Genomic DNA, 47,598 nt, shown 5'->3' on the forward strand with positions numbered 1-47,598 from the left:
TTGACTTTAGTAAGTCTTTAGGTTTTGTTTGTGTGGAGCAAAATCTAGCTTGATTCTTTGCTAGACTTGCTTAAGTGATTTTTAATGGCACTTACACTATGTAGCTATACTTTTATGTTTCTAGTATGTTTCTATGGATTTTAGGATTCCAAAATCTGCTTTAGCAAATCTATGCTTTGGGCTATGGCTAGATTTTCTTCTTGTTTGGTTAGGCTAGATTTTGGGGATTTTAGAAATACATAGCGATTATCCTTTGTGCTCCATTTTTTGCTTTCGCTTCTCTCATATAGTCCGATAGTGCTTATCCCTAGATTGCTACTTAGGTGGATAATCCCCGTAGAGGGCGAAATCACCACCCTGCATCGGCAAATCATCTCGGCTAGATTTAGCAAGTCATCGTTGTTTTTAAACACAAGCACGGAGCTATGTAAATCATCTTGCTTCTCTAGCTGTGCCATAAACTCGCTGTGCACTTTGGGGTAGGTGATGACAAGGGGGAGTAGTTTTGTGGGGGTTATTGTGGCTGTATTTTTGTGGTTTGTATTTGTGTGATTTTGGCTAGATTTTGTCATTTCTAGTGCGTTTGTCTTTTGACTTTTGTAGCTGCCCCCCCCCCCATTTAGGATTTAGTGTAGTGATAGCTCTCATAAGGCGAAAATACCCATCTAGCGATAGTGTGTGCCCACACATAATGCTAAAAGGATTTACCAAAATCAGCGCGAGACTTTCGCTAGTGCCGATATTGCTACTGATACTGTGGCGTAAAAACTCATCGACAAATTCTTTGTTTTCCTGCGTAGTTTTTACCCTAGCTTTGTCAAAATCTATATCCTTTATGCGTTCATCATAGGATTTTTTATCCATAGCTCGCACCATTTTTAGACAATGCGCCCTTATGCCGACTTTTTGCAAAAGTAGATTTCGCATAGGCACTAAGCGGATATGCCTATATCTAGGAAGTAGTGGCAAAAGCACATTTGCTCCCTTGCAAGCGATGATGATTTTGCGAGCGTTTAGTCGAGGTAGGAGAGGAAAGATATGCGAGTAAAATTTGGTAATTATTATGTAGTCGTAAGTGTATTTGTTGATTTTGGGGAGGGACTCTTCTGGTAGGTAGCCCTCTAGTGAGTGATACTCATCGACAAAATCCACCTGACTTACAAGACGCTCCATAGCCCCACCCACGCCAAAAAGCACCACTTTGGCATTGGGGTGGATTTGCTTTAGCGCGTAGATTGCCTCCATTGCGATGACATTATCGCCAAGCCCATATCCATATAGATGCACAAATCCTACAACCATTTTGTCTGCTGCTGCGCTTTTGGATTTCATAGATTTGGTGTTTTGGCTTTGTGATAGTGTGTGTGGCTTTGTGTTGCTTGCTTTGTGCTGTGCTTTATTTTTTGTCTTGCGTAGAATCTTGCATAGGTTTTTTACTTTGCATAGAATCCACAAAGAGATATTTATGCTCTTGGGGGAGTGCCTCAAATACCGCTTCTGCAAGCTCTTGGATTTCCCATAGTGCGTAGTGAGAGCTACGAAGCTCTAGGAAGTTTTGCAAACTCCTTGCATTGATACTCCACGCTAGCTCTGTAAGGTAGGATTCTGGCATAGCAAACTTAGCAAAATCCATTTTCATATCTGGCTGGTTTAGTAGATTTTGGAGAGCTTTTAGCGCGTTTAGGCTAGCGTCGTCTACTAGCTCATTGCCTGTGAGTTTGATAAATCTGCTTGCGCTCTCAAGTGAGCTAATATCAGCTTTGCGGAGTTCTTTTAGGGTGTAGCGAGAAGACTTGACACTATAAGAGGCGATGCGATGCCTTGCTAGCTCTTGCAAGCACGCCCTTGAAATGTCTTTTATGTAGAAGTTGTAGTAGAGATGCTCTAAGGTGGATTTGTGCTTATTTATATTGCCTACGCGGTAGATGAGGGATTTGTCCGCTTCGCCACCGTCATCGCTTTTATCAAAGCTCTGCCAACACGCTCTGATAGCGTTTGAGCAGATAGGAAGTGGTGTGTAATGTAGCAACTTTACCTGCACAGACATCGCCAACCCTTGCCTAACTTTTGCCTATTTTTTTGGACTTTGCGCTAGTTTATTAGCTGTGTGCCTAGTCTGTGCCAAGATTATCCATAGTTGTGTGCGTTGGATTTGCGCTAGGATTTGGCTGACTGCTTAGCACTATTGCTTTCTAGCGTTTGCTTCATTTACGCGGATAGTCCTGCCACCGAAGTTTGTATTATCAAGTGCGCTCATCGCAGCTTGCGCTTCTGCATCGTCCATTTCTACAAACCCAAATCCCTTTGGTCTGCCACTTTCTCTATCGTTTATAAGCTTCACGCTATGGACTTTGCCATACTGCGAAAATAGCTCGTTTAATTCTTCGTTTGTCGTAGAATAGGGGAGATTTCCCACATAAATGCTTTTCATCACAATGCTCCAAAAGTAAGATTCCAATGCCTCATTAAAATCCCAAGTGAAAACGCAAAATTACAGAATCTTAAAAATGCAGAATCTAAATTTTGGAAATCGCCTCTTAAGCCCTTAATGCAACATTAACGCTTGTAATCGTAGGCTTTTTGTGCTTAAAGTTTGCTAAAACGCACGGGATTTTGCGTAAAGTTTAGTCATTTACTAAATCAATCAAACGCCACAATTTTACAATAATCCCAAAGCGATGAATCTAAAAGCACGTTCAATTCAAGCCCCATTAGCTTAGATGAAGTCGTAGATAACAGCGAAAAACCCTTGCAAATCATAAGCGAACAAATCGATTTTTGGGGGAAAGGCTTTTTCTTAAAATAGGGATGCACGAAAACCTAAATTCTTGTGAAAAAATTATAAAAGTCATAGAATCTAAAATTTATTGCTAAACTAAAACTATGCTACAATTAAAATATTGCAAATATCACAAATCAAAGGAGCGAAAAATGAAAGTTTTTAAGCTCATCATTTTGCTATTATGTGCTTGCTTATTTGTCATTGGGTGTGCTAAAAAAACCGCGCCAAGCATTGATAACACGACTTCCCATAGCCCAAAACCTCGTCCCACGCCACAAAACGCGCCTACCTTGCACAGTCCGCAAAGTCCGCCTACACTTCAAAGTCCATTGCAAAGCATACAAAAAAGCATAATAATTGCCAAAAATGGCGATACTTTTGACGCTAATAACTATGCAAATACCTTGTATCATATCATTATCTTTGATAATAGTGTGCTTATGGGCGGGATTTTTGATGATAAGCAAAGCGTGTATAAAAGCCCCGATAGAGAGATTAGCTATACGCTAGTAGGCGAGACGCTAACAATCAAAGATATTGCCCGAAATACGCAATTTACAATCAAGCATTTTAGTCAAGGCGATTTTAACATTTATCTTAGCAACAATCCTACAAAAGAAGTCGCAATCGTGCTAAATACAAATAAATCAATGAGTGCGTATATCAACGCGCTAAAAGACATTGCGCTATTTGTGGGAAATCATATTTTGGGCGAGCGGGAAAAGCAATTTGCCAAAATTTCGCTTGTTACTTTTACCTACATTCGTTTAAGTGATTTAGGCACTTTTTATGATGCGGAGGATTTTGCGGACGCTGTAAATGGAATAAGTGTAAATAGATTAGCCTCTTCGGATAATATGGTAAATTTATCGTTAATTATGGGAATGCGAAATTTCACTAATGCAAATGGGCTAAAAAAGGAGGTTTTTCTCATCACAAATGGTGCGTCCGATGACCCACAGAATCTAGAAAGAGTGCTTTTTAGCGCAAAGAATCTAAAAACACAGCTTACAAGCAGTGATAAAGATAATCTACTAAAAATTCATATCTTTGCAATCAAGCCATTTAATTCACGCAAATCCACCGATGAAAATATAAGGCTTTTGAAAAACCTCGCAAATGCCACAGGCGGCACATATAATGAGATAGAAAATGTGGTTGAGCTAAAAGAAAAAGTGTTGCTATTTAGTAATGATGGCAAAGCGTTTGATAAAAAAGAAATAGGCAATGAGATTCGCATAATAGAAACGCAAAAATTAGATAACCCTGATAAAAGATAGCGTGGATTTTGTGAAGTGGTAGGCGAATCTAAAATAGCTCGCTATGTGAGCCGATAGCAAGGCAGGTAAGGATTAAAACGCGCTCCTCTTTTTTGTAGATTAAGAGCAAATCTGGCTTTATGTGGCATTCTCTAAATCCCTCGTATTGTCCCGTTAGCTTGTGGTCTTTGTGCTTTGGCTCTAGTGGTTCGTCATTTGCAAGTTTTGTGATTATGGATTTTGTTAGCTTCACACTTTGAGTGTCGTTTTTAGCTTTTTTAGCCCTTTTTTGAAGTCTTTGGAATATTTGACTTGATATTTCATTTCAAAATTTCCTCAAACATTTCATCAACGCTTTTGTAGGATTTGTATTTATGAGGATTGCGCTCCATATCTTTTGCTTCTTTTAGCCACGATGGGGTTTTGTCCTGTTTTGTCGCCCTCACGCTCACTTTTGCTTTGGCTAGTTTGGCGATACTTTTGATGATTTTTGCCAAGTCTTTATCGGCATTTTCTATGGTGATAGTCATTTGCTTATCCTTTAGAAGTAAAATTTCGCGCATTATAGCATAGATTTGCGCGGTTTGGATACTTCACGCTATTGCGCTTAAGTTTTTGCAAAAACCATAGAACCCACACGCTAAAAGAAAATCTACAAATCAAAAAATATTACATCACAATAGCTACTGATATGCCCTGCTTCTGTGCGCTATGTCGATAGCATAAATAATCAACTCACTATCAATTATCTCGCATATTATGCGATAATCCCCCACGCGATACCTCCAGAATCCAGAGAGATTCCCTGCTAGTGCTTTACCTCTTTTTCGTGGATTTTCTAGCTTTTGTAATTCTTGAGTGTAGTCTTTTATACGCTTTTGAATCGCGCTATCTAGCTTTTTGAATTGCTTTTGTGCGTTTTTGGAGTAGAGAAAGCGCATTAGATTCCTAGCTGTTTATAAAACTCACTAGCTTCTATGCCATTATCGCCCTTTAGTCTATCCTCGCGCCCTTTTATCGCTATGGCTAAGTCCTCTAAATCCTCCAAATAAGCCTCTAAAGCCTCTTGCATAAGTTTTTCTTTTGAAATTTCTTGCTCTTTGGCGAAGCGATTATACGCATCTTGCAGTTTCTGTGGCAAGTCCAAAACCACACTCATTTGCACTCCTTTTGGTTAGATTTGTGCGTATTGTAGCATAAATTTGTTTTAGTTAAAGTTTGTGTCTTGTGGGGGTTGTTTTAGATTTGGGGTTGTTAGATTTGCACTTGGGCGTTTATGAGTAGGTGCAAAAGAAAATCACGCAATTTTTTAGTTTTTACAATTCATTTTTTAGCCCCAAAAACACACTTATGATATAATCCAAATAATCTAACACAAGGACTTGGTGTGGTAGCAACGGATTTGATAGATTCTAGCATTTATAAACAACACTCATATAGAGAATTTTCCAAGATTCACCAAATGACTGCGTATTTGGCTATGTTTCCACCCAATTTGCCTCACTATTTCATAGATAATTTTTCAAAAGCTGGGGATTTGGTGTTTGACCCATTTTCGGGGCGTGGGACTACGGCATTTGAGGCGTGTAGAATGGGTAGAGTAGGGATTGGCAATGACTTAAATCCACTCGCTGTATGCCTAACCAAAAGCAAGGTAAATATCCCCAAACAACAAAATATTTTCAAAAGACTAAAAGAACTTAAGGCACAATACAGCGATACAAATATGAGCATTAAAAATATTTCAGAGGATATAAAAATGCTCTATGATGAGGATACCACACTACCACAGCTTATTTTCCTAAAGCAAAATCTTAGCAAAAATCACAAAGTGGATAATTTCATTTTGGGGGTTCTCACAGGGCTTATGCACGGCAAACACCGAAAAGACGGCACTTCTATTTATTGCAGCATTGATATGCCAAACACTTTTAGTATGTCGCCAAACTATGTGAGAAATTTTATCAAATCCCACAAACTCACAAAGCCAAAGCAAAATGTCTTTATGCTTTTAGAGCAACGAATGAGCGACATTTTAAAAATGCAAGAAAGCACCCTTAAAAGTTTGTCAAACTATAAAGAGGGCTTTTGCTTTGAAACTGACGCGCTTAAAAGTAGCACAAAAGTTGCCAAAAAATATGGGGAAAATAGTATCCAGCTTATCATCACTTCTCCGCCATATTTGAAAAATATCCATTATGGCAAGTATAATTGGATTCGCCTTTGGCTACTTAATGAGGATACAAAGCAAGTTGATAGCAATGTCAGTATTTATCAAAAAACGCAAAAAATCAAAGGCATAAAAGACAATCTCCCATTTGAAAAATACGCTCAATATATGCAAAATCTTTTTAATAGTTGGCATACAATCCTAAAGCCAAAATCAAGTGCTTTTGTGGTTATCGGCGATGTTGAGGATAACGAATTGGCTAAGGATACTTGGGAATATATAGAGCAAAATGGCGGTTGCAAACTGCGCTTAAGGCAAATCATAGATGATGATATAGAGAGCAAGGGTGCAAGGAAAGTTACGCGCATTTGGGGGCAAAAGAAAGGCAGAGCTACAAAAATCGATAGAATTTTATGGTTACAAAAGGAGTGAAAATGGCAATTACAGATTTGTTTAGCGAAGAACAAAAAGAAACAGCCAAAACAAAAGAGCAATTTTTTGAAGCAATAAAAACAGATGAAAATTTTGTGGGGCATTTGTATGATTTGGATTATGATACTACAAATGTGCTAGTAAATGACCATCACAAAAATGCTGTAAAAGGCGTTCCGCACGGGTGCTTTTTGATGGCGATTTATACTAATGAAATCGCAGGGAATAAGACAGAGGGGATTTTGCTTAGAGTGATAGGGGTGGCTGATATTCCGCAGAAAAAAGAGATTATAGAGAGTATTACGGATTCTTATATCGCTCAAAAAGAAGCAAGGAGAGAACTTGACCCTGACAATTATACAAAGAGTTTTTATCAGTGGAATGGGCTTAAATGCAGAGTGCTTGGGACATTTTTCTTAGATAAAGACAAAAATCTTTGTTTTGGCACAGATATGGAGAATTTTATCGGCGCGCATAATTACAAAGTCTATAAACCGCAGAAAAATGAGCTTAATATCATCATCAACGAAAATGCCGAAATGGAGGAAAACCAAGCAAGGGAGCAGTTTGGCAAACTGCGTTATTCATCAAGCAAATCTTATGATGAGGAGGGCAAATACGCACCACAAGTTTATCTTAGGACAAATGACATAATCGCAAGGCGCAGTGCGTTTTTTGGAATGACAAGAATGGGGAAATCAAACACCATAAAAATCATTATTTCCGCGATAGAAAAGCTAAATCAAAGCAAAAATAAAGATGAAAAAATAGGGCAGATTGTCTTTGACATAAACGGCGAATACACTTTTAGCAACGAGCAGGACAAAGGCTCAATTTATGAGAAATTTAGCAATAATGTTACGCGCTTTAGCACCTCACTCAAAAAAGCACATCAACATAGCGATGTCAAGGCGGTGCAATATGATTTCTACAAAGATGAGACTTTAGAGGAATCATTTAATTTGCTTTGTGATGAAATCGCTTTAATAAAAACAGCGGATTATTTTAAGGATTTTAGAAGTATTGATATGTTTGATGAGAGTGATGACAGAGAAGCAAAAAGTGCTAGGGATAGAAAAAGGGCGATTTATAAGTGTATCTTGTATATGGCAAGATTTGAGCAAAGCCCTGATTACAAGTTAAAATTTTATAGATTTACATTAAAAGATTTTGCTAAAGATAAGCAAGACAAAGAGAAAAATAAACCACACGAGGGCATAACCATAAAAGAGGCTTGTAAATATTTCGAGAATCTAGATTTTAAAGAAGTGAGTGATAAATATCAAGATGATAAACAATATCTAGCACTGCTTAAGGTATTTCAAGCAAAAAGTGTGAGTGGATATAGGGCATTGATAGATTTGAGGACATTGCATTCACTGCAAGGTGGCAATGACTACAAAAAAGAAATAGATTTAGCGTTGCGAGAGGGTAAAATCGTGCTTGTGGATTTATCCACAGCCTCAAGTCAAACGCAAGAAAAATACATTGAGAGACTATGCAGATATATTTTTGGCAATTCTATGGAAAAATTTACCAATGAGCAAACGCTTGATTATATCCAAATGTATTTTGAGGAAGCGCATAATATTTTCCCCAAAGATGACAAAGATTTGACAAATATCTACAATCGCCTTGCCAAAGAGGGTGCAAAGCTAAAAATAGGGATTAGTTACTCTACGCAAGAGGTTAGCTCTATCGCGCCTAGTATCCTTAAAAACACGCAAAATTGGTTTATATCACACCTTAATAACAAAGATGAGGTAAAAACACTAGAAAAATACTACGACTTTGCAGACTTTTCACAAAGCATTATCCGCAATAGTGATAAGGGCTTTGCTAGGGTGAAGCTATTTTCTAATAATTTTATTATCCCTGTGCAAATTGATAAGTTTGAAGTGTAGGGATTGATTATGGGTTATAGCAAAGAAAAAGCATCAAAGTTCACTCATCAGCACATTATCAAAAATGAACTTGTGCAAGATTTTTTGCAAAGGTGCGAAAAAGTCGGCTACCACGATATAATAGATTTAGACTACGAGGGCAAGATAACACCACTAAAAGACATTACAGACAAAATCAGCACAGATATAAAATATGTCATTACTGCTGATGGTGGCTATCAAGAAGTAAATATCAATGACAAATTCCCATCACATACCCTTTGTTATTATAATGTCGGCATTCTTACCTTTGCGGTGGCTGATTTGTTTGCTTTGGATACTCAGCAAACCATAGACCCAGATGATTTGGGGAAGCTAAAAAACCTTGAAACATTTTCTTTTGTCGTGCCTATGCAAAATATCAAACTCAAAGAATGTGATTTTAAGACAAGCGTGAGAAAAACTATCTTTGAGATTTTTAGAGATAGGAAGCTAAGTGGCAATGATGGCGATTCTAAAGATTCGCTGCTAAATACGATAAAGTGGCTTATATTTAGAGAATATAGCGACAAATCTGGGACAATGCAAATCACTTGCCCAAATCCACATTGTGATGAAAGACTAGAATTTAAAAGGCAAACGGATAATTATTTAGATGAGAAAAATGATTTTATAAAATGTCATAATTGTGGGCATATCGTTTATATCACAGATTGCTTTGAATTGCACGATTTGGTAGATGAGATAAATGGTGCAGGTGCGATTACTTCGTATATAATGAGTGTTTTTGAAATAGTGTTATTGCTTTGTATGTTTCGCTTTTTTATGGAAAATAATGATGAAAAAACTTTAAGCAAGATTTTGTTTATCAAAGACGGCTCTTTGGCACTTTTTAGTAGATTAGATGATTTTGCGTTTAAGGTGATTCGCCCTTTTATGCAGTTTTTGTATGAAAAATCTTTGAGAGATAATGTAAGCTATATCAATTTTGTGGGATTGGATAAAAGTGGAATGTTTGTAGAGCACCTTAAAAACACCGAATCTAAAATCGCTAAAAATAGTGTAGTGCTACCAAATCTTGGCTATATCAAGCGATTTATCACGGGCGAAAATCAATCTGTATTTGGCGAGAATACTTACTTTGGGATAAAAATGCTTGTAAGGGGCGATGAAAATCTCTCCTTTGTGCTTGATATGGCTGTGCCTTTTGGGCTTAGCAACTCGTATAAACAATACATAACAAGTCCAAAAATCACTGATTTTCTCTGCCTAAAAAGTGTGCTTGAAATCCTTTTTAGGCTTAAGTGTGATTTGTATCAAAACTCGACACCTATGGCGTTTGTGCCTATCGCGCTGATAAATAAACTCGTCTCTATCTCAAATGTCCCAAGCAAAAAAATCCTTACGATTTTTTCAAAAGATAAAGTGAAATAATGCAAATACAAAATCTAATCGCCTTAAAAAAGACAAAAATCATTATGTGGTGGTGGGTTTGGATTTTGGATGTAAGATTTTGCGCTGATATTAGTTAATTTTTAGGCAAAATTTCTTATAATGCGCTTTGTGATAAGAATCCAAACTATCACAAAATCACAACAACTAAAGGAGAAAATATGTTTGAACTACGAACGCTACCTTATCAAAAAGACGCTTTTGGGGACTTCCTAAGCCCTACCACTTTTGATTTTCACTATGGCAAACATCATCAAACATACATAAACAACCTTAATAATCTCGTTAAGGGCGGTGAGTTTGAGAATGCCGAGCTGTATGACATTATCAAAAAGTCAAGCGGTGGTGTGTTTAACAACGCTGCGCAGGTGTATAACCACGATTTTTATTGGGACTGCATAAGCCCAAAAGGCGATGTCAGCGCGATTAGCGCGGAGCTAAAGGCAGCTCTAGATTCTGAATTTGGCGGAATTGAAGGGTTTAAAGAGAAGTTTTTGAGTGCGGCGACTACGCTGTTTGGCTCTGGGTGGTGCTGGCTTGTGCTAAATGGCAACAAGCTAGAAATCGTGCAAACAAGCAACGCACAAACGCCAATAAGCGAGGACAAAATCCCGCTACTTGTCGTAGATGTGTGGGAGCACGCCTACTACATAGACCACAAAAACGCGCGCCCTGCGTATCTAGAAAAATATTTCGCGCATATAAATTGGGCGTTTGCCTCTAAAGCGTATGAATGGGCGCAAAAAGAGGGCGTAAGCTCGGTGCGGTTTTATATAAACGAACTGCATAAGAAGTAGGGCGTGTGGCGTAAAAAACGCGTGAAATACTTAAACGCGTGAAACACGCTAAAAAACGCTGGGAGTGGCTTGATAAACCCGACAAATACGCGGGAGAAAACGCGGAAATGCTGAAAATACGCGGGAAATAAGGCGAAAATGCTTAGCGCGGGGAATAACGCGAGAGATACGCTAAAGATACGCAAGAGCAATGGCACAATAGCGCGTTTGGCACACTTTTGGTGCTTGCTATGCTTTTAGGCGTGCTTTTGGTTGATAGAGCCTGCTTACTTGTTTTGGTTTGTGGGCTTGAGTTTGAGAGGAGTAGGCTAGGGTTTTGCCTTACTCAAACCTACCAAATTCCCCTCAAGTTTTCATCGATTTAAACTAGCGTATATCCAAATACACAAAAATATCACACAAAATATTTAGAATCAAATTTCATAAACTCACTCAAAAATCATCAAAAGGCTAGAAAAATGCACCAACAAAAGCAACAACACCAACAAAATAAGCAAAATCAATCAAATAATCTTACAAACAATACTACTTCAAACGACACAAATATCACAGCAAATGTAGCCCAAAATCCACAAAATCCTAGCACAACTCTTTCTGCTCCCCCCCCCCCCAATAGAAAATACCTTTTTAGCCTAGATTATGTCTTAAGTATTTTTGCGCTTTATCTCATAAGCCTAGCTGTTTTTGGGATTTCTAGACTGTGTATGCAGCTGTCTTTTGTGAGTGCGGAGGTGGGGCTAAGCGATAAGCTAAACCTCTACAAATACGGATTTCTCTACGATACGCGCGTGATTTGTATCGCGCTTTTTGTATATCTAGCACTTGTGTATGCGCTAAAGCCGTTTAAGCATTTGTGTCAAAAGCCACATATTTTGCTACGCGCAAGTAGTGTCTATGCGTTTGTGCTTGGGTTTGTATGCGCTAGCTTTGCTATTGTAAATTTTTATTATTATGAAATGTATAAAACCAAGATTGATATTTTTATCTTTGGGCTAAAAGATGACAACACAAAAGAGATTTTAGGCATTATCTTTAGGGATTATCCTGTGGGCGTGCTTGCTTTGTGTATATTGCTCATCGCTATTTTTTATGCCTTTGTCAATTCTAGGATTTTGCGTAAGATAAATATACCCCTTGTGAGATTTCGCACTTTTGCAGTGGCAAATCTCGCACTTATTTGCGTGCTTTTCATCGGTGCGCGTGGCTCTTTTGGCTCATTTCCACTAGGGGAGAAAGATAGTGCTATCTCTACTTTTGCTTCTATAAACGCGCTAAATCCCAACCCGATTTTGGCGTTTGCTTGGGCTTTTTCGCAGTATAGGGCAGATAGTGATTATTTCATAGCAGATAGAGAGGTTTTTGAGAGTGAGTTTTTGAGCTTACAAAAAGAGATTTTTACAATCCAAAGGACAAGCCCAAAATCTGACACAAAATCAGCCCCGAAATCCACAAAATCTACTTCAAAACACACTTGGCAAGCCACTTCAAAAGCCCTGCCCAAACCTCATATCATCATAAACCTAATGGAGAGCTTTGGTAGTGGGGCTTTGAGCTTTGATTATGCTTTTGCGCAGGATTTGTGGCAAAATCTAGAGCAAACACCACAGAATAAGACACAAGCGACACAAGAAAATCAACAAACGCGCAAAAATCCTAGACTTGATTTGCTAGGTAGCCTAAGGGAGCATTTTTTGAGTGCAAGAGTTTTTGAAAAAACTTCAAAAAATAAAACACAGCAAGATTTTAGGCAAGATTTTGTGTTTTGGCGGTTTTTTAGCTCCAATACAGGCACTGCGCCATCGTTTTTTGATTTGTATTTTTTGAGCCCTACGATAAATCTCTCCACAGGCAAAATGAAAAAACACAAGCTAGCGCACACGCCATTAGACACGCTAGAGCAAAACGGCTATGAAGTGGTGTTTATCACTTCTAGTTCTGGCTCGTGGGTAAATATCACAGAATATCTAAAAAATCAAGGCATAAAAGTTTATGATGCTTCGTTTTTGGGTGCGAAATATCAAGACGCTGATAAGCACAAAAATAGCTTTGGAATCAATGATGAGTATATCTACAAATGTATTATGGAAATATTGCAATCAGCTAGTAAGCCTGTGGCGATTTTTACGCTTACCACTTCAAATCACCCTCCATTTATCACGCCAAGTGAGTTTGATGAGGTAAATGCCCCAAATATTACCGCACAAGTGCAAGAGAGGTTTAACAAAAAAGCCAAGCCAAAGAAAGTGCTAGGCTCGTTTTTGTATTCAAATAACGCTTTTGGAGAGTTTTTACGCACGCTAAAAAAATCTAGTGTCGGTAAAAATACTGTCGTGTTTGCCACAGGAGACCACCATTTGCGAGATTTGAGAGCGTTTCCTCCGCGCTATAACGCGCTAAATTTTGCCGTCCCGCTGTATGTGTATATGCCAAAGCAGGTGCAGGATTCTCTAAAATCTGCAGGCAGGGCTATATACTATGACCCTTTGCGTGTGGGCTCTCACAAGGATATTTTCGTAAGCATTTTTGAGCTGTTTTTGGACAATGCGGAGTATATCTCACTAGGTGGGAAAAATATGCTAGGTAGCAAAAATGATAAGTATGAGTTTGGGATAAATGCGGGGATTTGGGCTAGTGATGAGGGAATCTACTATAATGGCAAACTTTTTAGGTGGCGATATGGTAGGGATTTTGGGAGCTTGGGCGAGCTAGTAGAGACTAGCCTTGAGCCCGAGCATATTAGTCCTAAGCAAGCTAGCCACGAGCAAGTTAAGCAAGAGCAAGCTAGCCTTAGGCAAGCTAGTCCCAAGCAAGTTAGTCAAAGAGGGCAAGACTTCAAGCACAAATATGATAGGCTAAACCAAATGCAATTTTTGTGGAGGATAAATTCTGCAAAATAAGCAAAAAATAGACACGCAAAAATAAGCGTGCAAAAATGATATGCTTTGAATATTGCTAGGGATTTTTTGGATTTTGTGGTGTATATCATAGAATCTATTTTTAGCTACTTCAAAAGGCACAAAACTTAACAAATAATTGACTTTTTGGACAAAATCTTAATAGTTTATATGCAAAATCTGCCAAAAGATAAGCATATTTTTTACTTTTTTATCAAAATTGCCACAATAATGAACATAGTTTAAGTGATATTTAAACTAAATAGCTTATAATATTTTCTCACAAATCCTAGTATTTTAGGATTTGTCCCACAACATACTTTTTTAAGGAGTGTCATTATGCAACACAAGCACGAGCAATCTATGACGCAATCAGCGTTTTCCCCACTAGCTGATATAGACGCAAATGCCCAAGATATGATGTATCAGCGGGCAAAGGAGAGATTGGATAGTTTGAGTGGTTTGCCCGCTTGCAATGCTGATAAAAATCTGCATACCGAGCTAGAATCAAAGGGCATTAGTAGGCGTGATTTTATGAAATGGGCGGGGGCTATGACAGCTGCGCTATCGCTACCTGCGTCTTTTGTCCCACTTACTGCGCGTGCTGCTGAAGTGGCAAATCGCTTACCTGTGATTTGGCTTCATATGGCAGAGTGCACGGGTTGTTCAGAGAGCTTGCTAAGGACTGAAGACCCAACGATTGATAGCATTTTGTTTGACATTATCAATCTTGAATACCACGAAACCATAATGGCAGCTTCTGGGCATCAAGCCGAGCAAAATCTAGAAAACGCTATCAAAAAACACAAAGGCAACTACATACTAATGGTAGAGGGTGGTATCCCAAAAGGTGGTAGCGAATACTTCCTAACTATCGGTGCACACGGACGCACAGGTGCGCAAGAGTGTAGAGATGCTGCTGCTGGGGCTGCTGCTATATTTAGCATAGGGACTTGCTCTAGCTACGGAGGCGTGCAAGCTGCTGCGCCAAATCCCACCAATGCTCATCCACTAGATTCTATCATCTCTAAGCCTGTGATAAAAGTCCCGGGCTGTCCTCCAAGCGAAAAAAATATCGTAGGCAATGTGCTTTATTTCGCGCTATTTGGCAAACTACCACCTACTGATGCTTTTGGGCGTCCTACTTGGGCTTATCAGCATAGAATCCACGATTTGTGCGAGCGCAGAGGGCATTTTGATGCGGGCGAGTTTGTCCAAAGCTTTGGTGATGAGGGCGCAAAAAATGGCTACTGCCTCTACAAAGTCGGATGCAAAGGACCATATACTTTCAATAATTGCTCAAAATTGCGTTTCAATTCTCACACAAGCTGGCCAATCGGTGCAGGACACGGCTGTATCGGTTGCTCAGAGCCAAATTTTTGGGATACGATGAGTCCATTTGAGCGTCCACTTGGCAATACGCCATTCCACACTGCGTTTGGTGGATATGGTGCAGATAAGACAGCTGATACGGTAGGCACCGTGATTTTGGCAGCTACTGCGGTAGGTATCGCAGCGCACGCCGTAGTTTCTGCTACACAAAAAGCTAAATAGCAAAATCTTACCACTTAAGGAGCGAATATGTCAAAGCGAGTAATAGTAGACCCAATCACGCGGATTGAGGGGCATTTGCGGATTGAAGTGATTGTAGATGACAACAATGTAATCCAAGATGCGTTTTCTTCATCGACACTATGGAGAGGACTAGAGAAAATCATCGTAGGGCGCGACCCTAGAGATGCGGGATTTATCGCACAAAGAATCTGTGGCGTTTGCACTTATAGCCACTACAAAGCGGGCATTATGGCGGTGGAAAACGCACTTGGCATACAGCCTCCACTAAATGCCACCCTCACAAGAAGCCTTATGAATATGGCGTTGTTTTTGCACGACCACGCTGTGCATTTCTATACATTGCACGGGCTTGATTGGTGCGACATCACTTCAGCACTAAATGCAGACCCTGCAAAAGCTGCAAAAGAAGCATATCTCTACACAGACTATCCACTTGCGGCAGGAGAGAGTGAACTAAAAGCAGTGCAAAAAAGAGTGGGTGACTTTGTCAAGCAAGGTGCGCTAGGACCATTCCAAAACGCGTATTGGGGGCATAAGACTTATAGATTCTCCCCAGAGCAAAATCTAATCGTATTGTCGCACTACCTAAAACTCCTTGAAGTCCAAAGAGAAGCAGCAAAGATGATGGCTGTGTTTGGTGGTAAGCAGCCTCACCCACAAAGTCTAACTGTGGGCGGTGTAACTTCTGTAATGGATATACTAGACCCAAGTAGATTGGGTGAGTGGAAAGGCAAATTTGACGCGGTGGCGGATTTTGTGAATCGTGCTTATTGGCCTGATTTGGTAATGGCAGGCAAAGTCTATGCAAATGAACCCTCTGTAACGCAAGTAGGCTGTGGAGTGAAAAACTTCCTATCTTTCCAAGAAATCCAAGTAGGAGCTGATGAGTATCTATACAGCACAGGTATCGTAAAAAATGGCGATTTAAGCACACTTCATCAAGTAGATGAAAGCCTAATCGCTGAAGAAGTAACCAACTCTTGGTATAAATACGAAAACACTGACAAAGTAGCCCTCCACCCCTATGATGGACAAACTACACCAAACTATACAGGGTTTGTAGATGGCACAAGTATAGGTGCAGATGGCAAAGAAATAAAGAGCAAAAACCTAAAACTTGATGGTAAATACTCTTGGATAAAATCTCCGCGCTATGACGGAGAGCCTATGGAAGTAGGACCTCTAGCTACTGTGGTGGTAGGACTAGCAGCCAAAAATCCATACATTACCCCTGTGGCTCAAAAATTCCTAGCCCAAACAGGACTGCCTGTGGAAGCACTATTTAGCACACTTGGGCGCACAGCAGCTCGCTGTATAGAAGCAAAAGTCATCGTTGATAATGGGCTAAAAGCATTTAACGCACTTGTAGAAAATCTAAAAGTCGATACTCGCACTTGCGCGACTTATAGTATTGATGAGAAAAAAGAGTATAAAGGTAGATTTATCGGCAATGTCCCACGCGGTATGCTAAGCCATTGGGTAAGAATCAAAGATGGCAAAGTCCAAAACTACCAAGCTATCGTGCCTAGCACTTGGAATGGTGGACCTAGAGATTCTAAGGGCAAAAAGGGACCTTATGAGATGAGCCTCATCGGCACAAAAGTGGCAAATATCACTCAACCACTAGAAATCATACGACATATTCACTCATTTGACCCTTGTATAGCGTGCGCTGTGCATCTAATGGATACCAAAGGCAATGAAATCGCTCAATACAAGGTTGAGCCAGCCTTTGCAAGAATCTAGCCTTAAAGTCAAAATCTAGCCTAAAATCTGTGAAAATATCAAAAATTGCGATAAAGATTGCGCTAGATTTTGTATAGTTTGGGTGTGTTGAGATTTATACCATAAGGAGATAACAATGAGAGAAGCGATTGGTTCAGGCGAAAAAGAGTTTATGGCGCACGAAGAGTTCTCTTTGCTTACGAGGGTTTTTCATTGGCTTAGAGCTTTTAGCATTTTCGCGCTTATCATTACAGGGTTTTATATCGCTATGCCGTTTTTGCAGACGACACCTAGCAGTGAGCCTACGGGCTTCACTCAAGGATATGTGCGAAGTGTGCATTTGATATGTGGCTTTGTGTTGATTGGGATTTCGATTTTTCGGGTGTATTTGTTTTTCTTTGACAAAGAGGGTTGTAGTGAGGAGAGACGCTCCTTTGGGCAGTTTTTGCAACCAAGTGTGTGGATAGAGCAGATTAAGACTTATATCTTTATCGGTAGGCATCCGCATATTGACGGTGCGTATAATCCTTTGCAATTTGCTACATATTTCTTTTTGGGTGTGCTTGTGCTACTTATCAGCCTTACAGGTGTCGCGCTATATGGCAATGTCTATCATAGCGGGCTAGGTGGTGTGCTTGGTGTTTGCTTCAAGTGGGTAGAAGTAGTGTGTGGAGGGATTGCAAATGTCCGCGTGATTCACCATATATTGACTTGGGCGTTTATCATTTTTATCCCTGTGCATATTTACCTTGCTGTGTGGAATTCTGTGAAGTATCCAAATGGTGGCGTAGATAGTATCGTAAGTGGTGTGCGCTATCAAGGCAAACTAAAAGTCTAAATCCATAAAATCTAAGCCTTTTGTAGCTACTTAAGGCTTAGATTATCTCAAATCTTTCTTCATAGTTGTAAGGTGTTTATGAAAGTCCTTGTGCTTGGCATTGGCAATATTTTGTTTGGCGATGAGGGCATAGGCGTGCATTTGATGAACTACCTAAAGTTAAACTACAAATTTACTTCCCCACTAGATTCTAACCAAACTCCAACCCATAGCCTAGAATTTATCGATGGTGGCACGCTTGCTCAAGCTCTTATCCCCCTCATCGTAGAGTATGATTTTGTGCTTATACTAGACACCGTAGATGTGAGTGGTGGCAAGATAGGAGATGTGTATAGCTTCTCTTTTGATGCTTTGCCTAAGCAAGTCTCTTGGGCAGGGAGTGCGCACGAAGTCGAAATGCTACAAACGCTTCGCCTCACGCAAGTTATGGGCGATTTGCCACAAATCCATATCGTAGGGATTATCCCTGAAATCATCGGCGAGGATACGACTTTCGCACTATCTAAAGAACTTCTCTCAAATGTCGCTACTATGGAAGCTGAAGCGATAAAACAGCTAGAATCTCTAGGATTTAGCGCAAAAAAAACACCCTCTCCCCTCCCACTACAAGAAATCGCAGATAAGTCATATAAAGGCTTTGATTAGGCACTTCTAGGCACTTTAGGCTTTGTGGTATTTTTGGGTTTTGGGCATATTCTTTGCTATCCTTTACCGCCGTTTTGCTACCCCTTTTTGTTGCCATTGTCGCTTTTGGTTCGCACCCTAGTTTTTAAGAAATTTTGGCAGATTTTGCAATATTTGGGCTAGGGTTTATCGATTTTAAGATTTTTGCTAGACTTTGCTTTTGCTAGATTTATTTGCCCAAAATCTCGCTGATTTTTTCTACGAATGAGTTATACGCGTCAAACAAAATCCACTCATATTTGTTATCAAACTCTTGGACAAGCCACTCCATTTTTTCTTTGTAAGCGGATTTTTTATGCGTTGATTTTTGGGTTTTTTCTAGTGCTTCTAGTCGCTTTTTATATTCTTTCATATCAGCCAAAAGCACACTATCAGTCTGTCTAAGAGAAGCCTCAAACTCACTAAACTCATCTACAATCCCCCAAGTATTAGCAGAATCTTTAGCCTTTTTGATAATCTCTTGGGTGTTTTTGGTGTAGTATTTTTCTAGCTCTTTTGCACTATCTTTTTCGTTTTCGTAGTTTTTGTAAGCGACTTCATATTCACTACCTTTTAATGAGCGAGTTTTATCCTTGCTTCTGCGCTCGGCTTCTATTGTGATTTTTAGGCTAGATTCTAGGTGGCTTATTTTGGTTTGGAAGTGGTTTTGTATGTCTTTTATTTGCTCTTGTATTTGGGTTTGCTGTGCTTGTGATATTTTGGCAGTGGATAGATTTGGCATAAATACAAGTGCCAAAGTTGCGATAAACAAAGATTTGCCTAGCACGGATAATAGGTATGCTAGGCTAGTGTCTTTGGCGAAGTAGCGTTGACAAAGTGGCGTTTTGAGTGTGGCAAGTAATGTGATAAGACGAGACTTTTTCATTTTTTCCCCTTTTGATTTTGGTAAGCTAAAAAGCAACTAAGACACAACAATACAAAAAAAAAAAAAACGGCTTGTAAATCTAGCCAAGCAAAAAACACCCTAAATCTTTGCCCTCAAAACCTAAAAATATCTTTCCTCTGTTATAAGGATTTTAAATATTTTTAGATTTTATAAATTTCTTTTGGATATTTCGCTTTTGCTTAAAATGTGCCAATGCAAAAAAGTGCGATAAAAAAACATAAAAAAAGAACACAAAAACACCAAAGACAAAACTACAATAAATCAAAGCCCAAAAAAATGGTTTGTAGGTCCATTCCCTTTCCCTAGATTTAGGCTATGAAGTATCGCACCATAGACATACTTCTTTGCTAGTCGCACGGAGCTTAGCGCGTCTTTGCCTTGCGCTAGATTGCAAGCGATTGCACTACTTAGCGTGCAGCCTGTGCCGTGCGTGTTTTTGGTGTCTATTCGACTAGATTCTAGCAGGACAAACTCGCTTCCATTATAAAAAATGTCGTTGGAATTTTGGGGGTTTTGCTTGCTGTGTCCGCCTTTGATTAGTATGGATTTTGCTCCCTTGTCATACAAAATCTGCGCGGCTTTTTTCATCGATTCTAGGCTAGTGATTTCAAAGCCTACTAGCTCGCTTGCTTCGGGGAGATTTGGTGTAAGCACATCACATAGGGGCAAAATATGGGCTAGCTTTTCTCGCACAGGTTTTGGCATAAGCGGGTAGCCATTTTTGGCAAACATCACAGGGTCTAGCACGACATTTGCAGGCGCGTATCGCACTAGATTTTCTCTCACGCATTCTAGGATTGGCTCACTTCCTAGCATACCGATTTTGCTCGCCTTTGGCACTATGTCGCTAAACACCGCTTCAAACTGCTCATCTATCGCACTTGGTGGTAAATCATAGCTAGATATTACTCGCGCTGTGTTTTCTGCTACGACACTTAGCACGATACTCATTCCATATAGTTTGTGTGCGCTAAATGTTTTTAAATCCGCTTGCAAGCCTGCCCCTCCACTGCAATCACTCCCTGCGATAGTAAGCACAGGTGGTAGCGTGGTGCTTTTGGGCGGGATAAGGTTTTGTGATGAGGTAGAATCTTTTGGATTAGATTTTGTATTTGATTTTAGCATTTTTGTCCTTATTTTTGTGATTTAGATAGACTAACGATTATATCTTTATAAACCCTAAATCACAAGCGTTAAAAAATGTATTGTTAAAAAATTATCCCTTTTGTGCTTAAATATCACAATTAAATTCCTTAAATTATCACATACAAAAAGGACAAAAATGAATACAAATACGCTCACAGCTCCGCAAAAATGCGTGCTTATCATCACGGACGGCATAGGGCATAAGCCTCCCTCGCCTTACAATGCCTTTGCCAATGCGACAAAGCCTACTTATGATTGGCTGTTTGAGAATGTGCCTTATAGTCTTATACATACTTATGGTGGCTCTGTGGGGCTACCACACGGGCAGATGGGCAACTCTGAAGTAGGACATACAAGTATCGGCTCTGGGCGTGTGCTATATCAAGATTTGGTTCGTATCTCTAAAGCGATAGAAGATGGCTCTTTGTCAAAAAATCCACTACTGCAAAAGCACGCTAGAGAATCTGGCGAAGTGCATTTGCTAGGGCTTATGAGTGATGGCGGGGTGCATTCGCATTTGGAGCATTTTTTGGCTATGGCAAAAATCTATGCAGGGCTAGATAAACGCGTATGGCTTCATTTAATCACTGATGGACGAGATGTGCTACCTACCTCTGCGCTAGGCTACTTAGAGCAAGTGCAAAATCTATGTGATAGCTGCGAGAGTGTGCGTATAGGCAGTGTAAGCGGGCGATACTATGCTATGGATAGAGATAAGCGGTGGGAGAGGATAGAGGAGGCGTATAGAGTGCTTGCTTATGGCACTAGCGATTTGCCTGCAAAAAATCAGCGTGATGATTCTAGCATAACTCCCAAAGAATATATTGAAAACTCGTATAAGCAAGGCATTACTGATGAGTTTATCAAACCAAAGGCGTTTAATGGATTTGGTGGGTTTGCCCCGCAAGATGGGCTAGTGATGATAAACTTTCGCTCCGATAGAGCGAGGGAAATCATAGAAGTGCTTGGTAGCGATTCTTTTAGCGAATTTGAGCGCGAAAAGTGGTTTGGCAAAGGGATTGCTAGCCCTGCAAATACGGAGCACATACTCACTATGACACAATATGATGAGACATTTCCATACCCTATTTTGTTTCCAAAGATTACCCCGCAAAACACCCTTGCCGAAGTGCTAAGCAGGGAGGGCAAAACCCAAGTGCATATCGCCGAGACAGAGAAATATGCCCACGTAACTTTCTTTTTTAATGGCGGGATAGAAGAGCCGTTTTTGGGAGAATCTCGCGTGCTGATTCCCTCGCCAAAGGTGGCTACTTATGATTTGCAACCACAGATGAGCGCGCCAGAGGTGGGGGCTGCAGTGTGTGAGGCGATAAAGTCGGGAAGTGATTTTGTGGTGGTGAATTTTGCAAATGGCGATATGGTAGGGCACACAGGCAAATACCAAGCCGCGCTCAAAGCCGTAGAAGCTGTGGATAAAGAGCTAGGCGCAATCTATGAAGTCGCAAAAAAAGAGGGCTATGCTGTAATCCTCACAAGCGACCACGGCAACTGCGAGGAGATGCAAAACGATAAGGGCGAGATAAAGACAAATCACACTGTGGGCGATGTGTATTGCTTCATACTAGCAAATGGTGTAAAAAGCGTAGGCGAGGGTGCGCTAAATAATATCGCACCTACCGTGCTAAAGATAATGGGCATAGAAACCCCCAAAGAAATGGATAATCCGCTTATATAGGTTTTGATATTTGCTTGGAGTGGATTTGTGGGGGGGGGGTGTCTGTGGGTGTTTAGATTTTGCGATTTTTTAGCCTAAAGCGATGAAACACCCTTGCAAATGGCATTTTTCGCAAGTAATACATACACGCAATAAATGCCACTACTCCACCGACAAAGCCTACAAACTCTACGCCTAGCTTCTCACACACTGCTCCACCGATAAATGCTCCACTACCAATGCCTACATTATAAATCCCCGAAAAAATCGACATTGCCACAGCACTTGCTTGGGGGACAGAGGCTATGGTTTGGGATTGAAATACGATATTAAAACACGCGATTGCAAATCCCCAAAATCCACATAGCACAATCACTAGCCACAAATAATGCGAGATAAAATACAGCACAAGCAAACTACCAACAACGCCAAAAAGACAGAGATTTACAAAGGCTAAATGGTGCTTGTCATAATGCTTTGAAAAGGCGATACTAGCGATAATACCACTCCCACCAAACACTACTAGCGCGTAAGTAACACCGCTATCTTTTAGGCTTTGGGCTAAAAATGGCTCAATATAGCTATATGTGCAAAATTCTCCCGTGATGAAAATAAGCGTTAGGAGACAGATTCTGCGAAAGGCGGTATTTGATAGTAGTGTGGGGAGGGTTTTGGCCGAGATGTTTTGGGTGCTAGGCATAGTGGGAAACACACGCCAAAATAGCACCATAATGCAAAAAGCCAAAATCCCTATACACGCAAATGTGCTACGCCAATCGATATAAAGCCCGATTACCCGTCCTAGAGGTAGTCCAGCTGTGAGAGCTAGGGAGCTACCTGCTACGATAAATCCTAGTGCCATAGAGTGCTTTCCTCTAGGGGCGGCTTTTATCGCCATAGGCGAAGCTATGGACCAAAAAAGAGCGTGAGAGAGTGCAACTCCTATGCGTGAAGCCATAAGCGTGTAGTAGCTACTAGCTAGCGCAGATAGACCGTGGCTAAGCACAAATATCGCCATAACCCAAAGCATAAGCTTGCGAAGCTCTGTGTGAGAAAATCTAAGCATAAGTGGTAGAGAAGCAAGGGCTACGACCCACGCATAGATAGTGATGAGTAGTCCTGCACGCGCCTCACTCATAGAAAAATCGCTAGCTATCGCACTAAGAAGCCCTATGGGGATAAATTCACTTGTGTTGAACACAAAAGCCGCACAAGTAAGGCTAAGCACAGGAAGCCACGAGGTAAAGCTAACTATTGCGCGTTTTTTTTGCATTGGTGTCATTGTGGTTATCTTTTAGTAATTTTTTAGCTAGGATAACAAAAAATGCTATTGTTGAGATTACGCAGTAGTGTTTTTTATTAGGCATACTAAACTTATCAAAAACTATATGTTAAAATCTGCCGAAAGACATTATAACGACTCAGAGTTAGTATATGCTTTTATTACTAAAAATATGTGTATTTTTTATATATTTTTAATGCTTTGATTTGATGATGTCATTAAGGAGACTAAAATATGATATAATGCCCGCTCTAGTCTTCTCTAAATTTAAATAAAATGATTGGAGGAAATCTTACAGTGAAAGTTAGTCTAAAGAATGTTGGTATGCTTGATGAAGCTGAATTTGAAGTAGGAGATTTGACTATTATATGTGGGGAAAATAATACAGGTAAAACCTATGCTACTTACAGTTTATATGGATATTTGGATTTTGTTAGGGGCGATACGAATTATGTTATTTTTGATTTGTTAAAAAACATTACGGAGAATTATGTTGATATTCTAGATGAATATAGAATAAAGATATATTCAAAAAATATGGAAAAAATTATTGCGAATCTATTTGAAGAGCTTGAAAGTAATTACAAAACTAATTTGGCAGCAATACTTGCTGGACGAGATGAAGATTTTGACTCTAGTGTCTTTAATACAAGTTCCAAGGAAGCTATGATTAGTTATATTGAATATGATAATAATGAAGATAATAAAAAAAATATCAAAGAATTTTTCTCACATTCTCCTCAATTTGAACTAGTGGAAATCACTGAACAATATTTTTTATTTAGTTATGAAAAGAGTAAAAATCACTTTAATGAAAAAATGCAAAAAGATGTTAATTATAGAAAGGAGAGTTTTGTCTTAGCTTTACTTAATTATATTATCATAATCTCACATCCGGTAGCTTTTATTTTAAGTGCTGAAAGGACAGGTGCATCAATGTTTCAAAAAGAACTTGATGTAAATAAGAACGAGATTGTAGAAAAAATATCAAGAGCAGATACAAAAAACATACAACAAACTGTTTTTAATGTGCTCAATAGTAACTATTCTAGATATCCAAAACCAGTAAAAGATAATATTTATTTTGTTCGTGAACTTGATGAAGTAAGTAAAAAAGTAAGTTTTATAAAACAAGAATGTTCTGTTTTGCACAAAGAAATTATAGAGCTACTTTATAAGATTGTTGGTGGAAAATATATTGTTAGTGAAATAGGGATAGAATTTGCGCCAGGTGCAAAGCAGAGAATTACAAAGGGTAAATTTTTAATACAGCGTGCATCTAGCTCTGTTCGCTCTCTGCTAATGCTTAATTATTATATTTTACACATAGCACAAAGTGGAAATATTTTGATGATAGATGAACCAGAGTTAAATCTACACCCAAATAACCAAGTTTTTATGGGCAGGCTTATTGCTTTGCTCGTCAATGCGGGAATCAAAGTATTTATCACAACACACAGCGATTACATAGTAAGGGAATTAAGCAATTGTATAATGCTAAACAATCTAACCGACGAACAAATAAGCAGATTCCAAAAAAGTGGCTATACCAAAGAATATAAATTGAAATCTAATAAAGTGAGAGCCTATGTAGCACAAAACAATAACAGGAAGAATATCTTAAGAGAGATAAAAGTAGATTCTATAAGGGGTATATTTATGAATACATTTGATGAGCCTATAAATTCACAAAACGAAAATCAAGGTTTTATTTTTGAAGAAATTTATAATGGATTGAGATACGATGAATGATTTTATAAAAAAGATAAAAAAATCAATAAACCCAAGCCTTATGGCTGAGTCCTCAAATGGCTATTTTGTTGTTTACGAAAAGGATAAGAATAGTTCTATAAAATGGATTAAATGCGTATTTAAAAATATAGATAATGTGTTGATTTTGCAACAAAGAAACCAAATTATTCCTCAAAGGGTATTAAAAGATTATTCTACATCAAAATCTTGTGATTTTATAGTATTGTTTTCATTGGAAAATCAATTAAACATTGCATACTGCGAGATTAAAACAAGCTATACAGATAGAATTGCTGATGAATCGTTGCAACAGATAGAATGTTCTAGATTGTTTATGGGATACTTGTTTGATTGTTATTCATATTTTTATGAAAATAATTTAAATAGGGAAAGTATAGTCTTTAAAAGATATTTAATTTATGATAAAAAAGGCATATCAAACAAAAATGGGTCATATATAAAGAATGATAAGGTTTTATATCTTAGAGGACAAGATGTTGGTAAGGACGGCGGTGTTGTAATAGATGATGCTAGTTTATTTTTTAGCATTTCTTATAGATAGACATTTGCAAAACTCGCTATGTTTTAATTTTTGTCGTATTCAAAGACAACAAATAATATTCTTTCTTAAGCAGTTATTTAGTCCATTCCTAGTTTTGGTGGAGGCACATCTTATAATTTTATGTGCCAACAACTAAGATATTTATAGACCCACAAAACAAATAAAAATTCTGGTTAAATGTTTTTTAACCAGAATTTTCAACTACTTCAATGCCGATTTTGCGCTGTCTATGAGCTTGTTGAAGCTAGCGATGTCATTCATCGCCATATCGGCTAGGATTTTTCTATCCATTTCGATATTTGCGAGCTTTAGCCCGTGCATAAACTTCGAGTAGCTCATATCCTGCATTCTGCACGCAGCGTTGATGCGGATAATCCAAAGACTCCTAAAATCGCGCTTTTTTTGCTTCCTGTCGCGAAACGCATAGCACAAACTTCGCTCTAGCTGTTCTTTTGCTTTGCGGAAGTGTTTCCTACGCCCGCTATAAAAACCTTTTGCCTGTTTTAGGACTTTTTTGTGTCGCCTGCGGCGCACTACGCCTGTTTTTACTCTCATTTTTTCTCCTTTACCTTGTCTTAGGTGTAGCCATTTACGCTTTTGGAATTTTCACGGGATTATGAAATCCTAAAATCCTAAGCGTGTTTTTTTTGTTTGGCTAATCTTGCCCTTGTTTGCGACTATGAGTGCTATTTCAAGCACTGATTTTGCAAATCTTAAGGGGGACTTTGACTTTAACTCTTTATCATTTTACTTTGTATTCTAATCACTTTTTTGAGCGTTTAAAATGTGCAAAGATTTGTGTTAAGCATTTGCGCTAGGCTTGGCAAAGCAGATTCTTCACAGAATCAATATTTGCACTATGCACAAAATGAGGCGATTTTAGCCGCGCTTTGCGCTTTGGCGATTTTTTTGTCAATATATGACTGCGAAACGCGCTACCACGCTTGATAAGGTTTTTTTTGCATTTAAACCTTTTGGCTGCCCCGCGATTTGTTTTCATCTTTGGCATTATCCTAACCTCCTTTCCTAAGATTAAAGCTTTTTCGCTCAATGTATTCGTATATATTCTTAAAAATTTCCTTGTTTTCTTTAATAATATCTATATTATCATCAATGATTTCTTTATACATTGCATTATTTTCATCAACTATTTTCTTATTTAAATATCTCCGCTTATAATATTTGTAATATAAATCAAGGGCTGTTAAGATTTTATATTTAGCAAGCATTATATCATTTTGTTCTGATTTTTTATTGGCAATGCAGTCCAAATAATTTTCTATTTTTTGTGTCATAGAAAATTCAATTTGAACGGTAGCACTTTGGATAAATATTTTTCTAGCTATCCAAAATGATGCAAAAATTGTAATTAAAAGTAACAATATATCTTTTATGGTAATTTCTAGCATTATTTTTTGACCTCTTTAGATTTTACCACATCTTGTTTTGTATTTGCTTTTGTCTGCATTTGTTGTCCTTGTTGACGCATTTTCTTTGCTAAATCTAATGCCAAACCATATCCGCTAAAACTTTCATTGCTGGGATTTTGTTGTGTTGTTTTAGTCCTTTGTTTTTCAATCATTTTCACTCCTTTTGGTTTTTTGGTTGAGTGGTTAATAGCATAATGTTGTATTATATCTGCTATTTTGCCTACCCTCATTTCACTTTTTTGGGCACATAGAGCACACTTAGATAGCGACCCTCGATTTTGGGCTCTTTCTCCGCTGTGGCGATGTCTTCTATCATAGCGGCTACTTTTTTTAGCGTATCTATCCCCGCATCTTGGATATTCATCTCACGCTGCTTTAAGAAAACCTTGAATCTCACATGCTTGCCATCTGTGATAAACTCCCTTGCGTGCTTGACTTTGTAGTTTATGTCGTTTTGGGCGATTTGGGTGGAGAGCTTGATTTCTTTTATGTCGATTTGCTTTTGCTTTTTTTTGGCTTCTTTTTGTCGCTTTTCTTGATGATAGCGGAATTTCCCATAATCCATAACCTTACACACAGGTGGCTTGGCATTTGGGGATATAAGCACCAAGTCCAAATCCTCCCTTACCGCGATTTCTAGTGCCTCGCGTGAGCTCATCACTCCATACACTTCGCCATTATCCCCCACGCACCGCACTTCATCGAAGCGGATTTCCTCATTTATAAGCACTTCTTCTTTACTCAAAACTTACCCTTTGCATTTTAGATTCTACCAATTTCAAAAATTCTCCTTCGCTTAAGCTGTATTGGGATTTTTCACGCTCTATGCGTCTATCGCGCAGTGCTAGCATTTTGGATTCCACTTCGCTTGCCCCGATGACTGCGATGAGTGGCACTCGGGCTTTTTCTGCGGTGCGCACGCGCTTTGAGAGCGTTTCGTTTTTATCACTCACTTCGCTATACGCACCGATTTCGCGTAGTTTTAGCTGGATTTGGCGTGCGTAGGCGACTTGCTCTTGCCCGATAGGGATAAGCACGACTTGTGTAGGCGCGATAGCGAAAGGAAACTCCCCGCTATAATGCTCTGTCAAAATCGCTACAAATCGCTCAAAGCTCCCCAAAATCGCGCGATGAAGCATCACAGGCTGTTTGGCTTCGTTGTTTTCATCGGTGTATTCTAGCATAAATCGTTCAGGCAAGTTCATATCCACCTGCACCGTGCCACACTGCCATTTGCGCCCGATAGCATCGGTAATCTTTATATCGATTTTGGGTCCATAAAAAGCCCCGCCACCCTCATCTATGCCGTATTTTATGCCATTAGATTCTAGAGCGTTTTTTAGGGCTTGTGTGGCAGACTCCCATATCGCATCTTCCCCGATAGATTTCTGCGGGCGCGTGCTTAGCTCCATCTCATAGCTAAACCCAAACGCATTCATAATTTTGTGTGTAAATTCTAGAATCTGATTGACTTCGCTCTCTATCTGGCTAGGGAGGCAGAAAATATGCGCATCATCTTGGGTAAATTCCCTCACGCGCAAAAGCCCGTGAAGCACGCCACTTTTTTCGTGGCGATGGACGATTCCGTATTCATAAAACCGCAAAGGCAGCTCGCGGTAGCTTCGCTTCGCACTTTGATAGACTTTGATATGCCCCACGCAGTTCATCGGCTTTATGCCGTATTCTTGCTCATCTATGGTGGTAAAATACATATTTTCCTTGTAGTTGGCATAATGCCCGCTTTTTTTCCACACATCGCTTTTTAGGATTTCAGGCGCACGCACGGGCTCATACTCGCGTTTGATAAGTGCTTTTGTAAGCAGCTCTTCGATTTTGCGCCGTAGTCTAGCACCCGCAGGTAGCCATATCGGTAGTCCCGCGCCGATTTCCTCATCAAATGTGAAAAGCCCCATTTCTTGCCCTAGCTTTCTGTGGTCGCGCTTTTTTGCTTCCTCCATTTGCGTTATGTAGGCGTTTAGCGCGTCTTTATCAGCGAAAGCTATGCCATAGATTCTTGTTAGCATTTGCGCGCCTTCATCGCCTCCTAGATATGCCCCTGCGATTTTGGTGAGCTTGAAATGCTGAAGTAGCTTGGTGTTTGGCAGGTGTGGTCCGCGACAAAGGTCAAAAAAATCGCCCTGCGTGTAGATACCAAAGCTATCTCCCTCTATCTTGCTCATAACGGCGAGCTTTAGCTCATCATTTGCGAAGCGAGTCTGCGCGTCTGCGCGGCTCATCGTGGATTTTGTGATTTCATAGCCTTTTTTGGCGATTTCTTTCATTGTCTTTTCGATTTTGGGCAGGTCTTCTTCGCTGATTTTGCTATCCACTTTGAAATCGTAGTAAAATCCCTCATCTACCACAGGTCCCACAAAAAACTTTGCTTCGGGGTAGAGGCTTTTTATCGCTTGGGCGAGCAGGTGCGCACAAGAGTGGCGGATAATCTCTAGCGAATCCGCAGAGTTGTCAAAGTAGATTTTATCTCCGTATTGCTTACTTACTTGATTTTCCATAGTAGCAAGGGTATCAAAATCGATATTTTTGCCATTTTGTGCGCTATTTTGAATGATAGTTTGCAAGTCAAAAATTGCTTCATTTTGCCTAAATCCAATAAGCCGTGTGCTAGGTTGTTGCATTGTTGTTATTTATTCCTTAGATTTTAGTATTTGCGTTCTGGTAGGTTTGCCAAAGCTATAAAATCATTACAAGCCAAACCCATAAGAAACTTGAAAAAACTTGAAAACAAACTTGGGATATTACCATAATCGACATTATTTTACGCTTATATCGTATTTAGCGAGTTTGTGAAATAATATTTCCTCATTCATTCCTAGTAGCTTGCTTGCCTTTTTGGTGTCGTTGCCACACTCATTTAGCACTTCTGCTAGGAGCTGTTTTTCTAGCTCCTCGATTTTGTCTTTTGGCTTTGCTTTTGATTGCCTAGATTCCAAAAACAAGTCTTTTGGCACGATTTGTTTATCGCTTAGGATAGCTGCTCGCTCCACCACAGAGAGTAGCTCTCTAATATTTCCGTGCCACTCATATCCTAGAAGTGCATCTTGTGCTTCTTGGCTAAAGGTTTTTGACTCTAGGGAGTATTGAGCGATGACAAGCTCTAGCTTCCACTTAGCGATTGGCAAAATCTCCTCTGTGCGCTCACGCAGTGGCGGGATACGCACAGGGATAGTCTGCAAGCGATAATACAAATCCTCTCTAAATCGTTTTTGAGCGATTTGCTCCTCTAGGTTTGCATTTGTCGCAGAGATGATACGCACATCAAAGCTAATAGGCTTGCTCCCACCAAGTCTAGTAGCTTCTTTTTCTTGTATAGCGCGAAGTAGCTTTGCTTGCAGTAGTAGGGGCATTTCGCCGATTTCGTCCAAAAACAGCGTCCCTCCATCTGCTAGCTCAAAAAGCCCTTGCTTCATCGCTAGCGCGTCTGTGAAAGCCCCCTTTTCATACCCAAAAAGTTCGCTCTCTAGCAAATGCTCTGGGATTGCTGCCATATTTATGGCGACAAATGCCTGCTTTGCACGAGATGAATTTTCGTGGATAAATCGCGCAAAGACTTCCTTGCCTACGCCACTCTCCCCCATAAGCAGCACGCTAGAATCCGTAGGGGCGACTTTTAGCACTTGGGATTTTAGGGATTCTAGGGTGGGGCTTGTGGCGACAAAGGGACTTTTTTGGTTGATTTGAGTGGTTTTGGTGCTAGTGGTCTTTGCGTGTGTGCGCTGAAATTCTAAGATTTTTTTGCTTCGATGTATCGCTTCTAGCAGTAGCTCTGGCTCAAAGGGTTTTTGGAAAAAGTCTTTGACACCTAGACGAATAGAATCTATCGCTGCATTTAGCGTGGCATTGCCCGTGATGACTATCATTTCATACTTGCCACCTAGTTCTTTTAGGAAATCAAGCCCATTCATATGAGGCATATTTAAATCCGTGATGACTAAGTCAAAGCTAGAATCTAGCGAGTTTAGCGCGTCTCTTGGGCTTCTAAAGGTTATGACTTCTAAGTCTTTTTGCTCGGCAAAAAATAGCTCAAGGCTTTTTCGCATATTTATGTCATCTTCTACGATAGCGATTTTCATTTGTGTGGTTTTTGCACTCATTTTAGCTCTTTTAGGACTTCTAGGATTAGGTAGCGATTGTCAAAATACGCTAGCACACGTTTAGCAGGCACAGACAAAATCGTATCATCACTGATATGTGTAGAATCCGCCGTGCGTGCGTGAGATAGGATACTTGCACCGCCTTTGCGCAAGCAGTGGAGGACTTCATCTTGGCTATGAGAGAGAATGTATTTGATAGCATAAATTTCATCATCACTTACCAAATCATTTATGGGTGTGTCAATAGAGCAGGTGTATTCGATAGGGAGGCTTGATTTTGAGATGAGTGGGGAGGAAATGCTGTATTTTTCGCCTGTGATTACGCCGTTTTGACTTAGGGCTTTGTAGGATATGATAAATTCTACTTTTTCAAGTGGCTCTTCTTGCAATGAATACGGTGTTAGTGGGATTGGCGGGAGGAGAGGGGAGGGAATCTTACCTCGTGGCAAAAACTGCGGAATGACGCTAGAATCTAGCATCTCTGCGTTTTCTTGGTTGCGTCTTTGCAAGGCTTTGTTTGGGTTTAGAATATTGCTTGCAGAATCTTGTGAAAATGAGTTGTAAGACTTTAGCCTAGAATCTGGCTTGATGATGATAGAGTCCGTGCCGTATTTATCTAGGCTAAATGGTTTTGGACTAGAATCCAGATTTGTAGATTTTGGCGATTTGGCAAGTGTAAGTGAAGCGATAGAAGAAAGAGCAATACAAGCAAGCACAAAAGCGCGTATCATAGATGGGATACTAGCCAAGACATTGCGCAAAAAGTATGCAAAAAGCGTTTGCTTTGCTACTTGTATTGGCACTTGTGATAGTTGCATTTTATGGATTCCTTATGGATTTTGTGCTTGACATTGTCTTTGGCATTATTTTTCGCGCAAGATTTTGTTTGGCACAAGGCTTGTTTATATAAACCCCCGCATAGCTAGAGCTAAGTAGTCTTAGACTAAATAACCTTGACAAAAACACCGACAAAACACCTCTCTTAGAATTGATAAGCGGGCTATTATAGCATATTCGCGCTTAAAAGATAAGCAAAACCCTAAGATAATCGCAGTTTTTGCATTATTGTGATATAATCGCGCCCTTGCAAAATGCCATTATAGAGTTTTGCACAATTTTAATTTTATTTGGGTTTAAATGAGCTTTTTTATAGAATCTAAAAATTTGATTGACTTATCTTTTTTCGCGCCACAAAAGATGAGTATTGATATGCTCTCTTATGATATGAGTGAGCGACTTGGTGGGTTTGTCTATGGTATGGAGCTTTGTCCTATCTCAAGTGAGCGAGATTCTAGCACGCAGGATTCTAGCGCGTTGTTTGAGCATATTTTGGTTGTTTTGCGTGATGAGGAGAGTAGGCAAGCCATAGCGCACAAACTTAGCGTGTATAACAAGCCTATTTTGTTTTTGAGAGAATCTAGCCATTATTTTTCGTGGGTGCTTCTTGGACTAAAGTTTTTGGAGCGATATTACGCGCTTGGTAGTATCGGTGAGCAGCTAGATTTTTTGCTAAAGGAGGCAATAGCACATAGGGCTAGCGATGTGCATTTGGAGGATAAGGGGGATTTTGGCAGTATAAGGTTTCGCATAGATGGTTGTCTGCGTGAGATAGCAAGGCTAGATAAAAACTCTATGCGCAAACTCTCTAGCAAAATCAAGCTAGAATCCAAGCTAGACATTACCGAAATGCGCTTGCCTCAAGACGGGCGATATGCTAGGAATTTTGGCGAGATAGAGTATGACTTTCGTATATCTTGCGTGCCTTTGCTTAGTGGCGAATCGCTTGTGCTTAGGATTCTCTATAAGCACAAGGAGCGTATTAGCTTAGAGGGCTTGGGGCTAAGTAGTGAGATTTTAGCTATACTAAGCAAGGCACTAAATCGCAAGAGCGGGCTAATCCTCATCACAGGACCCACAGGCTCTGGCAAATCCACTACTTTATATGCCGCACTTGAAGCCCTAAAAACTCTCCAAAAAAAGCTAATCACCTTAGAAGACCCTATTGAATATCAGATTCCCCTAGCTACACAAATCCAAATCAACCCCGAGATTGGATTTTCTTTTTATGAGGCGTTGTCTTTTGTGCTACGACAAGACCCAGACATCATTATGATAGGCGAGATACGCGATGAGCAGACGCTTACCCTCGCGCTAAATGCCTCTCTCACGGGGCATTTAGTCCTTGCTAGCCTACATAGCAACGACTGCATATCTACGCTTGAGAGGTTATTTGAGATGGGTGCGCCAAGAAGCGTGATAGAGTCTAGCCTTATTTGTATCATTGCCCAAAGGCTCTTAGGCAGGCTATGCTCGCACTGCAAAGGCAAAAGAGAAGAGGGCGATTGGGAGGTGTTCTACCCTGTGGGGTGCGAGAAGTGTCAAGGGCTAGGGATAAAGGGCAGGGAAGTCATAGCACAAGGAATCTACTTTGATGAGGGTTTGAAAAAGCTGTTTTATGAAATGCCTAGTGGCAAGGATTGTGGCGATTTGGCAAGTGCTTTTGGAGGGGTGGATTTTAGCGATTGGCGTGGCAATCTAAAAAGAGCACTTGGCAATAAAAATCTCCCAACACTCAAAGATGACGCTATATCCAAAAAGCATTTGCTAGACTACAAAGAAATAGCACAGCTTTAGTAGGTGCTTTAGCTAACTTCTTTAAGCCACTTTTTTAGCTCTTTTGGCGTGATTTTAGTATTTCTATGGTTTTTTGCGTAATTGTCTCTATGATTTTGCTCTCTTGCTTTTGCTTTAGCTTACTATAATGCGTCTTTAGCACTATCATAGAGGATTTGTCCATATTTTTGCCTAGCCATAGTCGCATATCTCTTTTGCTATATAGTCCTATGATTTTTATGCCTAGATTGTCAGCTATGTGGATAGTGCCTGTGCTTGGCGAGATTAGCAAATCCACGCTCCGCACAAGCTCGATTAGATTGCCCAAATCGTGGTTGTTTTTGAAAATATGTATATTTCTAGCCTCCCCCCCCCCCCTCCTCGCTATTTAGAGAATCATACTCAAGTGGTAGTCTTGGCGCACCTTCAAAGCTAGAAATGATGATTTGTGCTTGTGGCAGGGCTTTTGCTAGAGTAGTTGCTAATGTAGAGAAGCCTTGCGGGGTTAGGCTTATGGGGCAGGAGTTTGAGTATGGATTGATTAGGATTTTGCAGCTTTGTGGGGGTGTTTTTAGATTTTGCTTGAGAAATTCTATATGAGTGTGGCTATGTGGGAATCTAGCGGGGGCAAAATCTATCTTAGAGCTATCATAGTGGAGCGTATCTATCTCTCGCACGAGTGATAAAAGTCGCTTATAGTTTGGTGTGTTTGAAAAAGCCACCGAGTAAAACACCCGCTTAAATTGCCTAAACCCGCACTTTCTAAAGATTTTGCCAAATATTTTAGTGCTAAAAATATTTCCCCAAAATCGCCTAAAGATATTGTGCCACATAGCGTAGCTAATGATGACTTTGGCATTGCTAGCACTTGCTATGCTAGTGTGGCGGCGGTTTGGTTGGGTTAGGATTAGGTAGTCAAATGCAAAAGAATCTAGGCTTTTTATGATTTGCTCTTTGGATAGATTTTGTATATTTACTATTTCATCAATGAAGTCAAATTTAGAAAAAATCCGCACTCCTATATCGCCCGTGTATACAACCAAAAACGCGCTTGGATAGAGGGCTTTGATAGCATATATAGAATCAAGCGCGATTATGCTATCGCCAATAAAAAGATTGCGATAATAAGCGATTTTTGTTTGCATTTTTGGACTTTTTAAATTTATGGTGTGTTTGCTTGAAGCGCGGGGAAGCGCAGGGCGGATTAAGGCGGATTTTAAGTAAGTCTAAATTCTAACCAAATGGATTAAATAGGGCACTTAAGAAATATAAAACACAATAAATACAACAAAACTTAATGCAAATTTTATATAATAACACACAACACAATATTATATTAGCGCGTTAGCGCACAAGTGCAAGGAGCTCAAAAAATGCTTACAGGCAAACTCATAAGCATAGATACAAACACCAATCAAGGCAAGATAGAGCAGGATTTAAACAAACGGATTTTTGATTTTAGCCTTGAGGTGTGGATAGATGATAATGGTGCACCACAAGTAGGCGAAGATGTGGAATTTGAAGTAGAGATGCGCGTAGTTACTAGAGCGCGGATAAAGCCAAAGCCCATAGACCCAGATACCATACCGATGACAAAAATGCCAAATGCGTGTATAGAGGAGTTTTTTGAGCAAGAAAACAAGATTTTGAGGGATTATAGTGATTTTGTGCAGGGGCATAGTGGGCTAGATTTTTTGCGTATGAGGAGATTTCTACTCACAGCGTATAATGATTTGTGCGAGATGGACAATCTAATAGAAAATGAGGATTTGCGCAGTATCAAAAACGAGATAAACTCGCTGTTTAGGGATTTTGAAAACTATGTCAAAAAGGCGCAGTATAGCCCACCTTATGCGTTTGAGAAAATATTTTTATCCAAGCAAGTGGAGTTTATCAAAGTAGAAAAAGAAATAGAAGCTAGGCAAGCGGCACTTGCCAATGCCAAAGCACAATGCCAAGCAATGGGGACAAATCTAGAAACAGCAGAGCGCAAACTTCAGCGAATGGATAGAAAAAGCCAAGAATTTAGCTATATGGAAAAGGAAGTCAAAGCGATTCGGCGGGCGTATGTGGATTTGATTCAGTTTATCGCCACAAGTCAGGAGTTTTTGGAGAAAGCACACTTTAGGCTAAAGAAATTTAAAGATGAGCATTTTAGTGAGTTTGTAAGCGTGTATGCGCCTATGCTAAGGGACATAAAAGATAGATTTATCTCTTTGCTAAATTCTAAGGCTTATGATTTGGATAGTGCGCTGTGGGGGAGGGCAAAGACAAGTGAGAGTGTGAGGAGATTTTTTCGCGATGCGCGTATAGAGGGTGGGTTTAGCTCCAAGACATTTTTACGCTATTTTTTGCGCGGCATCGATAGGACAAAGGCTTCGCCAAAATCTAAAGAACTCTTTGACTTACTAAAATACTTAGAAGAAGTCAGCAAAAAATCTGTCCTAGTGATACGAAACTCCCAAGTCGATGGACTAAAATACAAAGAAGTAATCCAAAAAATCGACTCTACTCTAACCGTGATAGTAGAAAAAGCCGCGATGAACGCGCTAAAGACACTCGCTACAAACCCTTGCGATATAGTCGTGCTAGAGGAAAAGATAGGCGAGATGAGTGCGCTGGATTTTATCCAAAACTCAAAGCAGCTACCAAATCAAAAAAAGCTAGTCGTGTTTTGTCTAGTGGTGGATAGTATGCCAAAGTATGAGCAGCTAGAAGAGGCAAAAAACGCGGGCGTGCAATACTTTATCCCCAAGCAAAATATGGACGCGCTCTTTGATAGCGTGCGAATGGCGATATAGAGGGAGAATGGGGGGTTTGCGGTTTTGGATTTTGCTAGGGGGGATTTGATTTTGTGTGTTTGGTGGCTTTGCTAAAGCGACTTAGTGGGGGGCGGTGCTTTGTGGAAGTGATTTGTGAAGCTCGTTTGTGTGCTGGTTTTGTATATGTTTGATAAATTTTGTAGCTGTGTTTTAGAGGACTAAGGGAATCTAAGAAGTTTGTTTTAGGTTTTGAAAGGTTTGATTAGAATCGTGGGATTTTAAAGGGGGAGGTTATAAAGGCTAGATTCCCCCTTAATTTTGAGAGAGAGATAAGGGGAATCTAGTTTCTTCGGAGTTTGAAAAAGTCTGCTTTTGAGCCCATCGGGGTAATGGGCTCGGGTGAAATATTACATAAAAATAGTTAATGAAAAAAATTTATCAACAAAAAATTTTAATTTTTTTAGAATTTATTTTTACATAGATTTTAAATAAGTGGCTTAAATCATTGCTTAGATTAAGGATATGAAAGCCTTTTTGGCATTTTTTGTATTTCAAATTTTGGCATTTCAAAAAGCCTTGATTGTGTATCGTGGCTTGTAGGTTGATATGTTTTAGGGGCGTGATTTTATGCTGCATAAGGATAATCTAGCGTAAAGAAATATAATGCGTAGCTAGAAAATCTAGTAATTTCAATGACTTGCCCACACAAAACGAGCCCTTACAATACTTCTGTAATATTTCTGCATACTTTTGCAATCCCCTGCAAATCCCTAAATCCCCTTATAAAACCCCCCGTAAATCAAAATACTTCACATATTCCAAAGTAGCCACTTTAGGCGCGTGGCAAACCGCAATAATGCAAGCGAAGTTTAAAATATTTGTAAAAAAAGTAAAATCTAGCAAAAACAAAACAAAAATGCAAAATATCAAAAACACAATGCGTGGTTTAAAAAGTGTTTTTTTTTTTTTTTGTAGCATACTTTTGCGTGCACCGTAAGCCCTTGTGGCTAGGGGTTTGGCTAGAAGTCTTTAGGTAATCTAGCTAAATCTTAGCAAGAATCTTATGGTGGCAAAATCTTACAAAGGAGTCATTCTATGATGACAAAGGTTTCACTAGGCATTTTTGGGATAATCGCAGCGGTGCTAATGAGTGGGTGCTCACAAAACTTGGCTAAGTTTTCTGTGGCTTCTACGGGCAATGTCTCTCTTGCAAGTGGTAGCGAAAAAGGCGAGTATGTGCAAGGAAAGGCTTGTATCAGCAGGGTATTTGGCATACCTTTTGGTAACAAAAATAATCGCGTAAGCGAAGCAGTGGCAAAAGCCCTCGAAGTCGCAGCGAAGAAAAATCAACCTGCAGATGCCCTAGTCAATGTCGATATACGCGCTAGTAACTGGTCTTTGCTATTTTTTGGCAAAAACTGCATAATCGCAAAAGGACAAGCTGTCGGTATCAAATAGTTAGCTTTGCTTAGACGCTTCTTACATTTTACGCCCGATTGACTTTCATCGAGTGAAAGTCAATCGGCAATTAAGCTATCTGGCGGACTTGCTTGATGGCTTATAAATCACTTCTATGAAAAACTTCTATGAAAACTGCTCTACAAAAACCGCAAGAAAACTACAAAGACTACAAAAAGTATAAAAAGAAATAAAACCTACGAAAACCACCCAAAATCTAGCAAAAACTAGAATCTACAAAAAAGCTAGAATCCACACATTGGAGATATTTCGCTTTTGTATGACAATGTTGCCTTATCACAAGCGATACACTTTCTCCCTCCATTAGCACGAGGGGATTAAAGAAGTGGGAAAGCCCCCTCAAATATCAAGCAAAGCAAACAATCGCTAGCAATGCAAGTGCTTCTGTCATTGCGAGGTTTTGTGTAGCAAAATCGTGGCAAAACAAGTGTAGTGAAGTTTCTTTTAGTAAAACAATCACGCTGTCATTGCGAGATTCCGCGCGAAAGCGTGGAATCGTGTCAATCCATAAAAAAGAAATAGATTGCCACGCAAGTCTTGCGACTTGCTCGCAATGACGATTATGGCGTGTGGATTGCCACGAATGCTAGGCGATTCTTGCAATGACGATTGTGCGAACTGTCGAGCAAGTATTTAGGCTTGCTTGCAATGACAAATTTGCGGATTACTAAGATACGATTTTTGACAATAAAGATTTTAGGCAAAATCTATTTTTAGATTCCTTTGGCGAGCATAGCCATAGCTGCACTTTGTGAGCGCAGGATAAGCGTGCTATCCACTCCATAGATTTTGCGATTTTGCGCTGCGAAAGCCTCTCTTTCTTGCGTGCTAAACCCACCCTCTGCACCGATAAAAACCCCCTCTTTTAGTGCGCTTATGGCTTGCGCTCTTGTTTGCAAGACTTCCCCGCCAAAATCTAGCACACTAGCGCGTGGATAGCACTCTAGCGCAGAGTGAAAATCATCTAGCATTTCTACTTGGTATAGTGAGCTTCGCCCGCACTGCTGGCAAGACTCTATGAGTATGCGCTCTATGCGCCCCTCATCAAGTCGCGCACCACCTTGAGAGAATCGCCCAAAATACAAACTTAGCTTGCCTAAGCCTAGCTCGTTTAGGTGTGGGAGGGCTTTGTAAATCGTTTGCGGGGTGGTCATCGCCCAAATGAGATGAGAGAAGTGCTGTGGGGTATTTGGCAGGATTTGGCTAGATTCTAAGAGTAGGGTGGCACTTTTGCGTGATATGGATTCTATGCGGTAGGTATAGAGTGTATCATCGTGCAGATTTCGCAAGGCTTGAGTAGAGCCTACCTTTGCCCTGCGAGATTGGCAGAGGTGGGCAAATGCTTCGCCATCTATGGTAAGTGTGTGCTCCCCGCAGGATTTGACATAGAGAAACTGCATAAATTCGTGTCTTTAGATTTTGGCTTTGTGCGATTTGGACTTGGGTATTTGGCTTATCTAAGTGTCGCGCTAGTGTCGTGCTTAGGATTTATTTTCCAAGCTAGTGCGCTCCAAACTTGCGCGGATAGCCAAAATCTCATCGATTAGCCCGCTTAGCTTGTCAAGTGCTACCATATTTGCGCCATCGCTTAGGGCGTTTGCAGGGTCATAGTGCGTCTCCATAAAAAACCCATCTACTCCCACAGCTGCCGCTGCTCGCGCGAGATATGGGACAAATGAGCTATCCCCACCGCTTTTGCCTCCTGCTGCTCCGGGCATTTGCACGCTATGAGTAGCATCAAATATCACAGGGGCAAATTCGCGCATTATCACAAGCGAGCGCATATCTACGACAAGATTGCCATAGCCAAAGCTAGCTCCCCGCTCGGTAAGCCATACTTTGTGCTTATATGATTCCTCAAAGCTAGCTTCTTGCAGGTAGCTATCGCGCGTTTTTAGTGCCTTTAGCGTGGAGTAGCGCATATCTTTTGGATTCATAAACTGCCCTTTTTTTATGTTTATGATAGAATCTGTCTTTGCCACTGCTACTACCAAATCTGTCTGTCGGCATAGAAATGCAGGGATTTGGATAATGTCTGCGACTTCTGCTATGGGCTTGGCTTGGTGGGATTCGTGAATGTCTGTGATGATTTTGTAGCCAAAATCTTTTTTGATAGATTCTAGCATTTTTAGTCCCTTTTCTAGTCCCGGTCCGCGATAGGCATCTAGGCTTGTGCGGTTTGCTTTGTCAAAGCTAGCTTTGAAGTAGAAGTCGATTTGTGGGTTTTTTGCTACTTTAGCTATGCCCTCTGCTATGCGCAAAAGTTGCGCTTCGCTCTCTATCACGCAAGGACCGCTCATTAAGATAAGTTTGTTTTTTGTATTTGCCATTTTTGCTCCTTTGAATTAGATTGTTTGGATTTTATGGGGGAATCTTTTTAGTTTTGGCTATGTAGTTTTGTTTATTTGCTTTTGGGTGTGATAGCCTTAAATTCCCTTGTAATCATATTATAATTTAGTATTTCTCCTGTTTCTATTATGTAATACCACCCAAAGATTCTAAGCTCGCCTCTATCAAACCTCTCCTCCACAAATGGATAACTCATAAGGTTTTCTAGCTGTTGTTCGATATTGATTTGCTCGGTAAGCCAGATTTTTTTTGCCCTTGAGGTTGGATTTTGGGCTAGGACTTTGTCTTTGACAGGCTCTAGGAGGGTAAGCCACTTTTTGACATAGGGGGTTTGCTCTAGCTTGGCAGGTGGCTCATATATCGCGCTACACGCGCCACAATTACTATGCCCACAGATGATGACATTTTTGATTTCCAAAATCGTAAGGGCGTATTCTATCGCGGAGGTGGTGGCTAGGTAGCCCTCACGCAAGGTTTGGGATTCTTTATAAGGGGGGATAATGTTGCCAATATTGCGAATGACAAACAAGTCCCCGGGGTCAGAGTTTGTGATGAGGTTTGGCACGACACGAGAATCCACACAAGAGATAAAAAGCGTGTGTGGCTCTTGGTGCTTTTTTAGGCTTTCATACAGTTCTTTATGCTCGATAAAATCCTCTTCTTGGAATTTTATCGCTCCTTCAAATAATTCTTTCATTTTTACTTCTCTTTTGTGGTGGGTTTTGATTTTGTCTAAAATGTGTATTTTTGGGAGTATTTTACACTTTTTACTTAAATTATTATCGCTTAAGGGGGAGTTTTTGAAAATGTTTGGTAAAATTCCGCCTTAATTTTAGGTGCTAGAAATTTTGGTAGAGAATTTATAGAATTTTGGTGGGGGATTTTGTAGAGATTTGGCAGGGGATTTGGTGGAGGATTTTGCATTTTAGCGCGTTTAGCGCGGACTTTAAGGAGAGTGTGATGCAGGATTTAGACAAGGTATTAGGGCTAGGATTAGCGGGCAATTTTGCAAATCATCTTGAGCAAGCGGGAGAAGCGGGGGATTTTGCTTGTATCATAGGCGATGAGGAGTGCGCACCTAAAGGGATTTTCCCATTTTTTGTGCCAAACTCTAGTGGCGTGCTTGGTAGATTTTGCTTTGATGATAGGGCGGTGGTGCTACCAAATGATACAAGCCTGCTAGTCCAAGCAGAAGCCGAAGTAGGGCTAGAATGTGATATAGTGTATGATGAGAGCAGTGGGAAAAAGCGTGTAAAATCGCTGATTCCACGCTATTTTATGGCGTTTAATGACGCCTCTGTGCGCAATGACAAAGAAGCAAAAAAACTCTCTTTGAAAAAGAATTTCTCAAAAGGCTCAAAAGGCTTTAGCTCACAAAAAATCGCTATTGATGAGTTTAGCCCAAATGGAGCGTGCAAAGACTACTCTATCGTGTCGTTTGTAGAGAGTGGTGGCAAGCTAGAGCAATACGGCGAGCTTAGCGAGCTTAGCACATATAGCTACTTCTATGAGAAGCTAATCTCTTGGACAATAAAAAAGCTAAACACCCAAGAGGATTTTGGTGTGCTAGAGGATTTGCCTAGTGTGCTAGAGGAGTCGCGCTACCCTAGTAAGGCAATAGTGGCTATCGGTGCGACAAGATACACACAGCAAGGCGAGAATCGCTTTTTGCAAGAGGGGGATAGCGTGAGTGTGATTGTGTTTAATCATCACAAATATAGCTTTGAGGAGATTTGCCAAATCGCTGCAAAGCTATCTACCAAAAGCGATGAAGCACACAATCTAAGCGATATTTCTGTGCTAGCACAAAAGGTAGTGCGATAGCTGGCCAGTGTGCGTTAGTGTGATTTGGGCTTGATTTGGTGTATGCTAGCGTGCTTTGGGGGTGTGATTTGTGGGTGCTAGTGTGCGCTAAATCTCGCTTGTAAAATTTTACTTAAATAAAACTTAAGTAAAATTTGTAAAGTTTTTGCAAATTATGTGTATTTTGGTGTTGGGTTTTTGTAATTTTTGTCGGTATTTCATTATTTTTTCAAGAAGTATTTGCATTTAGGAACGATAAACGCTTAGTGTCTATGAAGTAGCCTAGCTTGCCTAAAGACTTTTGCTAAATTTTGGCAAGTCTAGAGTTGCTAGATATGTTGCGTTTAAGGACTTGGATAAATGCAAAAAAAGCCACAGCATTCTTGGCAAAATCATTCCTCACAAAATCGCTCTTGGCGACACAAAAATCCAAATATGATAAAGCCCATCATCATAAGCGTGCTATGCGCATTTGGTATGGTGTTTGTCGTGTGCTTTTTGATGTGGGATAGCTATGTAGATACGCTAAATAGACAGGGCAATCTAGAAATACAGCTAAAGCAAGCCCAAGCCGTGCTAGACTACCAAAGAGAGCAAAGCGAGGAAATCCTAGAAAACCGCAATAAGCGCATAGAATACTTAGAAAATGAGCTAAAAACTTATCGAAAGAAAAATGTCAATATGCGGATTTTGGTAATTGATAATGATTCTGTGGAAAATCCACACTTGCCACAGATAAAGCAAGTAGACCAAATCCCACCACAGCAAAATCCATAGGGCTTAAAGCAAGCAAATCTCGCAATCTGTGCAAAAACTGCCAAAACCAAAATATCTCAAGCAAACAAAATCAGCAAAATTTTGCGCAAAATCACGCAAAACCTCCCCCACAAACCCAAAAATCTCGCAAAGACAAATAAAGACAAGTAAAGACAAGCGGTGATTTTGGTGTGCTCTTGAGATAGAGAAGCGAGCGCGTTTATCAATGCGTAAAAAAATTTTGCTACTTGTGTTAGCAGGGCTTAAGGCTATTTTATGTAGCTTTTTAGCAAGCTAGCGATGATTTTTGCTTCTTTTTCGCGCTTAGGCTGTGTGCTAGCGTTTAGGAAATACTCATCAATATGTGCTTCTATCATTTCGCTATATAGTCCGTGAGCACTGCCTTTTATCGAGCCTATTTGTTGCAAAAGTTTGAAAAACTCATCATCGTTTTGGACACCTTCTTCTATGGCTTTTAGCTGCCCTTGTAGCTTGTGTATGCGGCTAATGATTTTGCGCTTGCTTGGGATAGAATCTGCCATTGCAATTCCTTATATTGTGATTTGTAACTACATTACTAAGAATCAAACTACAAATTAACTTAACTTGTGCAAATTAACTTAATTTGTGATAGTATCCAAAATTTTCTAATAGCTAGAATCTGCTTAGCTAAATCTAGCAAGGATTCTGCCAAATTTTAAGGGATAAAAATGACTACATACAAAATACAAAATCTTGATTGTGCAAATTGTGCTAGCAAGCTAGAAAACGCGCTAAATGCGCTACCGACAGTTAGGCAAGCAAAAATATCTTTTGCAAGTGATACGCTTATGATTGATTGTGATGATTTGGAGGAGGTAAAATCCTGCATAGCAAAAATCGAGCCACAAGTGCAAATCACACAATCAAAAACCAAAAATCTATATGAGTGGTTTAATGCCGAGCTAGTTATGCTTGCGGGGCTTATCGTGGTGTTTTTGGCTAGTCTTGTGTTTGAGCATAAGTATTTGGATTATTTTGAGCAAGAAGAGCCAAGTATTTTAGAGATTTTTGCCACAGCGCATAGCAATGCGCTAAATGGGGATTTTTGGCTTGTGGGGCTATATGCGCTGTGGGTGGCTATCTATGTGCTAGCAGGCAGGAATGTGCTAAAGGGTGCATTTCATAGCTTTGGCAAGGGAGAGTTTTTTGATGAAAATGTGCTTATGCTAAGTGCTTCTGTGGCGGCTTTTTGCATAGGGGCAAGCGAAGAGGCAGTAAGCATAATGCTATTTTTCTCCGCAGGCGAATACCTCCAAAATCTAAGTGTCAAAAAATCCAAAGAATCCATAAACGCACTCTCTAGCTTTGATTTACCAAAGGCGCATAGAATAGATTCTAGTGGTTTTGCTAACAGACTTGATAGCACTAGTCATAGCGTGGCAAAATCTAGCCAAAAATCAAGCCAAATGCCTAGCTTTGATTATGAAGCTGATTCTACAAACACCACCGACATAGACGCAAAGGATTTAAAAGAGGGCGATGAGATTTTGCTATATGTGGGGGAGATGCTTCCTGCGGATTGTGCTTTGCTAAGCGAGGAAGCGAGCTTTGATATTAGCGCACTTAGTGGGGAGTCGCTTCCCTTTAGTGCTAAGGCGGGGGAGGAGATTCTCTCTGGCTCTATCGCACTTGGCAAAGTCGCACGGCTAAAGGTGCTACGCCCCTTTGCCAAAAGCCAAATCGCCAAAATCACCGAGCTTATCGCTTCTGCTTCTAGCCAAAAATCCCCCACAGAAAATTTCATAACCACTTTTGCGAGGTATTATACGCCTGTCGTGTTTTTTATCGCGCTTCTTGTGGCGTTTGTCCCACCGCTTACGCTTGGGTTTGTGCAGGCTGATACTTCGTTTGGCTCTGAATTTAGAGAGTGGGCATATCGTGCGCTAGTAGTGCTAATGGTAAGCTGTCCTTGTGCGCTAGTGGTGTCTGTGCCGATAGGGTATTTTGGGGGGATTGCTGCTAGCTCTAGGATTGGCGTGCTTATCAAAGGCTCAAACTACCTAGAAGCCCTAAGTCGACTTATCTTGCTAGGATTTGACAAAACAGGCACACTCACAAAAGGTGTGTTTAAAGTTACCAAAATCGTCCCACAAGAGGGAATCTCTCAAATGGAGTTGCTAGGATACGCGCTATGTGCGCAGGATTTGTCCTCTCACCCCATAGCCCAATCGATAAAAAAAGAATACCACCGACTAGCCAAAGAAAGCAAGCACTCTCATCACATAAGCGAGTATGAGGAGCTATCAGGGCTAGGTGTGCGTGCTAGGTGTGATAATATCGAAATCATCGCAGGCAATGACAAGATATTGCACAAATTTGACATACCGCACAATACTTGTGATATACAAGGCAGCGTGGTGCATATCGCCGTAGAAAAACGGTATCTAGGCTATCTAATCATCTCCGATGAGCTAAAGCAGGAAGCAAAATCAGTAGTGCAAAATCTAAAAAAACTAGGCATATCGCCCGTGCTACTTAGCGGAGATACCCTCACGCCTTGCAAAGCGGTGGGGGACATACTTGGTGTGGAGTATTATGCTTCGCTATTGCCACAAGACAAAGCGGCGAAATTTGGCGAGCTAAAAGCGCGTGCTTTGGGAGCAAAGTCTAGCGCACAAAATGACTTGCAAGCGACTTTACAAACCAATCTACAACCTAGCACGCAACCCCAATCTAGTCTAAAATCTAGCACGCAACCTAGCTTGCAATCTAAAATCAAGCACCAAAAGCACAAAGTCGGCTTTGTAGGGGACGGTATCAATGATGCGCCTACTCTTGCCCTAGCCGATGTGGGAATCTCTATGGGAAGTGGCAGTGATATAAGTCAGCAAAATGCAAATGTCATCATTCTAAATAACTCGCTAGAATCTCTCCTAAGCGCAATACAAATCGCCAAAAAGACAAAGACTATCATCTATGAAAATATCGCTTTTGCGCTTGGGGTAAAGGCTGTGTTTGTCGTTCTTGGGCTTTTTGGGTGGGCGACTATATGGGAAGCGGTGTTTTGCGATGTGGGCGTGGCACTGCTAGCTTTGGCGAACGCTATGCGGACAATGAGTCTTGGAGGGAAAAAGCGCAATGAGACACAAAATAAAACACAAAAAGCATAGTGGCTAATTGCGCGTAAAGATTTCTAAAATCTTGCTAGATTTTGCTATGTGGCTAAAGCATAGTAGCAAGCTAAAATCGATATTTGCTAGCTTTTGGGGATTGTAGGATTTAGGCTAGATTTTGCCTTATTTTAGATTCCACTTTTTTGTTAGATTTTCTAGTAGTTCGCCGTTGTTTTCTACAAACTCATCGACAAAGTTTGCTAGAGAGGTATTGGACTTTTTAGAAGCGATACCGTATTTTTGTGGCTCAAAGCTATCGGGCAAAATCTCACTTTTGCTATCGACATAGCCTAGAAGTATTGATTTATCCACACAAAAAGCATCGATTTTATCGCTAGCTAGCGCGACTTTTATGTCTGGGAATTCTGGGAACTCACTAAACTTCACCTCTATGCCTGCGTTTTTGGCAGCGGTGGTGATGACTTCGCGCGTGGTGGAGGACTGGGCTACACCTATGCGTGCACCCTCCATATCGGCTAGGCTTTTGTAGCCTTTTTCCTTTAGCACCAAAAGCCCCACAGAATCGACATAATAAGGCTTTGAGAAATGGAGCAATTTTTCGCGCTCTTGTGTGATACTAAAAGTAGCGATGACTAAATCCACACTTCCATTTTCAAGTAGTGGTTGCCTAGATTTGTAGTTTACAGTTACAAGTTTTAGTTTATTTTCATCGCCCAAAATCTCTTTGGTTAGGGCTTTTGATATATCGATTTCATAGCCCTCTATTTTTTCGTTTTTGTGGTTTAGAAGTCCTAGATGAGGGACATCGTCTTTGACACCTACGATAAGCACACCTCGCTTTTTGATAGAATCTATGCTATTTGGATTTGTCCCACTCTCATCACTGCAAGAGCTTAGCCCAAAAAGTGCTAGACACATAGCGAGCAAAAGAGAAAAAATGGATTTGGCACTTCCAAAGTCTTTGCTAAAATCCACGCTTCCAAAATCCGTGTCATCAAAGTATGTGCTTGTGCTAGGCTTTTTGTGTGCTTTGGCAAAGTTTGGCAAAGTCTTTATAACGCGTTTTGTGGTGCTAAGCATTGCGCTTTCCTTATGGGGTGGATTTGTGTGGGATTGTGTTTTATGGTTATTGGGATTTTAGATTTGGCAGAGTGTTTGCTGATTGTAGCTAAAGTTTATAGATAGTTTGTGGATAATGTAGTGATTTTTGGATAATTTTTAGTATATATTACTACTTGCTGTGTATAGCGTGGTTGATTTTATGCTTCAACCCTTTTTCATTACACTTTTTTCACTAAATTAACCAAATCCCGCTACAATGATTCCGCTTGAAAAACCCCCGCTTAAGCCCCACCACCCAAACACCACCCAAAAACCCCAACAC

Annotated in this window: 45 protein-coding genes and 1 pseudogene; 19 read left to right on the plus strand and 27 right to left on the minus strand. The window is 40.2% G+C overall.

Features of this window, described 5'->3' with window-relative positions; all coding sequences use genetic code 11:
- Positions 1-140 precede the first annotated feature (140 nt).
- From CQA40_RS03170 to CQA40_RS03185, 4 genes are all read right to left on the minus strand, one after another.
- Complete coding sequence (locus CQA40_RS03170; protein ID WP_115519511.1) at positions 141-572, minus strand: glycosyltransferase family 9 protein; 432 nt, start codon at positions 570-572, stop codon at positions 141-143.
- Positions 559-1,332, minus strand: a complete 774-nt coding sequence (locus CQA40_RS03175) for a hypothetical protein (RefSeq protein ID WP_147290149.1) — start codon at positions 1,330-1,332, stop codon at positions 559-561. The genes CQA40_RS03170 and CQA40_RS03175 overlap by 14 nt, the downstream gene beginning before the upstream one ends.
- Before the next feature lie 64 nt (positions 1,333-1,396).
- Positions 1,397-2,041: an FAD-dependent thymidylate synthase gene (gene thyX / locus CQA40_RS03180; protein ID WP_115519547.1), complete on the minus strand. Its 645-nt coding sequence runs from the start codon at positions 2,039-2,041 to the stop codon at positions 1,397-1,399.
- A 141-nt stretch (positions 2,042-2,182) separates the two neighbouring features.
- The gene (locus CQA40_RS03185; protein WP_220271892.1) at positions 2,183-2,431 is read right to left on the minus strand and encodes an RNA-binding protein; all 249 of its coding nucleotides are present in this window, start codon (positions 2,429-2,431) and stop codon (positions 2,183-2,185) included.
- A 500-nt stretch (positions 2,432-2,931) separates the two neighbouring features.
- Here CQA40_RS03185 and CQA40_RS03190 point away from each other — a divergent pair, with 500 nt between their 5' ends.
- Positions 2,932-4,062, plus strand: a complete 1,131-nt coding sequence (locus CQA40_RS03190; RefSeq protein WP_115519513.1) for a hypothetical protein — start codon at positions 2,932-2,934, stop codon at positions 4,060-4,062.
- 28 nt (positions 4,063-4,090) lie between these two features.
- Here CQA40_RS03190 and CQA40_RS03195 read toward each other — a convergent pair whose 3' ends face one another.
- From CQA40_RS03195 to CQA40_RS03210, 4 genes are all read right to left on the minus strand, one after another.
- Complete coding sequence (locus CQA40_RS03195; RefSeq protein ID WP_408941406.1) at positions 4,091-4,294, minus strand: type II toxin-antitoxin system YafQ family toxin; 204 nt, start codon at positions 4,292-4,294, stop codon at positions 4,091-4,093.
- A 67-nt stretch (positions 4,295-4,361) separates the two neighbouring features.
- Complete coding sequence (locus CQA40_RS03200) at positions 4,362-4,571, minus strand: hypothetical protein (RefSeq protein ID WP_115519515.1); 210 nt, start codon at positions 4,569-4,571, stop codon at positions 4,362-4,364.
- Between the two features lie 153 nt (positions 4,572-4,724).
- Positions 4,725-4,982: a type II toxin-antitoxin system RelE/ParE family toxin gene (locus CQA40_RS03205; protein ID WP_115519516.1), complete on the minus strand. Its 258-nt coding sequence runs from the start codon at positions 4,980-4,982 to the stop codon at positions 4,725-4,727.
- On the minus strand, positions 4,982-5,200 hold the full coding sequence (locus CQA40_RS03210; protein WP_023926850.1) for a hypothetical protein: 219 nt from the start codon (positions 5,198-5,200) through the stop codon (positions 4,982-4,984). The genes CQA40_RS03205 and CQA40_RS03210 overlap by 1 nt, the downstream gene beginning before the upstream one ends.
- Positions 5,201-5,428: 228 nt before the next feature.
- Here CQA40_RS03210 and CQA40_RS03215 point away from each other — a divergent pair, with 228 nt between their 5' ends.
- From CQA40_RS03215 to CQA40_RS03230, 4 genes are all read left to right on the plus strand, one after another.
- Positions 5,429-6,643 (plus strand): DNA methyltransferase, encoded by a 1,215-nt coding sequence (locus CQA40_RS03215; RefSeq protein ID WP_258864440.1) that lies wholly within the window; start codon positions 5,429-5,431, stop codon positions 6,641-6,643.
- Between the two features lie 2 nt (positions 6,644-6,645).
- On the plus strand, positions 6,646-8,547 hold the full coding sequence (locus CQA40_RS03220; protein WP_115519517.1) for an ATP-binding protein: 1,902 nt from the start codon (positions 6,646-6,648) through the stop codon (positions 8,545-8,547).
- Positions 8,548-8,556: 9 nt separating this feature from the next.
- Complete coding sequence (locus CQA40_RS03225; protein WP_115519518.1) at positions 8,557-9,960, plus strand: DNA double-strand break repair nuclease NurA; 1,404 nt, start codon at positions 8,557-8,559, stop codon at positions 9,958-9,960.
- Positions 9,961-10,139: 179 nt separating this feature from the next.
- A complete protein-coding gene (locus tag CQA40_RS03230) occupies positions 10,140-10,775 on the plus strand; it encodes a superoxide dismutase (protein WP_115519519.1) in 636 nt (211 codons plus the stop codon).
- Here the strand turns inward: CQA40_RS03230 and CQA40_RS10830 are convergent.
- Complete coding sequence (locus CQA40_RS10830) at positions 10,748-10,972, minus strand: hypothetical protein (RefSeq protein WP_147290150.1); 225 nt, start codon at positions 10,970-10,972, stop codon at positions 10,748-10,750. The two genes, CQA40_RS03230 and CQA40_RS10830, sit on opposite strands and share 28 nt — an antisense overlap.
- 261 nt (positions 10,973-11,233) lie before the next feature.
- Here CQA40_RS10830 and CQA40_RS03235 point away from each other — a divergent pair, with 261 nt between their 5' ends.
- The 5 genes from CQA40_RS03235 (at position 11,234) to CQA40_RS03255 (ending at position 18,452) form a co-directional block, all read left to right on the plus strand.
- Entirely contained in the window at positions 11,234-13,672 is a 2,439-nt protein-coding gene (locus CQA40_RS03235) for an LTA synthase family protein (protein WP_115519520.1), read from the plus strand.
- Between the two features lie 414 nt (positions 13,673-14,086).
- Entirely contained in the window at positions 14,087-15,223 is a 1,137-nt protein-coding gene (locus tag CQA40_RS03240) for a hydrogenase small subunit (RefSeq protein WP_115519550.1), read from the plus strand.
- Positions 15,224-15,250: 27 nt separating this feature from the next.
- The gene (locus CQA40_RS03245) at positions 15,251-16,990 is read left to right on the plus strand and encodes a nickel-dependent hydrogenase large subunit (protein WP_115519521.1); all 1,740 of its coding nucleotides are present in this window, start codon (positions 15,251-15,253) and stop codon (positions 16,988-16,990) included.
- A gap of 115 nt (positions 16,991-17,105) precedes the next feature.
- The gene (cybH, locus tag CQA40_RS03250) at positions 17,106-17,807 is read left to right on the plus strand and encodes a Ni/Fe-hydrogenase, b-type cytochrome subunit (RefSeq protein ID WP_023926859.1); all 702 of its coding nucleotides are present in this window, start codon (positions 17,106-17,108) and stop codon (positions 17,805-17,807) included.
- Between the two features lie 78 nt (positions 17,808-17,885).
- Positions 17,886-18,452 (plus strand): HyaD/HybD family hydrogenase maturation endopeptidase, encoded by a 567-nt coding sequence (locus CQA40_RS03255; RefSeq protein ID WP_115519522.1) that lies wholly within the window; start codon positions 17,886-17,888, stop codon positions 18,450-18,452.
- A 208-nt stretch (positions 18,453-18,660) separates the two neighbouring features.
- Here CQA40_RS03255 and CQA40_RS03260 read toward each other — a convergent pair whose 3' ends face one another.
- A complete protein-coding gene (locus tag CQA40_RS03260; RefSeq protein ID WP_115519523.1) occupies positions 18,661-19,356 on the minus strand; it encodes a hypothetical protein in 696 nt (231 codons plus the stop codon).
- Between the two features lie 282 nt (positions 19,357-19,638).
- Positions 19,639-20,445 (minus strand): bifunctional hydroxymethylpyrimidine kinase/phosphomethylpyrimidine kinase, encoded by an 807-nt coding sequence (thiD, locus tag CQA40_RS03265; RefSeq protein WP_408941408.1) that lies wholly within the window; start codon positions 20,443-20,445, stop codon positions 19,639-19,641.
- A 214-nt stretch (positions 20,446-20,659) separates the two neighbouring features.
- Between thiD and gpmI the strand changes: the two genes are divergently transcribed.
- A complete protein-coding gene (gene gpmI / locus CQA40_RS03270) occupies positions 20,660-22,219 on the plus strand; it encodes a 2,3-bisphosphoglycerate-independent phosphoglycerate mutase (protein ID WP_115519525.1) in 1,560 nt (519 codons plus the stop codon).
- A 52-nt stretch (positions 22,220-22,271) separates the two neighbouring features.
- On the opposite strand, the gene CQA40_RS03275 is transcribed toward gpmI, so the two are convergent.
- Entirely contained in the window at positions 22,272-23,480 is a 1,209-nt protein-coding gene (locus CQA40_RS03275) for a sugar transporter (protein ID WP_258864441.1), read from the minus strand.
- A 297-nt stretch (positions 23,481-23,777) separates the two neighbouring features.
- On the opposite strand from CQA40_RS03275, the gene CQA40_RS03280 reads away from it, so the two are divergent.
- Together CQA40_RS03280 and CQA40_RS03285 are read left to right on the plus strand one after the other, a co-directional pair.
- Positions 23,778-25,232 (plus strand): AAA family ATPase, encoded by a 1,455-nt coding sequence (locus tag CQA40_RS03280; RefSeq protein WP_220271893.1) that lies wholly within the window; start codon positions 23,778-23,780, stop codon positions 25,230-25,232.
- Positions 25,225-25,794 carry a hypothetical protein gene (locus CQA40_RS03285; RefSeq protein WP_115519527.1) on the plus strand — a complete coding sequence of 190 codons (570 nt, stop codon included), beginning with the start codon at positions 25,225-25,227 and terminating at the stop codon, positions 25,792-25,794. Before CQA40_RS03280 ends, CQA40_RS03285 begins: the two co-directional genes overlap by 8 nt.
- A 201-nt stretch (positions 25,795-25,995) precedes the next feature.
- On the opposite strand, the gene rplT is transcribed toward CQA40_RS03285, so the two are convergent.
- From rplT to CQA40_RS03320, 8 genes and pseudogenes are all read right to left on the minus strand, one after another.
- Complete coding sequence (gene rplT / locus CQA40_RS03290; RefSeq protein ID WP_023926865.1) at positions 25,996-26,349, minus strand: 50S ribosomal protein L20; 354 nt, start codon at positions 26,347-26,349, stop codon at positions 25,996-25,998.
- Positions 26,350-26,608: 259 nt separating this feature from the next.
- The gene (gene rpmI, locus CQA40_RS03295) at positions 26,609-26,803 is read right to left on the minus strand and encodes a 50S ribosomal protein L35 (protein ID WP_023926866.1); all 195 of its coding nucleotides are present in this window, start codon (positions 26,801-26,803) and stop codon (positions 26,609-26,611) included.
- A gap of 4 nt (positions 26,804-26,807) precedes the next feature.
- The gene (locus CQA40_RS03300; protein WP_115519528.1) at positions 26,808-27,203 is read right to left on the minus strand and encodes a hypothetical protein; all 396 of its coding nucleotides are present in this window, start codon (positions 27,201-27,203) and stop codon (positions 26,808-26,810) included.
- Positions 27,203-27,376: a hypothetical protein gene (locus CQA40_RS11020; RefSeq protein WP_181882810.1), complete on the minus strand. Its 174-nt coding sequence runs from the start codon at positions 27,374-27,376 to the stop codon at positions 27,203-27,205. The genes CQA40_RS03300 and CQA40_RS11020 overlap by 1 nt, the downstream gene beginning before the upstream one ends.
- 74 nt (positions 27,377-27,450) lie before the next feature.
- Positions 27,451-27,969, minus strand: a complete 519-nt coding sequence (gene infC / locus CQA40_RS03305; RefSeq protein ID WP_115519529.1) for a translation initiation factor IF-3 — start codon at positions 27,967-27,969, stop codon at positions 27,451-27,453.
- Positions 27,962-29,707, minus strand: a pseudogene (gene thrS / locus CQA40_RS03310) (threonine--tRNA ligase); the annotation flags it as partial. The pseudogene thrS and the gene infC, both read right to left, overlap by 8 nt.
- Positions 29,708-29,995: 288 nt before the next feature.
- Positions 29,996-31,315, minus strand: a complete 1,320-nt coding sequence (locus CQA40_RS03315; protein WP_115519552.1) for a sigma-54 dependent transcriptional regulator — start codon at positions 31,313-31,315, stop codon at positions 29,996-29,998.
- Between the two features lie 17 nt (positions 31,316-31,332).
- Positions 31,333-32,154, minus strand: coding sequence for a hypothetical protein (locus CQA40_RS03320; protein ID WP_115519531.1), 822 nt, complete (start codon positions 32,152-32,154; stop codon positions 31,333-31,335).
- 319 nt (positions 32,155-32,473) lie between these two features.
- Here CQA40_RS03320 and CQA40_RS03325 point away from each other — a divergent pair, with 319 nt between their 5' ends.
- On the plus strand, positions 32,474-33,970 hold the full coding sequence (locus tag CQA40_RS03325) for a GspE/PulE family protein (RefSeq protein WP_115519532.1): 1,497 nt from the start codon (positions 32,474-32,476) through the stop codon (positions 33,968-33,970).
- Between the two features lie 34 nt (positions 33,971-34,004).
- Here the strand turns inward: CQA40_RS03325 and CQA40_RS03330 are convergent, their stop codons facing one another.
- Together CQA40_RS03330 and CQA40_RS03335 are read right to left on the minus strand one after the other, a co-directional pair.
- A complete protein-coding gene (locus CQA40_RS03330; protein ID WP_181882811.1) occupies positions 34,005-34,277 on the minus strand; it encodes a glycosyltransferase family 9 protein in 273 nt (90 codons plus the stop codon).
- A 31-nt stretch (positions 34,278-34,308) separates the two neighbouring features.
- Positions 34,309-35,094 (minus strand): glycosyltransferase family 9 protein, encoded by a 786-nt coding sequence (locus tag CQA40_RS03335; protein WP_115519534.1) that lies wholly within the window; start codon positions 35,092-35,094, stop codon positions 34,309-34,311.
- Between the two features lie 228 nt (positions 35,095-35,322).
- Between CQA40_RS03335 and CQA40_RS03340 the strand changes: the two genes are divergently transcribed.
- Positions 35,323-36,750, plus strand: coding sequence for a hypothetical protein (locus CQA40_RS03340; RefSeq protein ID WP_023926876.1), 1,428 nt, complete (start codon positions 35,323-35,325; stop codon positions 36,748-36,750).
- A gap of 1,056 nt (positions 36,751-37,806) precedes the next feature.
- Positions 37,807-38,169 carry a DUF6567 family protein gene (locus tag CQA40_RS03350; protein WP_115519536.1) on the plus strand — a complete coding sequence of 121 codons (363 nt, stop codon included), beginning with the start codon at positions 37,807-37,809 and terminating at the stop codon, positions 38,167-38,169.
- A 734-nt stretch (positions 38,170-38,903) separates the two neighbouring features.
- On the opposite strand, the gene CQA40_RS03355 is transcribed toward CQA40_RS03350, so the two are convergent.
- From CQA40_RS03355 to CQA40_RS03365, 3 genes are all read right to left on the minus strand, one after another.
- The gene (locus CQA40_RS03355; RefSeq protein WP_115519537.1) at positions 38,904-39,590 is read right to left on the minus strand and encodes an RsmE family RNA methyltransferase; all 687 of its coding nucleotides are present in this window, start codon (positions 39,588-39,590) and stop codon (positions 38,904-38,906) included.
- An 81-nt stretch (positions 39,591-39,671) separates the two neighbouring features.
- A complete protein-coding gene (gene kdsA, locus CQA40_RS03360) occupies positions 39,672-40,520 on the minus strand; it encodes a 3-deoxy-8-phosphooctulonate synthase (RefSeq protein WP_115519538.1) in 849 nt (282 codons plus the stop codon).
- A gap of 71 nt (positions 40,521-40,591) precedes the next feature.
- Positions 40,592-41,236, minus strand: coding sequence for a carbonic anhydrase (locus CQA40_RS03365; RefSeq protein WP_115519539.1), 645 nt, complete (start codon positions 41,234-41,236; stop codon positions 40,592-40,594).
- Positions 41,237-41,412: 176 nt separating this feature from the next.
- Here CQA40_RS03365 and CQA40_RS03370 point away from each other — a divergent pair, with 176 nt between their 5' ends.
- The gene (locus CQA40_RS03370) at positions 41,413-42,363 is read left to right on the plus strand and encodes a DUF5718 family protein (RefSeq protein WP_258864442.1); all 951 of its coding nucleotides are present in this window, start codon (positions 41,413-41,415) and stop codon (positions 42,361-42,363) included.
- A 339-nt stretch (positions 42,364-42,702) separates the two neighbouring features.
- Positions 42,703-43,119, plus strand: a complete 417-nt coding sequence (locus CQA40_RS03375; RefSeq protein ID WP_115519540.1) for a hypothetical protein — start codon at positions 42,703-42,705, stop codon at positions 43,117-43,119.
- A gap of 248 nt (positions 43,120-43,367) precedes the next feature.
- Here the strand turns inward: CQA40_RS03375 and CQA40_RS03380 are convergent, their stop codons facing one another.
- Positions 43,368-43,640, minus strand: a complete 273-nt coding sequence (locus CQA40_RS03380) for a metal-sensing transcriptional repressor (protein WP_115519541.1) — start codon at positions 43,638-43,640, stop codon at positions 43,368-43,370.
- A 168-nt stretch (positions 43,641-43,808) separates the two neighbouring features.
- On the opposite strand from CQA40_RS03380, the gene CQA40_RS03385 reads away from it, so the two are divergent.
- Positions 43,809-46,250 (plus strand): heavy metal translocating P-type ATPase, encoded by a 2,442-nt coding sequence (locus CQA40_RS03385; protein ID WP_115519542.1) that lies wholly within the window; start codon positions 43,809-43,811, stop codon positions 46,248-46,250.
- A gap of 126 nt (positions 46,251-46,376) precedes the next feature.
- Here CQA40_RS03385 and CQA40_RS03390 read toward each other — a convergent pair whose 3' ends face one another.
- A complete protein-coding gene (locus CQA40_RS03390) occupies positions 46,377-47,132 on the minus strand; it encodes a transporter substrate-binding domain-containing protein (RefSeq protein ID WP_115519554.1) in 756 nt (251 codons plus the stop codon).
- Positions 47,133-47,598 lie beyond the last annotated feature (466 nt).

The organism is Helicobacter sp. MIT 01-3238 (genome assembly GCF_003364135.1).
Classification (GTDB): domain Bacteria; phylum Campylobacterota; class Campylobacteria; order Campylobacterales; family Helicobacteraceae; genus Helicobacter_B.

Coding starts and splice junctions, on each gene's coding strand:
- CQA40_RS03170 (WP_115519511.1), bottom strand. CDS start 572: ATGACAAAATCTAGCCAAAATCACACAAATACAAACCACAAAAATACA.
- CQA40_RS03175 (WP_147290149.1), bottom strand. CDS start 1,332: ATGAAATCCAAAAGCGCAGCAGCAGACAAAATGGTTGTAGGATTTGTG.
- CQA40_RS03185 (WP_220271892.1), bottom strand. CDS start 2,431: ATGAAAAGCATTTATGTGGGAAATCTCCCCTATTCTACGACAAACGAA.
- CQA40_RS03190 (WP_115519513.1), top strand. CDS start 2,932: ATGAAAGTTTTTAAGCTCATCATTTTGCTATTATGTGCTTGCTTATTT.
- CQA40_RS03200 (WP_115519515.1), bottom strand. CDS start 4,571: ATGACTATCACCATAGAAAATGCCGATAAAGACTTGGCAAAAATCATC.
- CQA40_RS03205 (WP_115519516.1), bottom strand. CDS start 4,982: ATGCGCTTTCTCTACTCCAAAAACGCACAAAAGCAATTCAAAAAGCTA.
- CQA40_RS03210 (WP_023926850.1), bottom strand. CDS start 5,200: ATGAGTGTGGTTTTGGACTTGCCACAGAAACTGCAAGATGCGTATAAT.
- CQA40_RS03220 (WP_115519517.1), top strand. CDS start 6,646: ATGGCAATTACAGATTTGTTTAGCGAAGAACAAAAAGAAACAGCCAAA.
- CQA40_RS03225 (WP_115519518.1), top strand. CDS start 8,557: ATGGGTTATAGCAAAGAAAAAGCATCAAAGTTCACTCATCAGCACATT.
- CQA40_RS03230 (WP_115519519.1), top strand. CDS start 10,140: ATGTTTGAACTACGAACGCTACCTTATCAAAAAGACGCTTTTGGGGAC.
- CQA40_RS03235 (WP_115519520.1), top strand. CDS start 11,234: ATGCACCAACAAAAGCAACAACACCAACAAAATAAGCAAAATCAATCA.
- CQA40_RS03240 (WP_115519550.1), top strand. CDS start 14,087: ATGATGTATCAGCGGGCAAAGGAGAGATTGGATAGTTTGAGTGGTTTG.
- CQA40_RS03245 (WP_115519521.1), top strand. CDS start 15,251: ATGTCAAAGCGAGTAATAGTAGACCCAATCACGCGGATTGAGGGGCAT.
- cybH (WP_023926859.1), top strand. CDS start 17,106: ATGAGAGAAGCGATTGGTTCAGGCGAAAAAGAGTTTATGGCGCACGAA.
- CQA40_RS03255 (WP_115519522.1), top strand. CDS start 17,886: ATGAAAGTCCTTGTGCTTGGCATTGGCAATATTTTGTTTGGCGATGAG.
- CQA40_RS03260 (WP_115519523.1), bottom strand. CDS start 19,356: ATGAAAAAGTCTCGTCTTATCACATTACTTGCCACACTCAAAACGCCA.
- gpmI (WP_115519525.1), top strand. CDS start 20,660: ATGAATACAAATACGCTCACAGCTCCGCAAAAATGCGTGCTTATCATC.
- CQA40_RS03275 (WP_258864441.1), bottom strand. CDS start 23,480: ATGACACCAATGCAAAAAAAACGCGCAATAGTTAGCTTTACCTCGTGG.
- CQA40_RS03285 (WP_115519527.1), top strand. CDS start 25,225: ATGAATGATTTTATAAAAAAGATAAAAAAATCAATAAACCCAAGCCTT.
- rplT (WP_023926865.1), bottom strand. CDS start 26,349: ATGAGAGTAAAAACAGGCGTAGTGCGCCGCAGGCGACACAAAAAAGTC.
- rpmI (WP_023926866.1), bottom strand. CDS start 26,803: ATGCCAAAGATGAAAACAAATCGCGGGGCAGCCAAAAGGTTTAAATGC.
- CQA40_RS03300 (WP_115519528.1), bottom strand. CDS start 27,203: ATGCTAGAAATTACCATAAAAGATATATTGTTACTTTTAATTACAATT.
- CQA40_RS11020 (WP_181882810.1), bottom strand. CDS start 27,376: ATGATTGAAAAACAAAGGACTAAAACAACACAACAAAATCCCAGCAAT.
- CQA40_RS03315 (WP_115519552.1), bottom strand. CDS start 31,315: ATGAAAATCGCTATCGTAGAAGATGACATAAATATGCGAAAAAGCCTT.
- CQA40_RS03320 (WP_115519531.1), bottom strand. CDS start 32,154: ATGCAACTATCACAAGTGCCAATACAAGTAGCAAAGCAAACGCTTTTT.
- CQA40_RS03325 (WP_115519532.1), top strand. CDS start 32,474: ATGAGCTTTTTTATAGAATCTAAAAATTTGATTGACTTATCTTTTTTC.
- CQA40_RS03335 (WP_115519534.1), bottom strand. CDS start 35,094: ATGCAAACAAAAATCGCTTATTATCGCAATCTTTTTATTGGCGATAGC.
- CQA40_RS03340 (WP_023926876.1), top strand. CDS start 35,323: ATGCTTACAGGCAAACTCATAAGCATAGATACAAACACCAATCAAGGC.
- CQA40_RS03350 (WP_115519536.1), top strand. CDS start 37,807: ATGATGACAAAGGTTTCACTAGGCATTTTTGGGATAATCGCAGCGGTG.
- CQA40_RS03355 (WP_115519537.1), bottom strand. CDS start 39,590: ATGCAGTTTCTCTATGTCAAATCCTGCGGGGAGCACACACTTACCATA.
- kdsA (WP_115519538.1), bottom strand. CDS start 40,520: ATGGCAAATACAAAAAACAAACTTATCTTAATGAGCGGTCCTTGCGTG.
- CQA40_RS03365 (WP_115519539.1), bottom strand. CDS start 41,236: ATGAAAGAATTATTTGAAGGAGCGATAAAATTCCAAGAAGAGGATTTT.
- CQA40_RS03375 (WP_115519540.1), top strand. CDS start 42,703: ATGCAAAAAAAGCCACAGCATTCTTGGCAAAATCATTCCTCACAAAAT.
- CQA40_RS03380 (WP_115519541.1), bottom strand. CDS start 43,640: ATGGCAGATTCTATCCCAAGCAAGCGCAAAATCATTAGCCGCATACAC.
- CQA40_RS03385 (WP_115519542.1), top strand. CDS start 43,809: ATGACTACATACAAAATACAAAATCTTGATTGTGCAAATTGTGCTAGC.
- CQA40_RS03390 (WP_115519554.1), bottom strand. CDS start 47,132: ATGTGTCTAGCACTTTTTGGGCTAAGCTCTTGCAGTGATGAGAGTGGG.